Raw genomic sequence first — 57,671 nt, forward strand, 5'->3', positions numbered from 1 at the left:
CAAAGCAGCGCGTTCAATAAATCCCTACTGTTTTGCTGCGTGGCGCTGTATCTGATTTTTATTGTTTGCGTAGATTTGGGGGTGGCGCTGTACGGGCTAGGTGCCGTATTGGTCGGCTTTATCGTGATGTCACGACAGGTCATGTTGCGTATCGACTGGCCGCTGATTCTGGTGTTTATCGCCATGTTTATCGACGTGCAGCTGATTGTCGGGCTAGGACCGCTGCAGCACGCTTCTGGCGATATTAAAGGGCTACCTGATTACGGCCATTATTTGCTGGGAATGGGGCTGTCGCAGATTATCAGTAACGTGCCCGCGACTATTTTGCTGGTGAATTACGTGCCCGCCAATCCTTTGCTGGCTTACGCGGTCAACGCAGGCGGATTTGGCATCGCGATAGGCTCGCTGGCTAATTTAATCGCGATGCGGATGTCAGGTGAAAAGAAAATCTGGCTGACTTTTCACTATTACTCTTTCCCGTTCCTGATTTTTAGCGGTGTCGCAGGATGGTTTTTATTGCCATTGCTTTAGGGTTTTATTTTAGACAATCGATCAATGGCTGAGGTGATCTCTACCGGATTTAATGCAGAAAATCCGAGTAGCCAGCCATCCCTGGAAGATAAGTTGTTTGGCGGCTCTGTAGGCAAATTTTGGGGCGGATGTTGCGGTGAATATTGCGGTGAATGTTGCGGCTGCTTTTGAGGTAAATGAAGCGCAGAAAGCCCGGGCGTTATTACGCCGAGCTGTTGCGCTTGCCGAGTCAGCGACATTTCTTGCCCGTGCGGAAGGTTAACGGCGAGTTGCAAACCGCCTTTTGCAGCTTGCGGCGTCATCCACTCCAGCTTTTGGTTAATTTGCGCTAACAGGAAGTCACGGCGGCTGTGATAGAGCTGGCGCATATTACGCAAATGGGCGGCAAAATGGCCTTGCTCGATAAACTCGGCGGTCACTGCCTGCATTATCTGGGCGGTATGACCATCAAAAACGGTGCGTAGTCGAGTCATTGGCTCAATGATTTGGGGCGGAAGCACCATATAAGCTAAACGAAGCGAGGGGAACAACACTTTCGAAAAGGTCCCCACATAGATAACGCGCTGATGTTTATCCAGCCCCTGCATGGCGGGCAGCGGACGGCCATCGTAGTGAAGCTCGCTATCGTAATCGTCTTCCACTATCCAGCTCTGTTGCCGTGCGGCAAATTCAAGCAATGCCAGTCTGCGCGGCAGGCTAAGACTGACACCCGTCGGATAGTGATGGGAAGGGGTAAGCGAAATGAGCCGAGGCGTCCGATAATCGCCTGCAAAGTTCATCCCGTGAGCATCAACGGGAATGGGCTGAAGGTTGGCACCCGCACTCAGAAACGCATTACGTGCGCCGAGATAACCGGGCTGCTCTATCCAGACGGTATCTCCTGCATCAATAAGTAGCGTGGCGAGAAGCTGTAACGCCTGTTGGGAACTGGTGGTAATCACCAGTTGGTCAGGTTCGCAGATGACGCCGCGAGACTGTTGCAGATAACGCGCAATGTTTTGACGGAGGGGCTGATATCCCTGCGGATCGCCGTAGCCCATCAGATTTTCACCTTTTAGGCGCAGGACTTTGTTGGTTAACTGTCGCCAAATACGATGGGGAAAGGCGCGAAGGTCGGGCGATCCGGCAGCAAAAGGTAGGGGAGAAAGCGGGTCGTAACAGCCTCCGGTCTCAATAATCGCGGTGCCACGCAGCGAAAGAGCCTCTTGCTGGCGAATTTTATGAGGAGCCGAGTTTCGCGCGGGATCTCTATCCGGCTTAGACGGGGAATGTTTGTGTGGATTGAGGGAGGAGACCTCTGCACTGACGAACGTGCCTTTTCCGACCTGACGGAAAATATAACCTTCGGCCTCAATCTGGCTATAGGCGGCTTCAACGGTAATGCGCGACATGCCTAAATCGGCAGCCAGCAATCTTGAAGAAGGTAAACGCTGTAAAGGTAACAGGCTGCCCGATCCGATGCCGTTTCGGAGCGCGATACAAAGACGCTCGCGCAATGATGCCTGCGCGTCGGCTTGTTCAAAAAGTTGAACGAAGGCGCCTTGTCGAAGCTTAATGTGCGAGTCAGCTTTTTTGTTCAAAATTGGTCTTATAAAAAGCGAATAATTGGTATCAATTATAAGACCAAAACGGGGCAAAATAGGACTTTCCCGCCGTATAAATTTTCAAGCTTTAAAGGAGCTCAAGATGCCATCCGAATTTAAAACTCAGTCCAAAGTTCTGGCTACTCCGCCGCCGTCGCCTGAAATCAGTGAACAGTATTTGCATGCGAAATTGAGTTTTTATACCGATGCGTGGGACGTTGCCGAAGATCTTCGTCAGCAGGTGGGCGAAATAATCGTGATTGATACCCGTTCAGAGCCGCAATACGCAGCGGGTCATATTCCGGGTGCGATAAGTTTTCCGCATCGTTTAATGAACGAAGCCTCAACGGCGCATCTCGATCGCAACAAAGTTTATGTGACTTACTGCGACGGCATCGGCTGCAATGGTTCTACGCAAGGGGCCTATAAACTGGCAAAGCTGGGCTTTAGAGTGAAAGAGCTGATTGGCGGACTGGATTTCTGGATTCGAGACAGTCACCCGCAGGCCAAGGGAACTGAGGCCGGCGTTTATCCGGCCAATAGGCAGTCAGAAGAGTGTGGTTGCGACTAGCGTAGAGAATCGGGCTGATGGCGTTTAAAGAAATTAAACTACCCACCAAAGAATCAGCGCAAGCATAGCCAGTAAAATAACGGACAGCCAAACGCCGCCGTTTGGCTGCATCGACTCTGGCAGCATGGCAACGAAAGGATTGCCTCGCAGTTCACCCCGTGAAATACGCGGCGAACGTTCTTCCGGCTTTTCACTGCGTGGCGCGCGATCGGCTCGGAGATCAAACAGCACGCGAATCAGATAATTGAGCTGCGTTGGCGTTAACGGCGTATTTGGCGTCGCGTTGAAGTTGCTGGCAACATATTCCGTCAGGCGATGCTGCTCGCGTTCGCTTGCTGGCTGTTTCAGCACGCTCAGCAGACTCGTCAGGCTCGGCACACTTTGCTGGCTAACGGTAATTTTCACCTGCGCAAATTGGGTCAGCAGCTGAAAATGTTTGGCTGGAATCGGGTCACCGACCTTGATACCCACCAGCATAAACAGTTCTTGCCAGATTTTGGCCGGTGCTTCGCCGGTGGCCGCGCTGAGCTTGGTGACAAACTGCTGCAAGCTATTGTGTTCGGCGGGCAGCAATGGGCGATCCAGCATGGTGGTTTGCTGCGGCTGCGGAATGGTCATTTCGCGCGACTGAATCAGCTGCAACACTTTTTCGAGCTGTGCGTGGCTGAGCTGACTCAACACGGTATGACCAAAATTCTGACGGATAAAATCGCTCACGGCCTGACGATTATTGCCGAGCGGCAACAGCTCGGTGAGTTGCTGCATCAGTTGACGCGTGGCGTGGCCGTCCTGTGCCTGACCCAGCTTGCTGACCAAAAAGGATTCGGCGCGCTCAAACTGGCTGGCATTTAACTCGGTATCATGAGGCAGGGCGAGATCGTGACGCAGATTGGCCCAGATTTCCGGCGATTTCATGGCGGTAAGCGCCATGAGTTTGACGATCAGCTTTTCCAGCGTGGTGCGCTGCGCTGGGGTCAGTGGCTGATTGTTACCTGCTCCGGCAGGGACTGTTCGTTCAGTAGGCTGTTCCCGCGTTTTATCAACCGAGGTTTTATCAACCTGAGGGTTGTCAACGGGTGAGCGGCCACTCAATGGTTGCATTTTACCAGTCCTTGCTAAGAGTATTTCCCTCCCGAAGTGTGCTTTCTGGGGAGAGAGAAGGGTTAATCGCGGCGTCGAGCGCGACATCATACAGATAAATGTTAACTATCGACACCGTGAATGCCTCCGTGGCCAAGATTCTTTGTCTTAACTCTTCAGCTCAGAGTCAACCAGCTCGATTTTTTGTCGACGTTTAAACAGCGGCGTGCGCAAACGCTGAGCCAGAATTACGCCAAACAGAGTAATACCGCCGCCAATAAGATGGTAGCTGTGCAAATGTTCGTGCAGGAAAATCACCGCAATAATGGCCGTAAAAATGGGTGTCAGGTTCATGAAAATGGTCGCCAGATTGGCCCCAAGATGCTGTACCCCTTTGATCCACAAGAACGGCGCAATAATAGAGGCCGGAATACCGGCAAACAGCACCAGCGGCAGATTTTGCTCGGTTAATTCTACATTGTTTGTCATCAGGAAATTGGGTGCCAACATCACAACGCCGAAAATAATCTGGATATAAAGTGACTGCCAGTTAGGCAGCGGAATGGCCCAACGCTTGGTCAACACGCCGTAAAGCGCGTAAGAGGCCGAGGCGGCAAGCATCATGACTTCCCCCATGCCGATGCCCTGCTGGAACAACATTTCTGGATGACCCGTACTGACCAGCCAAACCAGACCGGCGAGTGATACCAGACCTCCCACCGCAATGCCGACGGTAGGCACTACGCTAAGCACGACGAGGCTGATCAGTACCGTCAACAGTGGAATTAGCGAGGCAATAATGCCCATGAACAGTGCGCTGACGGTGTGCGCCGCGTAGTAGGCCAAACTTTGGTACATCACCATGCCGAGCAGGCCGAGCACCAAAAATTTCCACCAGTATTTTTTAATTTCTTGGCGATTACGCAGCACGCCAGGCAGAACAAAAGGCGTGAGCGCCACCAGTGCGATGACCCAGCGATAGAAAGAAATGGCGGCAGGGTCGATAGCGCCTGCGGCAGCTTTACTGACCACGGCGTTTAACGACCAGATGATTACGGCAAAAAGAGGGAACAGAAGGTTCATCGACAGGATCCAAAGTAAGTTATCGACCTAGTGTAGAGCTGGCTGGTTTGTAATATATACTGATAACCAGACATCTTTTTTTGTTTGCCCGCCAATCTGAAGAAGACGGGCATCGTTGAATGACTGTCGGAGACTGACCCTTTGCCAACCTAGGACTTCCCGTTATGAACATCTCACGGCGAGGGCGCACGCCGCCGCACTCTTATCCTTTGCCGATGCTTGAGCCAGAAACGCTGCTGTTTCGTGGGGAGACGGTAAGTGCAAATACGGAATACGCCTCGCATTCTCATCACTGGAGTCAGATTATTTGCGTCAAATCTGGCGTACTCTCTCTTGAGGTTGAAGGGCAACGTTTTCTGGCACCGCCGGAGTTTGCTTTCTGGCTGCCTGCGGGCACGCTGCATTCTAGCTATAATCGCAAGGCGACGCGTTTTTATGCTATTGATATTGCAAAAGAACTCGCAGTAAATTTACCCAAAAATCCTTGTATGCTGAATTTGACGCCGGTGTTTAAGGCCATCGCCGACGACTGTATCGCGCGTGATTTGTCAGTCCCGAAGACGGCAGAAGATATGCGCATGTGTCAGGTATTGCTTGACCAAATTGCCGTTTGCCCGCGCCTCGACACCTATTTGCCGGGTTCGGAAGATAAGCTTCTGGCACCCATATTATCGGCGCTGGAGAAAGATCCGGCCAATAATCTGTCGCTGGCCGAATGGGCAAAGCAGGTTTATACCTCCGAGCGCACGCTTTCCCGGCGGTGTCAGGAGCAGCTCGGCATGGCGTTCAGCGAGTGGCGGCAACGGCTGCGTTTTCTGTATGCCATTTCTTTGCTGGAGCAGGGCAAAAGCGTGGGAGATGTGGCGCTGGAAGTAGGTTATAGCTCGTCGTCGGCGTTTATTTCAATGTTTGTGCAAATCGCAGGCACCACGCCGCAGCGTTTTCGTAGCGAGCAGTAGGACGTTGGGTATATCTAGCAAAAGACCTATGGCAAAATAAGCGCCATTCGCCTCTTATTTAATATTATTTAGCACGGCAACGGAGACAAGCGTGAAAATCCTGGTTGATGAAAATATGCCTTATGCAGTCGAACTGTTCAGTCGTTTGGGCGAAGTTCAGGCCGTTCCCGGTCGTCCGATCCCGACAGAGGCACTCGCCACGGCGGATGCGCTGATGGTGCGCTCGGTCACCAAGGTCAACGAAATCCTGCTCGGCAATACGCCGGTGAAATTTGTCGGCACGGCGACCGCAGGCACCGACCACGTTGATGACAATTGGCTGCAACAGGCCGGAATCGGCTTCTCGGCCGCGCCAGGCTGCAATGCCGTCGCCGTCGTTGAATATGTCTTCTCATCGCTGCTGATTCTAGCCCAGCGTGACGGTTTCTCTCTGCGCGATAAAACCGTTGGTATTGTGGGCGTTGGCAATGTCGGTTCACGGCTTAATGCCCGGCTGACGGCATTTGGCGTGCGCACGTTGCTGTGCGATCCACCGCGTGCTCGTCAAGACAATAGCGAAGATTTTGTTGATATCAATCAGTTGGTTGCCGAAGCCGATATTCTGACTTTCCACACGCCGCTGAATATGTCGGGTGTTGACAACACTTTCCATCTGGTGGACGCCGCGATGCTCGCCGCGCTCAAACCTGGCGCGATTTTGATCAACGCCTGTCGCGGCGAGGTGGTCGATAACGCCGCGCTGCTCGATGCGCTCAATGGCGAAAAGAAACTGACCGCCGTGCTCGACGTGTGGGAGCCCGAACCCGATCTGTCGTTGGCGCTGCTCGAGAAAGTGGCGATTGGCACCGCGCACATTGCTGGTTACAGCCTTGAAGGCAAGGCGCGCGGCACTACGCAGGTATTTGAAGCCTACAGCCAGTTTATCGGCCAGCCGCAGCAGATCCCGCTTTCCAGCCTGCTGCCCGCGCCCGAGTTTGGCGAGGTAACGCTGCGCGGTGAGTTAAGCGAAGCTAAACTGCTGCGTCTGGCGCACTTGGTGTATGATGTGCGCCGCGATGATGCACCGCTGCGCAGAGTGGCGGGAAAAAGCGGCGAATTTGACCGTTTACGCAAGTTTTATGAAGAGCGTCGCGAGTGGTCTTCGCTGCTGGTGCACTGTGATAATCAGGCCACCGCCGACCTGCTGAACAAGCTCGGTTTCATTAGCGACGTGATTAGCGACGCGATTAGCGATGTGAATTAAGCGGCGGATCACGTCGATCTTTCAACGTCGTTTTATTAATTAATATAGAGGGGCAGTCAAAAGCTGCCTCTTTTAGTCTGTAGTCTGAAATTTCTGGAGAATACCAACATGTCTGATGGCTGGAATATTGCGCTGCTCGGAGCCACGGGTGCCGTGGGTGATGCGCTGCTGGAGCTGCTGTCTGAACGTCAGTTCCCGGTTGGTGAACTTTTCCCGCTGGCGAGTGAGCGCACCGCCGGACAAACCATTCGTTACAACGGCAAAAGCATGCTGGTGCGCGACGTGGCCGACTTCGATTGGTCACAGGTGCAGCTGGCATTTTTCGTCGCCGGAACCGAAGCCTCTGCCAAATATGCCGAAGAAGCGGCCAATCAGGGTTGTTTAGTGATTGACAGCAGCGGCCTGTTCGCGATGGAACACGACATTCCGCTGGTGGTGCCGAGCGTAAACCCTGACGTGCTGGCGCATTATCGCAACCGCAATATTGTTGCCGTAGCCGATAGCTTGACTAGCCAACTGCTGACTGCCATCAAACCGCTGACCGAACTGGCTGGCCTGTCGCGTCTGCACGTGACTTCACTGCTTTCCGTTTCGGCGCTGGGCAAAGTGGCCGTCGACGATCTGGCGGGTCAAAGCGCGCGCCTGCTCAACGGTATTCCGCCAGAAGAGGGTGGTCTGTTCAGCAAGCAGCTGGCATTTAATATGTTGCCGTTGTTGAGCGATAAAGAAGGCAGTGTACTGCAAGAACGTCGTTTGGTTGAACAAGTGCGCAAAGTGGTGCAGGACGACGGATTGCCAATTTCTGTGAGCTGCGTGCAGTCGCCGGTATTTTATGGCCACGCGCAGGTGGTGCATCTTGAAGGCCTGCGTCCGTTGTCAGCCGAAGAGGCGCGTGCCGAGCTTGAGCAAGCCGACGATATTAATCTCAGCGATGAAGACGATTTCCCGACGCAGGTTAGCGATGCCTCTGGTAACGCTTCGTTGAGCATTGGCTGCATTCGCAACGATTACGGTATTCCCGAGCTTATTCAGTTCTGGTCGGTTGCTGATAACGTCCGTTTTGGTGGCGCGCTGATGGCCGTTGAAACCGCGGAGAAACTGATCCAGGAGTATTGGTACTAATGTCTGACGAGCAACGCCCCGACGTCGTTTCGCCGGTTATTGCCGAGCGTATCGCGTTAGGGATTGAGTATGACGGCAGCCAATATTATGGCTGGCAGCGTCAGCAAAATGTTACCAGCGTGCAGGAGTGCCTCGAAAAGGCGCTCAGCCGCGTCGCCAATACGCCGATTACGGTGCAGTGTGCCGGACGCACGGACGCAGGCGTCAGCGCCACGGGTCAGGTGGTGCATTTCGACACGCCGGTGATTCGTAAAGACGCGGCCTGGACGATGGGCGTCAATACTCATCTGCCTAAAAACATTGCCGTGCGCTGGGTAAGCCACGTGGGCGAAGATTTCCACGCCCGTTTTACCGCCACGGCGCGGCGTTATCGCTACGTGATTTACAATCACCCGTTTCGTCCGGGAATTCTGAATCATGGCATTACGCACGTTCATATGCCTTTAGATGTTGAAAAAATGCAGCGGGCAGGGCAATGTTTGCTGGGCGAAAATGACTTTACCTCGTTTCGCGCCGTGCAATGTCAGTCCAGAACGCCGTGGCGCTTCATGATGCATCTGAACGTCAGTCGTTTTGGTAACTACGTCGTGGTTGATATTAAAGCCAACGCCTTTGTTCATCACATGGTGCGCAATATCGTCGGCAGTCTGGTTGAGATAGGCGCTGGCAACCAGCCTGAAAGCTGGATGGCGGAGCTGCTGGCAGCAAAAGATCGCAGTCTTGCTGCGGCTACGGCCAAGGCAGAAGGGCTGTATCTTGTTGCCGTTGATTATCCCGAGAAGTTTGCTTTGCCCAACGTTACGATGGGGCCGCTCTTCCTTGCTGATTAAATGAATGCACGCTGATCAAATGTATGCACGCTGATCAGAGGCTGGCCGATTAAAGGACCTATGAGGTAATACCATGGAATACATCCACTATATCGTCGATTTTATCTTGCATATCGATGTGCATTTAACCGAACTCGTCGCACAGTATGGCGTGTGGATTTATGCCATTTTGTTCCTGATTCTATTTTGCGAAACAGGGCTGGTGGTCACGCCGTTCCTGCCGGGCGATTCTCTGCTGTTTGTGGCCGGTGCGCTTGCCGCGTTGCCGTCGAACAGCCTGGATGTTCACGTGATGGTATTTCTGATGGTCGTCGCTGCGGTCGCGGGTGATGCTGTCAACTACACCATCGGGCGTTTGTTTGGCGCAAAATTGTTCGCTAACCCGAATTCGAAGATTTTTCGCCGCAGTTATTTGGAACAAACGCACAAGTTTTACGAGAAACATGGTGGGAAAACGATTATTCTGGCGCGCTTTGTGCCGATTGTTCGCACCTTTGCACCTTTTGTTGCCGGTATGGGGCGTATGTCTTACCGCCACTTCGCCACGTATAACGTCATCGGCGCCCTGATTTGGGTCCTGTTGCTGACTTATGCGGGCTACCTGTTTGGCAACGTGCCATTTGTGCAGAACAATTTGAAATTCGTGATCGTCGCCATTATCGTTGTCTCTGTTTTGCCAGCCATTATCGAGGTGATTCGTCACCGCAAAGGCACAGGTAAGGCAGGCGAACGACCAAACTGACAGGCGGGGGAGACCCCGTTTTCAGCGCGAATTTATAAAATTAAAGGCATTAAACCAAAGGGTAAGACCAGTTTTTTATCTACAGGCCTCACCCATTATGGTTTAATGAGCGACATTTGTGGTCTGTTCCTGCGAACAACCCTCCCTGTCAGCCGTTTTTCGGTAGCTTCCGCCGCCGGTAAATAGCTGGATAATTAGGGACGGTTATTTGTGTTAAAGCAGGGGACTTGTTACAGCATGAACAGCGAACTGGCATTTGCCAGGTTCAAACAGAAAGGTCATCGATGAGCTGGATTGAACGAATTCTTAATAAAAGCAACATCTCGCAAACCCGTAAAGCAAGCATTCCAGAAGGTGTCTGGACCAAATGCGATAGCTGTGGTCAGGTGTTATACCGCGCCGAACTCGAGCGCAATCTGATGGTTTGTCCTAAGTGTGATCACCACATGCGCATGTCTGCGCGTATGCGTCTGTTCACATTTATGGATGAAGGGAGCGAGGTCGAATTGGGTAGCGAGCTTGAGCCGAAAGACGTGCTCAAGTTTAAAGACTCCAAAAAATATAAAGATCGTCTGCTGGCAGCTCAGAAAGAGACAGATGAAAAAGACGCCATGGTCGTCATGAAAGGTACCCTTTACGGGATGCCAATCGTGGTTGCCGCGTTCGAATTCGCCTTTATGGGCGGTTCAATGGCTTCGGTGGTCGGTGCGCGTTTCGTACGTGCGGTTGAGCAGGCAATGGAAGACAACTGTCCTCTGGTCTGTTTCTCTGCCAGCGGCGGCGCTCGTATGCAGGAAGCGCTGATGTCTCTGATGCAAATGGCAAAAACCAGTGCTGCACTGGCCAAGCTGCAAGAGCGCGGTCTGCCTTACATCTCCGTGCTGACTGACCCGACCATGGGCGGCGTTTCTGCCAGCCTGGCGATGCTGGGTGACATTAACGTGGCCGAGCCTAAAGCCCTTATCGGCTTTGCGGGTCCTCGCGTTATCGAACAGACCGTGCGTGAGAAACTGCCGGCCGGATTCCAGCGCAGTGAGTTCCTGATCGAAAAGGGCGCGATTGACATGATCGTTCGTCGTCCTGAACTGCGTAACAAGCTGGGCAGCGTGCTGGCCAAGCTGACAGGTCGTCCAGAGCCGAAACTGGCTGCGGTTCCTGTCGTCAGCGCAGAAGATGCGTCTGTCGATCACCCGGATGCCTGACAGGCTGCGCGATAGCCTGGGCAGTTAAAATGGGCGGCAAGCATCTTTGCCGCCCTTGTTATCCCCTCGTTTGAGTGGGTACCGATAATATGGGCTGTATCCAGCGTCGTGCATCAAGTACTGACAAAGGGGCATTGCCTGTCGTAAAGTCCGGTAATGCATGTCCTTCAGACTATTCAGGTTCTAGATTGATCGTATAAATAAATCATCTGAATAGGTCATCTGAATAGATCACGTTAGGCGGGACTTATGCAAAACAACCCTATTCCCCAAGCCACGTCGCCTTTGGTCACGTGGCTTTGTTATCTCGAAAATCTCCATTCTCAAGCGATTGAACTCGGACTCGACAGAATCAGAGCCGTGGCGACGCGCATGGATCTTCTGACCCCCGCGCCACAGGTGTTCACCGTCGCCGGGACCAACGGCAAAGGCACCACCTGTCGCACGCTTGAAGCCGTGCTGATGGCCGCAGGCTACCGCGTGGGCGTTTACTCTTCCCCACATCTGGTGCGCTATACCGAGCGCGTGCGTATTCAGGGTCAGGAGCTGAGCGAAGCCGAACACTGCCAATCCTTTGCGCTGCTCGAAGCCGGTCGCGGCGACACTTCTTTGACCTATTTCGAATACGGCACGCTATCGGCGCTACAACTCTTCAAGCAGGCCAGGCTCGACGTGGTGATTCTCGAGGTTGGACTAGGCGGCCGTCTTGACGCCACCAATATCGTCGACGCCAACGTTTCAGTCGTCACCAGCATCGCGCTGGATCACACCGACTGGCTCGGTTCCGATCGCGAAAGCATTGGGCGCGAAAAAGCAGGCGTTTTCCGTGGCCAGCGTCCGGCAGTGGTGGGCGAGCAGGATATGCCTGCCTCAATCGCCGACGTTGCGCGTGAAAAAGGCGCCGAGCTGCATCGCGTGGGTCAAGACTGGCATTATGAAGTGGGCACGCACAGCTGGAGTTGGCGCACGGAGGATGGCACAGTCAGCCATCAAGATTTGCCGCTGCCTAACGTGCCGCTGGCCAATGCCGCGACGGCGCTGGCTGCCTTGACCTACTCTTCGCTCGACATCGCTGATGAAGCGCTGCGAAAAGGGCTGGAGCAGGCCTCTTTGCCCGGCCGCTTCCAGACGGTAAGCGAATCCCCGCGACTGATCCTCGACGTTGCTCATAATCCGCACGCGGCGGGCTATCTGGCCGGTAAACTTTCCGATTTGCCGCGGCAGGGTGGAAAAGTACGTGCAGTTATCGGCATGTTATTGGATAAAGACATTGCCGGAACGTTGGCATGTTTGAAACCTCAGGTTGATGTCTGGTACTGCGCGCCGCTGGACGGCCCGCGCGGTGCAGGCGTTGAAGCTTTGACGGCGCATCTTCCCGAGGCATTTTCATTCTCCAACGTGCTGGCAGCATGGAAACAGGCGATGCAGGATGCTGATAGTCAGGATATTGTTATAGTCTGTGGATCATTTCATACCGTAGCGGATGTCATGGCTGCGTTGGATACGGGGAATACCAGTGGCAAGTAAGTTTCAAAATCGTCTGGTTGGTACCGTCATTCTTGTCGCGCTGGGAGTCATTATTCTTCCCGGCTTACTGGATGGGAAAAAGAAGCACTACGAGGATGAGTTCGCCTCTATTCCTCTGGTGCCGAAGCCTGGAGACAGTCCGGAGCAGGACAGCGCCGGTCAGGTTACGCAGTCTCTGCCCGCTCAGCCGCCGGAAGGCGCGGGCGAGGCGGTAAATGCCGGTGCGGCCGAAGCGGCACATGCGGCAGCGCAGGCCAATGGCGAAAGTGATGACGTCGAAGCGCCGCAGTCCGTGGTTGCACCAAAAACGAATGTAGCGCCAAAAAGCAGCGTACCGCCGAAAACGGCTTCACAGCCAAAAGCGTTAACGCCGCCGAAAATGACCGAATCGCGACCGGTGCAGATCAAGCCGGTGGAACCGAAGAAAGTCGAACCGAAAAAGGTCGAGCCTAAGCCGGTAGAACCTAAAGCGGTAGAACCTAAGGCGACCGAAACGCCGAAAGCTGAAACGCAAACGGTAGAAAAACCGCCGGCAGGGCAGTCTTACATCGTGCAGCTGGGCGCGCTCAAAAACGCCGACAAGGTGAACGAGATTGTTGCCAAGCTGCGTCTGTCGGGCTATCGCGCCTATACCGTGCCGTCAACGCCGGTGCAGGGGCAGATAACTCGCGTGTTTGTCGGACCTGAAGCGAACCGCCAGAATCTCGAAGCCTCACTGCCTTCGCTGAAAAGCGTCAGTGGTTTGAGCGGCGTGGTACGCGCTTACTCGGCCGGTAAATAATCGTTAGAAAAGAAAGTTTGCCGCAGCAAGCCTTTCTTTTGCTGCGGCGCAAGATAACGATAAGTGGTCGATAATAAAGAAAGGGCATGGGCATTCTGTGCCCTTTTTATTTATCGACAATACAAAAGTTTTCGCTATCTTTATGCGACGATTGATGTTTTTTTCGCCGCAAATATTAATTTGGCTGACCGGCAGATTTCCCCTACGCAAACGTTTTCTTTTTCTGTTAGAATTCGCAGCGATTTGGATGCCGGGCGAATGTTTCCCAAAATCTTTGTCGCTTTTGCGAGAAAGAGCAAGGGTCTTATCCTGGATGAGATTGATAAAGTGATGGTCTGGATTGATTACGTCATTATTGCGGTTATCGGGTTTTCTGCGTTAGTCAGCCTGATTCGAGGTTTTGTTCGAGAAGCCTTATCATTGGTAACCTGGGGGTGCGCCTTCTTTGTTGCCAGCCACTATTATCCTTACCTCGCCGTCTATTTCACACGTTTCGAAGACGAAGTTGTTCGAAACGGGATCGCAATTGCCATCTTGTTCATCGCGACGTTGATCGTAGGTGCAATTGTCAACTATGTGATTGGCTCATTGGTCGAACGTACCGGTTTATCCGGCACCGACCGGGTATTAGGCGTCTGTTTTGGCGCGCTGCGTGGGGTGTTAATCGTCTCGGCAGGGCTGTTCTTTCTAGACACTTTTACCAGCTTTTCTCAAAGTGAAGACTGGAAACAATCACAGTTGGTCCCGCAGTTTAGCTATATTATCAGGTGGTTCTTTGACTACCTGCAGAGCACGTCGAGTTTCTTGCCAAAGCATCTCTAGTTTTTGGCAGCGCTGAAGAGGAAAAGACAACATGTGCGGTATTGTCGGTATCGCCGGTTTCATGCCGGTAAACCAGTCGATTTATGACGCGTTAACGGTGTTGCAACACCGTGGGCAGGATGCTGCAGGCATCGTCACCATTGATGGCAACAATAACTTCCGTCTGCGGAAGGCTAATGGCCTGGTGAAGGATGTATTCGAAGCACGGCATATGCAACGTTTGCAGGGGAACATGGGCCTCGGTCACGTGCGTTACCCTACGGCTGGCAGTTCCAGCGCTTCAGAGGCTCAACCCTTTTACGTCAACTCTCCGTTCGGCATCACACTTGCCCACAACGGTAACCTGACGAATGCACACGAATTGAGAAGTACGCTGTTTGAAGGCGCGCGTCGTCACGTCAACACGACGTCCGACTCCGAGATCCTGCTGAATATTCTGGCCAGCGAACTGGACAAGTTCCAGCACTATCCGCTGCAGGCAGACAACATTTTTGCAGCCGTGGCCGCGATGAACACCAAGATCCGCGGGGCTTACGCCTGCGTCGCGATGATCATCGGCCATGGCATGCTCGCCTTCCGTGACCCACACGGCATTCGTCCGCTGGTGATCGGCAAGCGCGAACTGGAAGACGGTCGCTGCGAATACATGGTAGCGTCCGAAAGTGTGGCACTCGATACGCTGGGCTTTGAGTTCCTGCGCGACGTGGCACCGGGTGAAGCCGTGTTTATCACTGAAAAAGGCCAACTCTTTACGCGCATGTGTGCCGAGAATCCTCAGTACAACCCATGCCTGTTCGAGTACGTCTACTTTGCGCGTCCAGACTCTTTCATCGACAAGATTTCGGTCTACAGCGCGCGTCGCCGTATGGGCCAGAAGCTGGGTATGAAAATCGCCCGCGAGTGGGAAGATCTTGAAATCGATGCGGTTATCCCGATCCCGGAGACGTCCAACGACATCGCCCTCGAGATTGCCCGTATTCTGAACAAGCCTTACCGTCAGGGGTTCGTTAAAAACCGCTACGTGGGCCGTACCTTTATCATGCCGGGTCAGCAGGAGCGCGTTAAGTCGGTTCGCCGCAAGCTCAACGCCAACCGCGCCGAGTTCCGTGATAAAAACGTCTTGCTGATCGATGACTCCATCGTTCGTGGCACCACCTCGCAGCAGATTGTCGAGATGGCACGCGACGCTGGCGCAAAAAATGTCTATCTGGCCTCGGCCGCGCCGGAAGTGCGCTTCCCGAACGTCTATGGTATTGACATGCCGACCGCCAACGAGCTTATCGCCCACGGCCGTGAAGTCAGCGAAATCAATGCGATGATTGGTGCCGATGCGCTGATCTTCCAGGATTTGAGCGACCTCATCGATGCGGTGAAAGAAGAGAACCCAGATATCGAGCAGTTTGAATGCTCCGTATTTGACGGTATCTACGTCACCAAAGATGTCGACCAGAACTACCTCGAATATCTCGACGCGCTGCGTAACGACGATGCCCAGGCATTGCGCGGTCAGCAGGAAGCCGAGAATCTCGAAATGCATAACGAAGGTTAATTAACTTTCGTCGCCGCCTGTTTTTACCTGTCTCGCAGGTCGAAACAGGCGGCTTTTTTGTAATATCTTCCCGCCTCTCGCTGTTACTTGCCAATCGCGACTCATTCCGGCAAAGTCATCCCACTATCCATACGTGCTGAATTTTTAGTTCGTCTTTTCTGAGGCTGTATTCATGAAACGACTTATTGTCGGTATTTCCGGTGCCAGCGGCGCCATTTACGGCGTTCGCCTTTTGCAGGTTCTGCGCGAAGTCGCAGACGTTGAAACCCATTTAGTCATGAGCAACGCGGCGCGACAGACGCTGGCGCTCGAAACGGATTACGCACTGCGCGATGTTCAGGCGCTGGCCGACGTGGTTCACGACTCGCGCGACATCGCCGCCACCATCTCCTCCGGCTCATTCAAAACGGCAGGAATGGCCATTTTACCTTGCTCGATCAAGACGTTATCGGGCATCGTCAACAGTTACACCGACGGCCTTCTGACCCGAGCGGCCGATGTTGTTTTGAAAGAGAGCCGCCGTCTGGTGCTCTGCGTACGCGAAACGCCGCTGCATTTGGGCCATTTACGTTTGATGACTCAAGCTGCCGAGCTGGGCGCGATTATCATGCCGCCGGTGCCCGCCTTTTATCATCGCCCGGCGTCGGTTGAAGACATCATTGATCAGACCGTTAACCGCGTAATCGACCAGTTTGATATCGAACTCCCTGAAGACCTGTTTGTTCGCTGGCAGGGCAGCCATTAAGTTTTTGCAACCCTTTCTGCCCTAAATTTGCCCATAATGATAACGATGCACCAAAATTGAACTCTTTATGTTTTATTTTGGTGCATTTCTGTTTCAATCTTTAGGCAAGGCGCTGTTAGACGGTGATTTTGCAGACTATTGCCCACCATTTTCATGCTCTATTGTTCACTTAAACGACGTTGGGTAAAAGTCGGCACGATTACTGCATAACTTATGCATAATTACTGCATAGCCGTAAACGTCCTGATAAAACGGCTAGCAAGTGAGGACGTTATCGACACAGACCGGTAACGAATAAAAAGAATATCTCGACAATCAATGCACACAACACATGACAAACAACAACGCACGTTTAATGGCTGAGGGTAATGTATGAAAAAGTTGTTCAAGGTTCTTCCTCTGGTATTAGTATTAGCCAGCGCAAGCAGCGCCTTTGCTGCCGTGCCAAAAGCCGTCAAAATCGGTACGGATCCAACCTACGCGCCCTTCGAGTCTAAAGACTCCAGCGGCAAACTGGTCGGTTTTGATATCGATCTAGCCAACGAAATGTGCAAACGTGCCGAAATCAAATGTACTTACGTTGAGAGCGATTTCGATGCACTGATCCCTTCCCTGAAAGCCAAGAAAATCGACGCCATCATCTCTTCGCTGTCGATCACCGAAAAGCGCCAGCAGGAAATTGATTTTACTGAAAAACTCTATGCAGCCAACGCCCGTCTGATTGCGCCGACCGGCTCTACAATCATGCCAACGCTGGAAGCTTTGAAAGGTAAAAACGTCGGCGTATTGCAGGGTTCAACTCAGGAAGCCTATGCCAACGCGATGTGGCAGCCAAAAGGCATCAACGTGGTGGCTTACCAGAATCAGGATCTGATCTACGCAGACTTGGCTTCTGGCCGTCTTGACGCCGCCTTCCAGGACGAAGTTGCAGGCAGCGAAGGCTTCCTGAAACAGGCTGCTGGTAAAGGCTACGCGTTTGCGGGTCCTTCAGTGAAAGACGACAAGTTCTTCGGCGTGGGAACCGGCATGGGCCTGCGTAAAACCGATACCGATTTAAAAGCCGCGCTGGACAAGGCTTTCGACTCAATGCGTAAAGATGGAACCTACGACAAACTGGCGAAGAAATACTTTAACTTCGACGTGTACGGCGGCTAGGTAACAACTGACGACGTCAGGAAAACAATTGTCTTTTCTTTATTCGCGGCCTGTCTATTCGGCAGGTCGCTGCTAAAGAGAACAACTATTATAAGCCTGCGACACGCAGTCTGATTCTCGTCAAAACAGGACATTTCCATGTTATACGGGTATTCCCAGGTTATTCTCCAGGGCACGATCGTCACCCTCGAACTGGCACTTTCCTCAGTGCTGCTGGCCGTAATCATTGGCCTGATCGGCGCGGGTGGCAAACTTTCAAGAAACAGAGCGGTCTCCGGCCTGTTCGGCGCTTACACCACGTTAATTCGCGGCGTACCCGATTTAGTCTTGATGCTGTTGATTTTTTACGGCTTGCAGATTGCCTTGAACAGCCTGACGGAGGCGATTGGCATGGATCAAATCGATATTGATCCGCTCACCGCCGGCATCATTACGCTCGGTTTCATTTACGGCGCTTATTTTACCGAAACCTTCCGTGGCGCATTTATGGCCGTGCCGCGCGGGCAAATCGAGGCCGCCGTAGCGTTTGGCTTTAGCAGCCCGAAAATCTTTCGTCGAATTCTATTTCCTGCCATGATGCGCTTTGCGCTGCCGGGTATCGCCAATAACTGGCAGGTCATCCTCAAAGCTACGGCGCTGGTTTCGCTGCTGGGTCTTAACGACGTCGTAAAAGCGACCCAACTGGCCGGGAAAGGCACCTATCAACCGTTTTATTTTGCCATCGTTGCAGGTGTTATCTATTTGATTTTTACCACGCTTTCCAATGGTGTGCTGGTCTGGCTCGATCGCCGCTACTCGCTGGGTGTGAAGAGGGCTGAGCTATGATGGAAATCCTGCAACAATACGGCATGTCGCTGCTTTATAGCGACGGATACCGATTTACCGGCCTGGCGATCACGCTGTGGCTGTTGATTAGCTCGGTAGTGATGGGCGGCCTGCTGGCGGTGGTTATGGCCGTCGGACGCGTTTCGCCAAATCGCTGGATAAGTACGCCTATCTGGTTGTTTACCTACGTGTTTCGCGGTACGCCGCTGTATGTTCAGCTGCTGGTATTTTATTCCGGGATGTATAGCCTTGAGATCGTCCGCGGCACCGACTTCCTGAACGCCTTTTTCCGCAGCGGCCTAAATTGTACGATTTTATCCCTGACGCTGAATACCTGCGCCTATACCACCGAGATTTTTGCCGGCGCGATTCGTTCAGTTCCACACGGTGAAATCGAGGCTGCCAATGCTTACGGCTTCTCGCGCTTCAAGCTTTATACCTGCATCATTTTGCCTTCGGCCTTGCGCACGGCGTTACCCGCGTACAGCAACGAGGTGATTTTAATGCTGCACTCTACGGCGCTGGCCTTTACCGCGACCGTGCCCGACGTGCTCAAAATTGCCCGAGATATCAACTCCGCCACCTATCAGCCTTTTTATGCTTTTGGCATCGCGGCGGTGATTTATCTCATTGTTTCATTTGGATTGATCAGTTTGTTCCGCAAGGCGGAAAAGCGCTGGCTTGGGCACGTTAAGCCCCAGTCTTCTCACTAAAATAAGCGTATTACAGCGAAACGTTCACCTGTGCGGGAAAAATCATGTCAGAAAAAAAATTAGCCGTCACCGATCTGCATAAGCGTTATGGCGAGCATGAAGTGCTGAAAGGCGTTTCCCTGTCGGCGAACGCGGGCGATGTCATCAGCATTATCGGATCTTCCGGTTCCGGCAAAAGTACCTTTTTGCGCTGTATCAACTTCCTGGAAAAGCCGAGCGAAGGTTCAATCAGCGTTAATAACCAGGATATCCGCATGGTGCGCGATACCGATGGCCAGCTGAAGGTCTTCGATAAGAAACAGCTCCAGCTGCTGCGCACTAAATTAACCATGGTCTTTCAGCACTTCAACCTGTGGAGTCACATGACAGTGTTGGAAAACGTGATGGAAGCGCCGATTCAGGTGCTCGGACTGAGTAAAGCCGAGGCAAAAGAGCGCGCGGTGCGCTATCTGGATAAAGTGGGTATCGACGAGCGCGCGCGCATCAAGTATCCGGTCAACCTGTCAGGCGGTCAGCAGCAGCGCGTGTCGATTGCCCGTGCGCTGGCGATGGAACCAGAGGTGCTGCTGTTTGATGAACCGACCTCGGCACTCGATCCGGAATTAGTCGGCGAAGTGCTGCGTATCATGCAAAAGCTGGCAGAGGAGGGCAAAACGATGGTAGTGGTGACCCACGAAATGGAGTTTGCCCGCCACGTTTCCAATCACGTGATCTTCTTGCATCAGGGCGTGATAGAGGAAGAGGGAAATCCGGTAGAGGTGTTTGGCAGCCCTAAAAGTGGCCGCCTGCAACAATTCCTTTCCGGGGCGCTCAAATAATTCTTCATATTTGGCACTGCAGCTGCGTTGGCCTCGCTTGCTCGCCCGAATCACTGACCCATGTCAGCTCATCGGGACTCACAAGCTTGCCGCGTAAATTCGGCCCATCCTTGGGCCTCAATCCTTCAGAGTTTCTGCAATGCCAGTTCGGTTGAAATACACGCTTCGCTTTTAAGACTGAAAAATTTATGCAGTTTCACTCTACCTTGGTTAAATCATAAAGCTGGTGCATGTCTTTCTTGAGATTGCGGTAGATGGAACGATAGGTTTTGAACAGTTGGTTGTATTTTTCATGGTTCTCAGCGTTAGGGGTGGCGCGGGCTTCGAGGTTGAACCATTTCTTGATGGTGTCGGTGTTTTGGATGATGCCGACGGCTTTAGCCGCGAGGAAGCAGTCGCCGAGTGGGGCTTCGACCTCTTCCTTGATGGTGAGCACGGGATAGCCCGTGACGTCGGCGATGATTTGCATCCACATATCGGAGAATGCCGCGCCGCCGACCACAATCAGCTCGTTGTCGAGTCTTTCGGCGCAGGCCTTGCCGGACTCGATATTATCTTTAAGCGCAAAGGTAATGCCTTCCAGCACGGCGCGATAAAGATGAAAACGCGTATGGTACAGGCTCAAACCTACCATTGTGCCTGTTGCCTTGGCGTCCCATATGGGGCTGCGCTCGCCCATTAAATACGGCAAAAATACCAATCCGTCGGCACCGGGCGGTAAAATTTTGGCCTGTTCTTCTAATAGGTGATGCACGGTACATTTTTGTTCGAGAGCCTGCTGTTTCTCAACGCCGCAAAACTGATCGATGAACCAGGTGACCGATGCGCCTGCCGTAATGGCGCCCCCAAAGGTGTAGATATCTTCCAATGCATTATTGACGTGAGGCATACTGATCAAGCCATGCCGTGCGTCAACGCTATGATTGACAAAGCCCCAGCACATTGAGGTACCAATCATCGCGACGTGGTTACCCGGCGCAACGACGCCTGCCGCCAAAGTCGCAACGGCCGCATCAACACCTCCGGCGACAATCGGCGTGCCCACCGCCAGACCCAATTTTTCAGCCATTTCAGGCAGCAATCCGCCAACAATGTCGTCTGACGCAAGCAGTCGTGGCGGCATCATCGATTTCGGAATGCCAAGCATACGGCAGGCCTTGGTCGACCAATCGCGTTTCTCGATGTTGTAAACCCCACCGATATTCCCCGCCGAACAGTGATCGACCGCCACCTCGCCCGTCAGCTGATAGTTAATGTAACTGTTAGGTGGCAGGAAATAGCGCGTTTGTTGCCAAATATCCGGCTCGTGTTCCTTGATCCACAAGATTTTGGTGTAACCGTAATAACTGTCGAGCGAATTGCCGGTGATGCGGAATAATTCTTTGGTATCGACGTAGTTTCTGACCCACTCCACGCGATCGGACGCGCGGCGATCCATCCAGATTAGGCACGGATAAAGGGGGCGAATATCCTTGTCGACCGCAATACCGGAGCCGCCATACAAACTGCTGATACAGATGGAGACGATGTTCTCCTTTGCCACGCCCGATTGTTTAACGATATCGGCCAATACGGACAGCGCCGCCTCGAGCCAGACGTCGGGCCACTGTTCTGCCCACAGTGGCTTGGGCGTTTCAACGCTATAACTTCTTGAAGCGCTGGTAATGATTTTGCCATCGGCATCCATCAGGATGCCTTTGGTGCTTTGAGTACCGATATCGACGCCAATAACGTATTTCATGCCTGCACGTCCTTGCGAAACCACTGCTAGGTGAAGGAACTTGTTGTGTTCAATAACTACTGTTGTGTTCAGCAATTACGGGTTTTTTAAGGAACTAGCAGGACTTTGACCGATTCCGTACTGTGCGCCATCTCAAACGCGGCTTCCCATTCATCCAGTGAATAGGTGTGAGTTACGATGCCTTCCGAGCTGAAAAGCTTACGCTCAAAGAAATCGATAATAGTTTCATAGCAATTGGGACCTAAGTGCGCGCCACGAATGTCGAGCTCTTTACGGTCGCCAATGATTGACCAATCGACAGTGGTTTCTTTGCTGAATACGCTGAACTCAACGAAGCGGCCCATTTTGCGGATCATGTTCAGCCCTTGTGGCACGCTGGCTGGATTACCGGTGGCTTCGATATAAACGTCGCAGCCATAACCGTCTGTTAACGCTTTGACTTTGGCTACCACATCTTCTTCAAGCGGATTCATGACGATATCGGCACCGTAACGCAGCGCCAATTCCAGACGTTCTGGTACGGTATCAAGCACGATAAACAGCTTCGGCGTTTTCAAATGAATGGCCTGAATCATGCCAATTCCCAGCGGACCCGCGCCGGAAAGCACCACCACGTCGTTAAACTGAATATCAGCACGATTCACCGCGTGAATTGAACAGGCGAAAGGCTCAATCAGTGCACATTCGTTAAGAGAAAGTGAGGTCGGAATTTTGTGCACCCGACTGTTTGGTTTAAATAGCATGTATTCGGTCATGCCGCCGTTGGCATCTTGAGTCTGAAAACCGTAGATGTCGTGTTTTTCACACATCCAGTAATCACCGCTTTTACAGAAGCGGCATTTGTAGCAGGGAACAATCTGTTCGGCGATGACGCGGTCGCCAAGTTTAACGTCGAAATGTTCGAGTGCGCCTTCGCCGTAACCGACCACTTCGCCAAAAAACTCATGGCCGGGTACAACGGGAGGTTTGACCCAGGAAGGCGAAGTGCCGTTACCCCAAAACATGGGCGCGCCGCCGTGGCAGTGAACATCTGAGGCGCAAATACCGCAGGCGCTGATTTTAATCAGCAATTCTTTAGCTTGCGGTATAGGTAAGGGTGCATCTTTTATTAAACGATAATCGTGTGGGCCGTAATTAACTATTTGTTTAATTGTTTGCGGTAAAATATTCATTTTTGGCACCTTATGCATTTAATGGATTTTTCTACGGTAGGTTTTAAAAACATTGGCGTCAATAAATAATAATTTTATTTAGAACGTCATCACTTTTATTTTATTCGTTAAATAATAATTAAATATATTAATTTTGAATGTATTTAATTAAACGATTAGCTTGTTCGTTTAATTGTTTAAGTAACTTAATTTTATTTTGTGACTTTGCGCTATATAACTGGAATATAAAGTTAGCATTTTAGCGCGTAATGCTGGTTAGATAGGGCTCGCAATAACTAACCGTTAAGATAGTTTTCATTTATAAAAATAATGAAGGATCAATGATGAACATAACTAAAGACCACTGGGCTGGCCTACCCAAAAATCTGCTTTGGGGCTATGTTGCCATCTTTTTATTCATGACGGGTGATGGTTTTGAACTGGCATTTCTCTCTAGATATATAATAGAACTCGGATTTTCACCTTCACAGGCGACCTTTGCCTTCGCCGTTTATGGCCTGTGTGCCGCCCTTGCAGCATGGGGTTCGGGCGTTATCGCCGAAGTCATAACCCCGCAAAAAGCGATGAAGATTGGTTTTTTAATGTGGGTCGTTTTCCACGTCCTGTTTATGTTCTTTGGCCTGATGCAGAAAAACTACTTTTTCATTCTATTATTCTACGGAATCCGTGGTCTCGCTTATCCTTTATTTCTTTATTCATTCATCGTAGTTATTGTTCACAATGTGCGTGAAGAGTTGGTCGGTTCTGCCTGTGGCTGGTTCTGGGCCGCTTATTCATTAGGTATTGGCGTGTTAGGCAGTTATTTGCCGAGCCTGTTTATTACCCAGATTGGTGAGCTGAATGTATTGTGGCTGTCATTAGGCTTTGTCGGGGCGGGTGGTTTGCTGGCCATGGTTTCTTTAAGAGATATTAAAACCTCGACCCACATGTTGAATTTAACCACCAAGCAAAAATTCAGTGAAATGAGTCGCGCAGTCACATTACTGGTCAGTAATAGAAATATTCGCCTTGCCAGTATCGTCAGGATTATCAATACGCTTTCGCTATTTGGTTTCCCCATTATTATGCCGATGGTGTTTATTGATAAAATAGGTTTCAGCATGCCGGACTGGCTGCAAATCTGGACGTTATTCTTTTTCGCGACCATCGTATTTAACGTTTTCTGGGGCATCATGTCACAGAAGTGGGGCATTTTGCGGACCATCCGCTGGTTTGGTGCCATCGCCTGCGCCATTTTCAGCATTACCTTCTATTTTCTGCCCATCTATTTTGGCCCCAACTTCTGGGTCGCGGCTTTGGGCGCGGTTCTGCTGGGCGCATCAACAGCCGGATTCGTGCCACTTACCGCACTGTTTCCCGCGCTTGAACCTAAACATAAAGGCGCAGCCATTTCCGTCTGTAATCTGTCTGCCGGTTTGAGCAACTTCTTTGCGCCAGCGCTTGCCACCGTTTTGTTACCTTTTGTCGGGGTGAAGGGCATCGTTTTCACTTACAGCGGGTTATATATCCTCGCGTTCGTGCTGACGCTTTATATTGAATTTACCGAGAAGTTTTTAGGTAAGGCATTAAACAGGACGCCTGAAACCACGTCCTGATTGATTATCATAATCCATTGATTTTAATGAATAATTAATTTTATTAGGAATCGATTGTTTAGATGATTGTTACTGGAGAAGCCCCCGTCGAAATACGGGGGCTATTTTGCTGATTAGCCCTTGGCCGCCAGCAGGCAAATAGCTTTTGTCAGCTCGTAAGATTTAACGAAGGAGTTGATTGGCAAAAACTCGAATTTCGAATGAAAATTATGCGCGCCGGTAAAGTAGTTTGGTGTTAACAGACCTTTTGCCGACAACGCCGCGCCGTCTGTGCCGCCACGCATCGGGATCACTTTTGGCTCAACGTCTATTTCTTTAAGCCCAGCGAAAATCAAATCGATAGCCTGACGATCTTCGCCAATCGCGCTACTGATGTTGCTGTAGGTATCGCTGATGCGCACCGAGACTTTTGCCGTTGGGTACTGTTCGGCAATCACCTTTGCTACTTGCTCGATTTTTTGTTTGCGGGCCGCGAAACTGGCGCTGTCGAAATCACGAATTGAGGCTTTCAACGTGGCCGATTGTTGACTGGCGCTGATGTCGTTAAACCAGACATAACCTTCCCGATCTTTGGTTTTCTCGGGAGTTTCTTGACGATCAAAATGGCTAATAAAATCATGCGCCATCAGCAACGGATTGACTAACACGCCAATCGCCGACATAGGGTGTGCCGTCACGCCGGTAAAGGTAATTTCGGCCGCGGCTGCGTTGAAGTTTTCATACACGACTTCACCCAGCTCGCAACAGTCGATGGTGTAGGCAAAATCGACGTCGAAACGGCTCAAGTCCAGCGCTTTTGCGCCACGCAGGCCAATCTCTTCATCAGGCACAAAAGCCACCACGATATCGCCGTATTGATCCTCGGCTGTCAAATTTTCAAGCAGCGTCATCACAACGGTAACGGCAGACTTATTATCCGCACCCAGCACGCTGGTGCCGTCGCTAAAAATAATCTCTTCGCCTTTATAAGGCAAAATTTCAGGGCGCTCATCGACGCGCAGCCAAATATCCTTCTCTTTATTCAGACAAACATCTTCACCAGTAAAGCGCTGAATTTGCGGATGAATATCAGGACTCAAACCTACGTCAACCGTGTCGATATGGGTAATAAACCCAATTCGCGGGCCGCCTCTTTTAGTGCCTGGCTTCACGGCAGTAACAGTCGCGTGCTGATCAATTTGGATATTCTGCAAGCCTAATGTTTCAAGCTCGGCAGCGAGCTGATTGGCGAGCGTCTGTTGACCGGGAGTACTTGGCAGACAGGTGGCTTTAGGATCGCTTTGGCTGGTAACAGACAGGTAACGGAAGAAACGTTCAGTGAGCTGCTTGGCAATTTGAGTCGACATCCTAACCTCTGAGTTGTTTATCTATAAGATTTTCATATATAACAGAGTATTACTAAGTGTATCGTGAATGGTAATCTGTTTTTGCATTGCGTACTAACGAATTAATGAGTCTTAACTCTCAATGACAGGGAAACGCATGAAACGAAAATTAGCAAGATTAACCACTGGCATGCTGGCAATGGCGATGGTGGCGGGGGCGTCGGCACAAACGCTGGTTTACTGCTCGGAAGGCTCGCCGGATATTTTCAATCCGCAGCTTTATACATCGGGAACCAACGTGGATGCCAGCGCGGTACCTATTTACAATCGGCTGGTGGATTTTAAAACAGGCACCACGGAGCTGATGCCGAGCCTCGCAGAAAGTTGGGATATTAGCCCCGATGGCAAAACCTACACCTTCCATCTGCGTAAAGGGGTTAAATTTCAGAGCAGCAAGCTGTTTACGCCGACGCGAGATTTTAACGCCGACGACGTAATATTTTCGTTTATGCGCCAGAAAGACCCTACTAATCCTTATCATAACGTTTCCAACGGCACTTACTTAAACTTCGACAGTCTGGATATGAGCAATCTTATTACCAGTATCGATCGCGTTGATGACTACACGGTGAGATTTAATCTTTCGCGCCCAGAAGCGCCGTTTGTCGCCGATCTTTCCTGGTATTTTGCCTCGATTCTGTCATCCGAATACGCCGATCAGATGTTAAAAGCCGGCACGCCGCAAAAGGTGGATACCGATCCTATCGGCACCGGGCCTTTCCAGCTGGTTCAGTATCAGAAAGACACCCGAATTTTATATAAAGCTTTCCCGCAATATTGGCAGGGTAAGTCAAAGATCGATCGTTTAATTTTCAGCATTACGCCAGATGCGTCCGTGCGCATGGCGAAGCTTGAGAAAAACGAATGTCAGGTGATGCCCTTCCCGAATCCGGCCGATCTTACGCGTTTAAAAGACAACAAAGACATTACCCTGATGAGTAAATCTGGCTTAAATACCGGATTCCTCTCTTTCAACACGCAGAAAAAACCGTTGGATAATGTGAAGGTGCGTCAGGCGCTGAGCATGGCAATTAACAAAGCGTCGATTATTGAAGCGGTATTCCAGGGTACCGGAACGGCAGCCACCAGCCTGTTGCCACCGGGTGTTTGGAGCAGTGAAGACAAAGAACCGAAAGCGAGTGAGTTTTCGGTCGAAAAAGCCAAGGCGTTATTGGCCGAAGCGGGTTATCCGAACGGGTTTGAGATGGACCTGTGGGCGATGCCGGTGCAGCGCCCGTACAATCCTAATGCCCGGCGCATGGCGGAAATGATTCAGTCTGACTGGGCAAAAATCGGCGTCAAAGCGCACATTGTCAGTTATGAGTGGGCCGAATATCAGACGCGCATTCGTAACGGCGAGCATCAGGCCGCATTGATGGGTTGGACCACGGCCAATGGCGATCCTGACAATTTCTTTGGCCCGCTGTTTACCTGTAAAGCTGCCCACGGCGGTTCGAACTCTGCCAAGTGGTGTTATCCGCCGTTTGACAAGTTGATCAGCGAAGCGAGCACCACGACGGATCATGCTAAACGCGTGGCACTTTACCAGCAGGCCCAACAAATGATGCACGATCAGGCACCCGCAGTAATGATTGCGCATTCAACGATTTACGAGCCTGTGCGTAAGGAAGTGAGTGGATACGAGGTGGATCCGTTTGGAAAACACATTTTCTATCAAACTTCAGTGAAGTAATAATACTTTGTCATTTAGATTTGGAATCTAAAAGCAATTTTTTCAAGGTCAAAATCTGCTTGGTCAAGGGATTTTGACCTTTAATCTTTAAGTTCAAGTTCAAATTCAAATTCATGCGCTTCGCTTACTGCGCATTGCTGACTTAAATGGCAATTTTTTAAGTCAATTTCTTAGGTCATGAAGCCCTGAGGAATTTTTCCGGTTTCAAAACTTCAATGGGCATTTATCCCACAGCGCCGGAACCGGGCAAGAGGTGGAAGGCGCCACCTCTTGCATCTCTGCGCCTTTTGTCCTCGTTTAGCTGTGTCGCTGTTCAATGCCAACATTATTCCAGAAACTCCTGCTTGGCGCGCGCCGCGCGGCTCCGCCGTCCCTTCACTCTGTTCGAGAGCCAAAATCGTCTCTCTCATCTGCGTTCAGCGCAGTCACTGAGTGCGCCAGATAACCTATGTAAAAAACATACATTTCAATCCATTGTGCCATTTTTAATTTTAGTCGCTATATCGTTGGAGTAATCGGTTCTTGACCGCTGAAAAGTTTCCGCCCTTGCTTTAATTGCTGTGATTGGCGGCTTCAGGGCGGCGCGGAATGGAGTCGAGCAAGACGTTTTTGGCTTGCGAACGTAATGAAGGGAGTGCGAAGCACCGCGACCCACGCCACACGCTGAGGCTTCTGGAAAGATCTACGAATGTAGTCCTCATGTTGCAACTTTGGAAAAAAAAGCGCGGGATTCTCAAGGGTGTTCGCTTAGGAACATCCTTGAGGCGGTCTGCGCCGCCGCGCAGTAAGCGAAGCGCATGCTTTTGAATTTAAAAATTTTTCCTCAAAAGACTTTGACTCAAAAGACTTTGACTCAAAAGACTTTGACCCAAAAGACTTTGACCCAAAAGACTTTGACCTAAAAGATTTAGAATCTAAGAAAATTGCCTTTAGATTCCAAATCTAAAAACCTCATTGTAGGACGTCAGTTATCGCAGCCTTAAGTTCTTTGTAATGAAAATCATACCCTGCATTTTCAAGTTTTTGCGGAATGGCCCGCTGGCCACCCAGCACCAGCACCGCTGATTCACCCATCAATAATCTGACCACGCCAGCGGGAACGCGCATAAACGATGGGCGATGCAGCGTTTCGCCAAGCAGGGCGCTGAACTGGTCGTTACGAACAGGATAAGGTGCGACCATATTAAACGGGCCGTTGAGCGTTTCGTGATTCAGCAGAAACAAAATGCCGTCGACCATGTCGTCGATGTGGATCCACGGCATATATTGCTGACCATCGCCGAGCGGGCCGCCGAGACCAGCGCGGAAGGGCAGGATCATCTTGGCTAGAGCGCCACCTTTTCGCGCTAACACTACGCCGGTACGAAGCAGACAAACCCGCGTTTTATCACTTTGCGCGGCGAGCGCCAGCGCCTCCCAGCGAGCACACAGCTGCCAGGTGAACTGCTTGTTAGGCGGCTCGTCTTCGGCGACCACGGCCTGACCTTGGTCACCGTAATAACCTACCGCCGAACCCGAAATAAACACCGAAGGCGGATTTTCACCGGCATTAATCAGCTGCGACAACCTTTCCGTTAGCTTCCACCGACTGTCGCACAGCTTTTGCTTCTGATCTTTGGTCCAGCGTTTATCGGCGATCGGCTCGCCAGCCAGATTAATTACAGCGTCAAAGCCATCCAGCGAGGTTTTGTCGTCCAGCGACTGCCAAATCACGACTTTCGGGCCAAGGAGTTTGGTGGAGCGATCGGGCGAACGCGTCAGCGCAGTAATCTCGTGCGCCTGATTCAGGAGGGCTTCCGTAAGACGACGCCCAATCAATCCACTGGCACCGGTAATTAAAATCTTCATGTTTTTCTCCTGATAACCTGCTGATAGAACAGCCTGTAGCTTTCCATAAGCATAGTTTATTCAAGGCATTCGACACGCGATGCAGTGCACATCCTGTAGTTATAGATGTAGTTATAGATGCAGTTATAAATGCAGTTATAAATGCAGTGATAAATAGATTTGAATTGTCACGGGCCTCGCCGATTATTTTTGCTCGGCAAGCGCGTAGGCTCGTTGCGTAGCGGGGCGCAGGCGGATCCGTTCGAACCAGATTTGTACCGCAGGATACGCAGCTAAATCAATGCGTTGACGCTCATGCGCCGCTACCCACGGGTAGGTGGCGATATCGGCAATGGTGTAATGTTCGCCGGTGAGATAGGCACTTTTTTCGAGCTGAGTATTTAGCACGCCGTAAAGCCGCTTGGTTTCCTGCTGGAATCGCTCGATCGCATAGGGAACAGGCTGGGGTGCGAAATGGGTAAAATGATGATTTTGTCCGAGCATCGGCCCAAAACCGGCCATCTGCCAAAACAACCATTGCAACGTACGCGTGCGGGCGCGCAGCTCTTTGCTTAGCAATTTGCCCGATTTTTCAGCCAGATACTGCAAAATCGCGCCGGATTCAAACAGGCTGATCGGCACGCCGCCGTCAACGGGTTGCGTATCGACTATCGCGGGGATTTTATTGTTGGGGGAGATAGCGAGAAAGGCGGGTTGGAACTGCTCTCCAGATTTAGTATCGACGTGATGAAGTCGATAGGGCAGACCGGATTCTTCAAGAAATAGCGTAATTTTGTGGCCGTTTGGTGTTGGTGCGTAATAAAGGTCGATCATTTGTGCCTCCTGCATCATCGTTTTAATTGTCCATCAGCGAGTTTTTATTGTACTGACGGTGCTGGATACGGATAGGTTGCTAAAAATAACGCGTCCATTCAGGCGTCTGCCCGAAAGGTTAATGTAACTGATAATGATAGCAGGCTATGTGAGACGAGTCTGATGGTTTACCTCGCCGATGACATAGCTTTTACCTATTACTAACGCATCGGTTGCTATTGAGCGGCGGCGAGGAGCCGGATAGAATCAGCAAACTCATTAAAAAATCACGGCGCAAAATTTCGCGCTACAAAGAAGGTTTTACAGGATGACGCAAGAGCAAAACACCGGCAGCAGCGAGTGGGTTGATATCGTTAATGAAGAAAACGAAGTGATTGCCCAGTCGAGCCGCCATCAGATGCGCGCTCAAAACCTGCGTCATCGTGCCAGCTATATTGTGGTTCACGATGGCGCGGGAAATATTCTGGTTCAACGTCGTACCGACACTAAAGATTTTTACCCTGGCTGGCTTGATGCCACGGCGGGCGGTGTGGTGCAAAGCGGCGAAAACATCCTCGAATCAGCCCGTCGTGAAGCCGAAGAAGAGCTTGGCATTGCGGGCGTGCCTTTCGCGGAGCATGGTTCATTCTATTTCGAAGAAGAGAATTGCCGCGTTTGGGGTGCACTGTTTAGCTGCGTCTCCCACGGGCCTTTTGCCTTGCAGGAAGAAGAAGTCGTTGAAGTTCGCTGGATGAAACCGGAAGAAATTACCGCGCGCTGCGACGAGTTCACCCCGGATTCCCTACAGGCCCTGTCACTGTGGATGCGTCGTAATAATGATAAAGAGCACGGCAAGCCGCTGAGCGTCGACGAATAGACAGCCTTAAACATTTTTGAATGCGCTGATCACTTCGGCGCACCTTTAATTTATCGATTCTAACGTCGGCAGCTCTCGCGAATACAAAGTGTCGAGGCGAAAACCCGCTGTTCGTCCCAGAGTTCATCCAGCATTTTTGCCAGCAGCGCCTTGCCCGCCTCAATGCCAATTTCGCGATGCGGCACGGCCATAGTGGTCAGCGGCGGCTGACAGACTTTACTGACGTCGGCGTTGCCAAAACCGACAATCGCCAAATCTTTCGGCACTCGAATCTTGCGCCGCTGACACTCGAAAATCGCCCCGCAGGCCAGCTCGTCACTGCTGCAAATCAGCGCGTCCATATCCGGCCAGTTTAACAACAGGTCTGGCAGTAAATTGGCACCAACGCTAAAACTCGCGGCCTCGTACGTGCTGATAACGCGCGTGGTCGACAGGTTATGTTTGAGCAACGCACGATTCCAGCCTCGCAGCCGCTGCTGTGAAACCCACTTTTTTTGCGCGGCGGACATCAGCCCGATGCGGCTGTAACCTTGCGAAATTAAATGCTCGGTGAGCTGAAATGTCGCTGCGGCGTTATCAATGCCGATGTTGATATCCAAGGGCTTTTCGACGATTGACCCCAGTTCGGCTATGGGGAGTTGGGCGTTGGAAAGCAGTTCGTAGGTGGCAGGCGTATGGCGTGCATCGAACAAAATTACCGCCGCAAGATTGTAAGAAAGAAAGGTTTCGAGCAACTTTTGTTCACGCAGATCCTGATTCTGCGATTCGGCCAGCATTAGCTGATATCCGGCGGGGATCAGTACTTCCTGCAAGCCTGCAATCATTTCAGCGTGACCAAATTCGGCCAGCGACGAGGTCACTACGGCTACCACATTCGAAGACGCGGAAGCCAGCGCGCTGGCAGAATAGTTGGGAATATAGCCAAGCTCGGCGACGGCGGCCTCTATTTTTTCGCGGAGTTTATCTGAAACCATATCAGGATGGCGCAGCGCGCGTGAAACGGTCATCGTGCCGACATTGGCTAATTTCGCCACGTCTGCCAGCGTGGCTCGACCCGTATTTCGACGTTTCCTTCCCTCCATTTAGCGACTCCTGCGTTATTTCCTGAATTCTCAATGTTATTAAGCCAGCTTAACGATTAACCCCGCTTAAAAAGCAATAATATCATTGTTACACCGCGAACATTGAGTGATAAAACTCGGTGCTTAAATAGCCCTAGAAAAAAGCCTGCGCGAGTAACTTCCCAGTTAAATACTCAGTTTAATAAAACAATTAGCCTATTTTAGTCCATGAACTATTTTATCGTAGTGCTTTTATCGTAGTGCTTTTTTCGACGAGCGAGAAACTCACGCCACAATTTTGATAGCGCTATCACAAAAAAGCATCATTCCTGATGATAGCGCTATCTTTGTGCGCAAAATCACAGTTATTTGCTGATTAAAAAGCATACTCACTGTCATTCAATGTTAGTTACTTTTAACTTGCAGCGGTTCTGGCGGTTCTCAATCTTCGGGAGTCTATCCAGAAAACTTACTCTTTTAATACGAGGTAATAGAATGAAATCATTAACGATACTGGCGGTGTGTGGTGCAGGGTTGGGCAGCAGCTTTGCCTGTGAAATGAGCATCGAGGCGGCGTTGAAAGATATGGGCGTCAAGGCTGACCTTTCACATTGCGATATATCGTCGGCCGCCTCAACGCGCGCAGACATTATCTTTACCGGCTCCAACTTCAAGCCACAGTTTGAGAATTACAGCATCAGCTCAACGATTATTTATTTGAAGCGCTTAGTCGACAAGAAAGAAATCACCGAAAAACTCACGCCGGTATTAAAACAGCTGGGTTATTTACAATAGCTGGCTATTTTTTTTGTCTTTTTATTTTACATAAACAGTAGCGGCAGCAACCGCCATTAAAGCCTTACGCAAAACAGTCGCGAAAAATAATAATTAAAACCTTTCTTTTAACACCTGCAAATGCGAGGGACAGCTGATGTCTTTCTTATATTTTATTGTGAATGATATTTTAGGCCAGGCTTCAATATTAATTGCGCTGATCGCGATGATAGGACTCATTGCGCTGAAAAAAAGCGTCGGTCAGGTGATCACGGGCACGCTAAAAACGCTGTTGGGTTTTCTGGTGCTGCTGGCAGGTGCCAATATTATCGTCAACGCGCTTATCTTTTTGGGCGAAGTATTCCAGAAAGGTTTTAACATGCGCGGCGTGGTCACGGACGTCGGCTCTATCGCCGGTATCGCGCAGCAAACGCTGGGGCGAGAAACGGCGCTGATTATGGTGCTGGCCTTTATTATCAATATCTTGGTCGCGCGCTTTACCCGTTTTAAATATATTTTTCTCACCGGCCAAGCCTCGCTGTGGATGGCAACCGTCTGCTCGGTGGTGGGTTACATGGGCGGACTGCGCGGCACAGAGCTGATTCTGCTCGGCGGCACCATCGCGGGTCTGATGTCAGTTAGCATGCCGGCCATCGCCCAGCCTATCGTGCGCAAAATTACCGGCTCCGATGATATCGCGCTCGGGCATTTTTGCACCCTGGGTTACATCATTCAGGCCGGTGTCGCCAAACTTACCGGCGACGTCAGTAAAAGCACCGAAGATCTCGAATTGCCCAGCGCCTTCTCGTTTTTGCAGGACACTTATCTGTCGATGATGGTGGTGATGATCCCGATTTACCTGATTCCGACGATTGCCGCCGGACCGGAAGTCGTGGCGCAATATTCTAATGGCGTCAGTTATCTGATTTACGCTTTCTTGCAGTCGGTGCAGTTTGTGGTGGGCGTTTATGTGCTGCTGGCGGGCGTTCGACTGCTGTTGGCCGAAATTGTGCCGGCGTTTCGCGGTATCGCGCTGCGCATTGTGCCGAACGCGATCCCGGCGCTGGATTGCCCCGTGCTGTTTCCGTATGCGCCCAACGCGGTGATCGTCGGCTTTCTGTCGACCACGCTCGGCTCGATTATTGGCATGTTCCTGTTCCCAAGCGTTGGGCTGGCGATGATTCTTCCGGGCATGCTGACCAACTTTTTTGCGGGCGGCACGGCGGGAATTTTTGCCAACGCGGTTGGCGGACGGCGCGGGGCGGTAATTGGCGGCATTTTCCACGGCCTGCTGATCACGTTATTACCCGCGCTTTTATTGCCGTTGCTCGGCAGTTTCGGTCTGCAAAACGTGACCTTTAGCGATGCGGATATTATCAGCGTCGGGCTGATTTATGGTCATCTGCTGAATTTCTTCCATTAATTAACGTTTCACCCATTAACTTCCTGACCAACACTCAAGTTTGCAGCATAAAAAAGCCGGTCACGAGGACCGGCTTTTTGTCATTCCATTTTCAGTTGAAAACAGGGTATATCAGGATTCGACTGCCAGCGCGGCGTCGGCCTGCGCAGACTGAATCGCGGTCAGCGCCACGGTATAAACAATGTCGTCAACCAGCGCGCCACGCGACAGGTCGTTCACCGGCTTGCGCATGCCTTGCAGCATTGGGCCGATGGAAACCAGATCCGCAGAACGCTGAACGGCTTTATAGGTGGTGTTACCCGTGTTCAAGTCGGGGAAGATAAATACGGTGGCCTGACCCGCAACCGGCGAGTTTGGCGCTTTGGATTTCGCCACGTCGGCCATGATGGCGGCGTCATACTGCAACGGGCCGTCGATGATCAGATCGGGGCGTTTTTCCTGCGCTAAACGGGTCGCTTCACGCACTTTTTCGACGTCGCTACCGGCACCAGAATCACCGGTGGAGTAGGAGATCATCGCCACGCGCGGCTCAATGCCGAAAGCGGCGGCAGAATCGGCCGACTGAATCGCAATCTCTGAAAGCTGCTCGGCGGTCGGATCCGGGTTGATCGCGCAGTCGCCGTAGACCAGAACCTGATCCGGCAACAGCATAAAGAACACCGATGACACCAGCGAGCTGCCCGGCGCGGTTTTAATGAGCTGAAGCGGCGGGCGAATCGTGTTGGCCGTGGTGTGAACCGCGCCGGAAACCAGCCCGTCGACTTCGCCTTGCTCGAGCATCAGCGTGCCGAGCACCACGTTGTCTTCAAGCTGCTCGCGGGCGACCACTTCGGTCATGCCTTTGCTTTTACGCAGTTCAACCAGACGCGCCACGTAATGCTCGCGCGCGACTTCAGGGTCGACAATTTTAATGCCCGCACCCAGCTCGATACCCTGAGCGGCGGCGACGCGTTTAATCTCTTCCGGATTGCCCAGCAACACGCATTCGGCAATGCCGCGCTCGGCGCACAGTGACGCGGCCTTGACGGTGCGCGGCTCGTCGCCTTCCGGCAACACGATGCGCTTACCGGCCTGACGCGCAAGCTCGGTCAGCTGATAACGGAAAGCCGGCGGCGACAGGCGGTGCGAACGCTCGGAATGCGCGCTCAGCGAGTCAATCCAGTCGGCGTTGATGTGTGAAGAGACATAGTTTTGCAGCTTCTCGACGCGCTGATGGTCGTCGGCGGGCACTTCAAGACTGAAACTTTGCAGATTCAGCGACGTCTGCCAGGTATTGCTGTCGACCATAAACACCGGCAGGCCGGTTTCAAAGGCGCGGGCGCAGAGAGCCTGCACGCGTTCATCCACCGGATAACCGCCGGTCAGCAAAATCGCGCCGAGCTCGATGCCGTTCATGGCGGCCAGACAGGCGGCAACCAGCACGTCGGGACGATCGGCGGAGGTCACCAGCAGCGAGCCCGGACGGAACAGCGACAGCATATTTGGAATGCTGCGCGCGCAGAAGGTGACAGATTTAATGCGACGGGTTTGAATGTCGCCTTCATTAATGACGCGGGCGTCGAGGTGCTTGGCCATGTCGATGGCGCGCACGGCGATCATCTCGAAGCTCCACGGAATGCAGGCCAGAACCGGCATCGGGCTGGCTGCCACCAACTGCTCGACATTCACCTGCGAGAAATTGGCCTTGTCGGAGTCATCGAAGATTTCGGAGAGATCGGGACGGGTGCGACCCTGATCGTCAACGGGCGCATTCACCTTGTTAACAATCACGCCGGTAATATTTTTGTTCTTGCTGCCGCCAAACACGCTGCGCGCCAGCTCGATTCTGTCTTTAAGCTGCGCCGCCGAATCGTTGCCCTGACCAATCACGAAGACGATTTCGGCGTTCAGGGTTTTGGCGATTTCATAGTTCAACGCGCTGGCAAACTGATGGGTACGGGTCGAGACAAGGCCTTCGACCAGCACAACTTCGGCGTTTTTAGTGTTGGCGTGATAATTGGCGACAATCTCTTCCATCAACACGTCTTGCTGGTTTGAACTCAGCAGGCTTTGAACGTGTTTCATTTTCAGCGGTTCTGCCGCAGTAATATTAGAGTTGGCGCGAATAATAGTGGTGGTCTGGTCAGGCGCATCGCCGCCGGAGCGCGGCTGGGAGACCGGCTTGAAAACGCTCAGGCTCACGCCTTTTTGCTCGATGGCGCGAATCACGCCGAGACTGACGCTGGTAAGACCTACGCTACTGCCAATTGGAACCAACATGATTGTACGAGACACGGCAAACCTCTTTGACAATTTCAGGCAGCGGTTTGCTGTAGTACGACAACAGTACACGGCAACGGCTGCCTGCGGTGAAAATAACACTGCCAGCAGGCGCTGGCAGTGAGGAACTCGTTTTATGCGGTCAGACGCGCGGCGTCTTGTGCAATCACCAACTCTTCGTTGGTTGGAATGACCAGCGCCTTGCGGGTGCCTTCCTTGCCGATTTCGCCCGTTTTACCGAAGCGTGCGGCCAGATTGCGTTCTTTGTCGACTTCAAAGCCGAGCAGGCCAAGTTTATTCAGCGTCAGCTCGCGCACTTGTGCAGAGTTTTCGCCGATGCCGCCGGTAAAGACCACGGCGTCGAGACGGCCATCCATCAGCGAGGTGTAAGCGCCGATATATTTTGCAAGGCGGTGGCAGAAGACGTCCATCGCGCGCTTAGCGTTGGCTTCTTTATCATAGTTATCTTCAACATAGCGACAATCGCTGCTCACGCCGGTCAGACCCAGCAGGCCCGATTCTTTGGTCAGCATATTGTTGATTTGCGCCACGCTCATGCCCAGCGCGTCGTGCAGATGGAACACGATTGCAGGGTCGATGTCGCCGCTGCGGGTGCCCATGACCAGACCTTCGAGCGGGGTCAAGCCCATTGAAGTATCGACACATTTGCCGTGACGAATAGCACTGACCGAACCGCCATTGCCCAGATGACAAGTGATGAGATTCACCTCATCAACCGGTTTACCCAGAATTTTAGCGGCTTCTTGGGTCACGTAGAAATGGCTGGTACCGTGAGCGCCGTAACGGCGAATGTGGTGATCTTGATATAATTTGTAAGGCAGGGCGTAGAGGTAAGACTCTTCCGGCATGGTCTGATGGAAAGCCGTATCAAAGACCGCGACGTTTTTATCCGCCAGTTTCGGGAAGGATTTAAACGCTTCTTCAATGCCGATTAGGTGCGCTGGGTTGTGCAGCGGGGCGAACGGGATAGAATCTTTAATTCCCTGCAACACGTCGCTATCAATAATGGCTGATTGAGTCAGCTTCTCGCCGCCGTGTACAATGCGGTGACCGATAGCCACCAGATTGGCAGATAGTTCTGGCTTTTCTGCGAAAATAGTATTAACGATGTACTTCAAAGCTTCGCTGTGAGCAGCATTCGCGCCCAACGCAGCTTCATGTTTGCTGCCATCCAGTTTCCATTTGATACGCGCTTCGGGAAGGTGGAAGCATTCGGCCAGACCTGAAATATGTTCTTCGCCATTTGAGGCGTCGATGATGGCGAACTTGAGTGAAGAGCTGCCACAGTTAAGAACCAGAACTAACTTACTTGACATGGAAGTACCTATTTATTGTGTTGGTGCCGTTAAGTAACAATACACATGGTTAATCAATTAGCAGAATCACATAAGCGTAGCGCATTATGGAAGCGGCAATTATGATTAACATCATACCGAAACCACGTAATGGCAGGGTTTACTCATCATCGTACGAAAGTCAGGCAAGAGTTGAATGACGCCGTCCGGTAACTTGTTTGATTAAGTTCCTGACGATTCGTTCAATCGTTACAGCCTGTTTTGCTGCCGATGTTAAGAAGAGTAAACTGCGGTAAAGCCAGTTGTATTAATAAGGTTATTTCGCTATCCATTAAAGCGCCCCAGAGGCCCGGCTAGAATACCGACAGGTTTTGATAAAAACAAAATATATTTGTGAGCGATAAAATATATTTTCAGTTTTACAAATTATTTTTAAATTTTAAGATGTTGAGGTGCACCATGACGAGCAAGCCATCGGGTTCAATCGGTTGGTTTCAGATTTTCCAGCGCGGGCAGCACTACATGAAGACGTGGCCATCCGACAAGCGTCTTGCGCCAGTCTTTCCCGAAAATCGTATTTCTACCGCGACGCGTTTTGGCGTGCGTTTTATGCCGCCGCTGGCCGTGTTCACGCTAGCGTGGCAGATTGCGCTGGGCGGGCAGCTCGGACCGGCGGTTGCTACCTCAATTTTTGCCTGTAGCCTACCGATGCAGGGGCTGTGGTGGCTGGGCCGTCGTGCCGTTACGCCATTGCCGCCAACGTTGCTCGGCTGGTTCCATGAAGTGCGCCACAAGCTGGTGGAGTCGGGGCAGGCTCTTGCGCCTATCGAAGGCGCGCCAACCTATCAGTCTCTCGCCGACGTGCTTAAACGTGCATTCAAGCAGCTTGATAAAACGTTTCTCGACGAACTTTAAACCGACTTCCTCTGCTTTATCTATTTAATGAAGCGAGGAAGCGGTAACATTCGTAGAGAGAAAAAGTAGGCGTTAAAGTGGTGATTCCTGACTGATTTCATCAAGCGACAGGCTGAAACTAGGGATAAACACCGCCATAAAGTAGTCCATTTCAGGGCTCTGCCTTTCCGCCAGCGTCTTTTCGAGGCGCGTTTTGGCCATCAAAAATTCCGTATTGCCGGCAGACAACTCTTCCAGACATTTCAGGTAGGCGCAGAGCGCGTCGGCCTGCTTGACCGTTTTCTGCTCCTCTTCGCTAAACAGATGTTCATCAATCAGCGAACGGTAATCCTCCTGAAATTCTTCCGGCAGCATTTCAATCAGCTTTTGCTGGGCAATCTTTTCTATCTTCTTGTATTCGTGAGCAATCTGCGGATTGTAATATTTGATTGGCGTCGGCATATCGCCGGTCAGCACTTCGCTGGCATCGTGATACATCGCCAGCAGCGCCACGCGCTCGGCGTTGAGGTTGCCACTGAACTTACGATTTTTGATAAGCGCTAAAGCGTGGGCAACAAAGGCGACCTGCAGGCTGTGTTCAGACACGTTTTCGGTGCGAACATTGCGCATGAGAGGCCAGCGACCAATAAGCTTGAGACGTGACAGGTGGGCAAAAAAGTGACTTTGGCTCATGGGGCTCTCTCATCTAACTTCGATAATTAACAGAGCCCCATTCTTGCACATAATTTCAATGCCCAAAAGATTCGAGTTACAGGCAGTCAATGCTCGTGTAACTCGAATGAAGAAGGGCATTTATTGACGATAGGTTTCCAGGAAGCGACCTAACTTGCCGACCGCCATTTCCAGCTCGTCAACGCGTGGCAGCGTAACGATACGGACGTGGTCCGGATACGGCCAGTTAAAGGCGGAACCCTGCACCAGCAACACTTTTTGCTGTAACAGCAGGTCTAGCACCAGCTTCTGATCGTCATGAATATTGAAACGCTTGGCGTCAATTTTCGGGAACATGTAGAGCGCGCCTTTTGGCTTGACGCAGGAGACACCCGGGATCTGGTTGATCATTTCCCACGCGGCGTTGCGCTGCTCAACAAGACGTCCGCCGGGCTGGATAAATTCGCTGATGCTTTGATAGCCGCCGAGCGCGGTTTGAATCGCGTGCTGCATCGGCACGTTGGCGCACAGACGCATCGAAGCCAGCATTTCCAGACCTTCAATATAGCCTTTGGCGTGCTTTTTCGGGCCGTTCAGCACCATCCAACCCTGACGGAAACCGGCAACGCGATAGGTTTTCGACAGGCCGTTAAAGGTCACGGTCAGCAGGTCGGGTGCCAGCGAGGCGATCGAAATGTGCTGGGCTTCATCGTAGAGGATCTTGTCGTAGATCTCGTCGGAGAAGATGATCAGGTTGTGCTCGCGGGCGATCTCGACGATCGCCATCAGTAGCTCTTTGCTGTAAACGGCGCCGGTCGGGTTGTTCGGGTTGATAATCACGATGCCACGGGTGCGCGGCGTGATTTTAGCGCGAATGTCGTCGAGGTCAGGGAACCAATCGGCGCCTTCATCGCACAGATAATGCACCGCGTTGCCGCCGGAAAGCGAGACGGCAGCTGTCCACAGCGGGTAATCCGGAGCCGGAACCAGCATCTCGTCGCCGGTATTCAGCAGCGCCTGCATGGACTGTACAATCAGCTCCGACACGCCGTTACCGATGTAAACATCTTCAACCGTGATATCGCGCATTTCACGAGCCTGATAGTGCTGCATAATCGCTTTACGCGCAGAAAACAGACCTTTGGAATCACAATAACCCTGCGCCGTCGGCAGGTTGCGGATCACGTCGACCAGAATTTCATCGGGGGCGTCAAAACCAAACGGGGCAGGGTTGCCGATGTTGAGTTTTAGAACCTTATTGCCTTCTTCTTCCAGACGCTTTGCTTCTTTCAGCACCGGGCCGCGGATGTCGTAGCAAACGTTATCCAGTTTGCGGGATTTTTCAATGGGGGACATAAGTCAGTGCGCCTTTTGCGGTAAAGCTTGTTCTTCCGTGGATTGAGGTGCTTCAGAACATAGCGAAGCCGACAATTTACTCTTACCGCGAGGGATTTTGAAGAGCTAAGTCAGGCTTTGGCGTAAAACAGCAGCCGCCACGCGGGTTGTAACATCTATCACCTAACAGAAAGCTCGCAGCGACATTAAAAACTGAATATTTTATTTATACTGATATTAACGCCCAATAAAGAGGCGTAATTACAGATTGACAGTGTATTTACCTGTGTACAGCGGATAGTCCTATTTATTCATCGAGATAGTCAGCCTTCAGCGCTATTTTACTGAAAAATATAATATTGCTAGCGATGCTTTGTTTTGGTGGGCTTAATCTTAAACTGAGGAGATATAGCGCTATTGTGTTTTTTAATAGTGTATAAATAACTCGGAAATGAAAATCATCTACAAAATGCAAAATTCTTGGAGGGATAATAACGTAAGGAATTAGTTAAACGAATCTGATGCTTTCAATCGTACCGTTGAATTTTATATATGAAGCCAGCGGTTCAAAAAGGATAAATCAGACACGCTATTTACTCTAAGATTTGTCTTAATATATTGATGGTATGATAGCGACGCGGAAAACATTTGTTTTTAGACCGACCCATAATTCTATTCCGCGCGCTTATTTCTGTTTGATATTTTACACATTGCTAGCGTTACGCTGTGCCCGCCCGACAGCCGTTGAAATGAGCCAGAGGAGCCCTACTGTACAGTTCGATTAATGAATAAATTTATCGGCTTTTTCTTACCGGGAATTATATTTATCTGAATTTAATACCTATTTGAAAAAGCAGAATAATGATAATCATTTAGCTAAGAGTTGTAGAGTAGAAATATTTCTCATTTCTTCATTATCTAAGAGTGAGTGTCAATCAGATCTGGTATTCTGCGTCTTGCGAAAACTTTTTTTCGCATTATCAGGGTAGCTTGTAATTAGATTTTAAAAGTGAAGAAAAACTATGACAAATGCAAATCGTCCAATTCTTAATCTGGATTTAGACTTGCTTAGGACTTTTGTTGCCGTCGCCGATTTAAATACGTTTGCCGCTGCAGCCGCAGCAGTATGTCGTACTCAATCGGCCGTCAGCCAACAAATGCAACGTCTTGAGCAGTTAGTCGGTAAAGAACTGTTCGCCAGGCATGGACGCAATAAGTTATTGACGGAACACGGTATTCAGTTACTTGGCTATGCTCGAAAAATATTACGGTTTAATGATGAAGCCTGTACTTCGCTGATGTATAGCGATATTCAGGGTGGCGTGACTATCGGCGCGTCAGACGATACGGCGGACACCATTCTGCCTTATCTGCTCAGCCGAGTGACCTCTATTTATCCCAAGCTTTCCATCGACGTTCGCGTGCATCGTAGCCCGCAGATGTTGCCGATGCTCGAAAAGGGTGAAATAGATCTCGCCATTACCACTATGGCAACGACGACCCATCCGCACATTGTGTTGAGAACGTCTCCAACACTGTGGTATTGCGCGGCCGATTTTTCCTATCCGCCAGGCGATAGCGTCCCGCTTGTGCTGTTGGACGATCCTAGCCCGTATCGCACCATGGCTATCGATCACCTCAACAAGGCCGGTATCCCGTGGCGTATTGCCTACGTCGCTTCTACGCTCTCTGCCATCCGTGCCGCCGTGCGTGCAGGGTTGGGTGTGACAGTCAGGCCTATCGAAATGATGAGCCCTGAGCTGCGCGTGCTGGGTGAGCAGGATGGTCTGCCAAGACTGCCGGACACTCAGTATGTGTTGTATAAAAACACTAACTGCGACAACGATCTTGCGATGGCGATTTTCAACGCGGTAGAGCAGGGGAGCGACCCTTATTCGCTCAACAGCTACGCCCAACGCGTCGATGTTGACGACGAATACGAAGACGTTCCCAAATCCTGACGGGAAATGGGTTTTTCCTCTCCCCGCCCTCCTGAATACACCTCGGGGCTGGGGAAGGGAAAACTATTGTAAAAGCGTTAAACAAAGCGCCAAAATCTATAAAGCTTAAAAAATAACCAACACATAAGATTTTCTTTACCAAAGTCGCATTTTCCTGCGTTTTCTCTCCTGCAACAGCCGCGCCTTCCTCAATTTAAATTTAGCTTAAGTCTTATTTACCTCATGCATTCCCCCGCATTCCCCCGCATTCCCCGATTTTTATGTACTTTTGATGCTGCCATTTTTTTATCAAATGCAGATTTTTTTGAAAACGTTAAACAAAATTCATTCAATAATTGCCTTATTTTTTAGCAATCTTGCCCAAAACGTGTCCTGGATCAATAAATAACCCTGTATTCAGAGTGGAAGAATGGGACATACCTGCGACAATAGTAAGGGTAGGTGCTAAAGCATTGACTCCCGTTAACAACCCACCTTTTTTTTAGTGTGTGACTGACTCGATTTAGCTGCCGATTATCGCACCTTGTGTTAATAAAATGCTAAAAATGTAAAATAACGTGGAGAAACTTTTGTCAAAGTTGACAGAAGGTTATAGAAAAGGGTAAAAAGCCCACAGTGTTTCACTGGATAATCGCTTTTTGTTAACCCGGAGTATCTGAAGTCTCAGCTTAATCGTGACTTCAGGGTGAAGGGACCCGTGAAAACTGGTGGTTTTTATCCTTCCCTTGAATCGATGTGGCAGGCAAGTTGCCGTTCAAGAGCAAATGCAGCACGCCACTTTTGATGAGTAAGCATAGAGTATGTCAACAGCCACAGATGTTACCGCTCATAACTGGGCGCTCGCAGTATTTCTCATTATCGCAGTCGGCCTGTGTTGCCTGATGTTGCTAGGCGCCGCTTTCCTGGGAGGGAAAGTTCGCGGACGTAACACGGAAACGCCATTCGAGTCGGGTATTGCCCCCGTGGGCTCCACTCACATGCGTCTCTCGGCAAAATTCTATCTGGTCGCGATGTTCTTCGTGATTTTCGACGTGGAGGCCCTCTACCTCTATGCCTGGTCGACTTCAATCCGTGAAAGCGGATGGACCGGCTTTGTCGAAGCCGCCATTTTCATTTTCGTACTTTTAGCCGGCCTGTTTTATCTGGTTCGCATCGGTGCGCTTGACTGGACCCCGACCCGTTCGAAAGGTCCGGTAAAAGCCAGCCCGGTCATTCCGAGCCCAGTCATTAAGACCAGCAATCACCCGCAAAGTCATCGCCAATAAAAAAGTGAGGCATCAAGATGGACTATACGCTCACCCGCTTAGACCCGAACGGTGAGAACGACCGTTACCCCCTGCAAAAACAAGAAATCGTCGCCGATCCTCTTGAGCAGGAAGTGAACCGCAGCGTGTACATGGGGAAACTCGAACACGCCCTGCATGACGTGGTGAACTGGGGTCGTAAAAACTCGCTTTGGCCATTCAACTTTGGTCTCTCATGCTGTTACGTCGAAATGACCACGTCATTTACGGCGGTGCACGACGTGGCGCGATTCGGCTCCGAAGTTATTCGTGCTTCGCCGCGTCAGGCTGACTTTATGGTGGTTGCGGGAACCTGCTTCACCAAAATGGCGCCGGTTATTCAGCGCCTGTATGACCAGATGCTCGAGCCAAAATGGGTTATCTCGATGGGTGCCTGCGCCAACTCCGGCGGCATGTACGACATCTATTCCGTGGTGCAGGGCGTCGACAAGTTTCTGCCGGTAGACGTTTATATTCCGGGCTGCCCGCCGCGTCCAGAAGCCTATATGCAGGCCTTGTTGCTGCTTCAGGAGTCGATCGGCAAAGAGCGTCGTCCGCTGTCATGGGTGGTCGGCGATCAGGGTGTTTACCGCGCCAATATGCAGTCTGAAAAAGAGCGTAAACGCGCCGAGCGTATTGCCGTGACGAATTTGCGTACCCCTGACGAGATTTAACACTGTCCGTCAACCCTGAGGGGCCGACACCGTCAGGACAAGCAGTAGAAAAAGACGGTTGCACGCCAGGTTGATTTCCCCTTGGGCATAAATGACCATTTTGTGTGGTGAGAAAATATGACAGATTTGACGACGCAAGACCTCGCACAGCCAGCATGGCAGACCCGCGATCATCTCGATGATCCGGTTATTGGCGAGCTGCGTAACCGTTTTGGGCCCGAGGCCTTTTCTGTTCAGCCGACCCGTACCGGTATCCCGGTGGTATGGATCAAGCGCGAACAGATTCTGGAAGTGATTACTTTTTTACGCAAACAGCCAAAACCTTACGTCATGCTGTACGACCTGCACGGCGTAGACGAGCGTTTGCGTACCCACCGCGACGGCCTGCCCGCTGCGGATTTTTCCGTTTTCTATCATCTGCTTTCCATTGAGCGTAACAGCGACATCATGCTGAAAGTGGCGCTGGCCGAAAACGACCTGCATTTACCGACGCTGACCAAGGTCTACCCGAACGCCAACTGGTATGAGCGCGAAACGTGGGAAATGTTTGGCATTACCTTTGACGGTCACCCGCACCTGACTCGCATCATGATGCCAAAGACCTGGGAAGGTCACCCGCTGCGTAAAGATTATCCGGCGCGTGCCACCGAGTTTGACCCGTTCGAGCTGACCAAGCAGAAAGAAGATCTCGAAATGGAAGCGCTCACCTTCAAGCCTGAAGACTGGGGCATGAAGCGCAGCACCGAAAACGAAGATTTTATGTTCCTGAACCTCGGCCCTAACCACCCGTCGGCGCACGGTGCGTTTCGCATCGTTATGCAGCTCGATGGCGAAGAGATTGTCGACTGCGTTCCGGACATCGGTTATCACCATCGCGGTGCCGAAAAAATGGGCGAGCGCCAGTCATGGCACAGCTACATTCCCTACACCGATCGTATCGAATACCTCGGCGGCTGCGTTAACGAGATGCCTTACGTGCTGGCGGTCGAAAAACTGGCCGGCATTACGGTAGGCGATCGCGTAAACACCATTCGCGTGATGCTCTCCGAACTGTTCCGTATCAACAGCCACCTGCTTTACATTTCGACCTTTATTCAAGACGTTGGCGCGATGACGCCGGTCTTCTTCGCCTTCACAGATCGTCAGAAAATCTATGACGTGGTTGAAGCGATCACCGGTTTCCGTATGCATCCGGCCTGGTTCCGTATCGGCGGCGTGGCGCACGACCTGCCAAAAGGCTGGGAACGCCTGATGCGCGAATTCCTCGAGTGGATGCCGAAACGTCTCGACTCCTACATGAAGACCGCGCTGAAAAACAGCATCTTGGTCGCCCGTTCCAAAGGCGTTGCGGCTTATAACGCCGACGACGCGCTGGCGTGGGGCACCACGGGCGCAGGTTTGCGCGCCACCGGCATCGAGTTCGACGTGCGTAAATGGCGTCCGTATTCCGGTTATGAAAACTTTGATTTTGAAGTGCCGGTCGGCGATGGCGTCAGCGATTCCTATTCCCGCGTCATGCTGAAAATGGAAGAGATGCGCCAGAGCCTGCGCATTTTGCAGCAGTGTGTCGACAACATGCCGGAAGGCCCGTTCAAGGCGGATCACCCGCTGACCACGCCGCCGCCGAAAGAGCGCACGTTGCAGCACATCGAAACCCTGATCACGCACTTCCTGCAAGTGTCGTGGGGGCCGGTAATGCCTGCCAACGAATCCTTCCAGATGATCGAAGCGACGAAAGGGATTAACAGCTACTACCTGACGAGCGATGCCAGCACCATGAGCTACCGCACCCGCGTGCGCACGCCGAGCTTCCCGCATTTGCAGCAAATTCCGTCAGTTATCCGTGGCAGCCTGGTTTCCGACCTGATCGTCTATCTGGGCAGTATCGATTTTGTAATGTCAGATGTGGACCGCTAACGATGACAGATCTCAATAAAAACTCAGAGCTTCAGTATATCAACGTCTCAACACCTGCCGCTTACGATGCGGCACTGAGTGGCAAGCAGACTTTCGAGCTGAGCGCGACTGAACGTGATGCGATTGAACATGAAAAACACCATTACGAAGATGCCCGCGCGGTCTCTATCGAAGCGCTGAAAATCGTACAGAAAGAGCGTGGCTGGGTGCCGGACGGCGCAATTTATGCCATCGCCGAGATTTTGGACATTCCGGCGAGCGACGTTGAAGGTGTGGCTACCTTCTACAGCCAGATTTTCCGTCAGCCGGTGGGTCGCCACGTCATTCGCTACTGCGACAGCGTGGTTTGCCACATCACGGGTTATCAGGGCATTCAGGCGGCTATCGAAGCCAAACTCAATATCAAGCCGGGTGAAACCACGCCGGACGGTCGCTTTACTCTGTTGCCAACCTGCTGTCTCGGCAACTGTGATAAAAGCCCGACCATGATGATTGACGAAGACACGCACAGCTACCTGAAACCCGAAGAGATCGGTCAGTTACTGGAGCGTTACTCATGAATGTCTACGGCTACACGCCAAAAGAAATTATCCGCACGCCGGAGATGCATCCACTGACCTGGCGCATGCGTGAAGACCAGCAGCCGGTCTGGATCGATGAATATCGCAGCAAAAATGGCTATGCCGGTGCCGAAAAAGCGCTGAACACGCTGTCGCAAGACGAAATCGTCGCGCTGGTAAAAGATTCCGGCCTGAAAGGGCGCGGCGGCGCGGGCTTCTCTACCGGTTTGAAGTGGAGCCTGATGCCGAAAGACGAATCCATGAACATCCGTTACCTGCTGTGTAACGCCGATGAAATGGAGCCGGGCACCTATAAAGACCGCCTGCTGATGGAACAGATGCCGCACCAGTTGGTGGAAGGCATGCTGATCAGTGCCTTCGCGCTGAAAGCCTATCGCGGCTACATCTTCCTGCGCGGCGAATATATCGAAGCCGCCGTGAATCTGCGCCGTGCGATTGAAGAAGCGCGCGCCGCCGGTTTTATCGGCAAAAATATTCTCGGCACCGGTTTTGATTTCGAACTGATTGTTCACACCGGCGCGGGTCGTTATATCTGCGGTGAAGAAACGGCGCTTATCAACTCGCTGGAAGGCCGTCGCGCCAACCCGCGTTCCAAGCCGCCTTTCCCGGCGTCCGTGGGCGCGTGGGGCAAACCGACCTGCGTCAACAACGTCGAAACGCTCTCCAACGTGCCGGCGATTCTGGCTAACGGCGTGGAGTGGTACAAAGGCATTTCGACCAGCGAAGATACCGGCACCAAGATGATGGGCTTCTCGGGTCGCGTGAAAAACCCGGGCGTGTGGGAGCTGCCGTTTGGCACCACGGCGCGCGAAATCCTTGAAGACTACGCGGGCGGCATGCGCGACGGGCTGAAATTCAAAGCCTGGCAGCCGGGCGGCGCGGGAACGGACTTCCTGACCGATCAACATCTTGATCTGCCAATGGAATTTGCCAGCATCGGTAAAGCGGGCAGCCGTTTGGGCACTGCGCTGGCGATGGCCGTCGATCACGAAATCGGCATGGTTTCTCTGGTCCGCAACCTTGAAGAGTTCTTCTCGCGCGAGTCCTGCGGCTGGTGTACGCCGTGCCGTGACGGCCTGCCGTGGAGCGTCAAGATCCTGCGCGCGCTGGAAGAGGGCAAAGGTCAGCCCGGAGATATCGAAACCCTCGAGCAGCTTTGCCGCCAGCTCGGCCCGGGTAAAACATTCTGTGCTCACGCGCCGGGCGCCGTTGAGCCATTGCAGAGTGCGATTAAATATTTCCGCGATGAATTCGAAGCAGGTATCGCCACGCAGCATTTCAGCAATGCGCGGGCAATTGGCGGCATACAGCCAAACAACCTGCTGAAAGAGCGATGGTAAGTCGCTCAATATAATTATGCTTTGAGAAACCTCTCCCGAAATAATTCGGATTGCTAGGGAGAGCCAGAATTTTTGATTAACGCGCTCATCGAAAGATGAGCCTTGTGGAAGCATGCTGACTATGGCTACGATTCATGTAGACGGCAAAGAATACGATGTTAACGGCGCGGACAACCTGCTTCAGGCTTGCCTCTCCCTTGGCCTCGATATTCCTTATTTTTGCTGGCATCCGGCGCTGGGAAGCGTCGGCGCTTGTCGCCAATGTGCGGTCAAGCAATACCAAAATGCGGACGATACCCGTGGCCGTTTGGTGATGTCCTGTATGACGCCAGCGTCCGATGGAACCTTTATTTCCATCGATGACGGCGAAGCCAAACAGTTCAGGGAGAGCGTGGTCGAGTGGTTGATGACTAACCACCCGCACGACTGTCCGGTGTGTGAAGAGGGCGGAAACTGTCACTTGCAGGATATGACGGTGATGACCGGCCACGCCACGCGCCGCTATCGTTTCACTAAACGTACCCATCAGAATCAGGATCTCGGCCCGTTCATTTCTCACGAGATGAACCGCTGTATCGCCTGTTATCGCTGCGTTCGCTACTACAAAGACTATGCCGACGGCACCGATCTCGGCGTCTACGGCGCGCACGACAACGTCTACTTTGGTCGTCCGGAAGATGGTCCGCTGGAAAGCGAATTCTCCGGCAACCTGGTCGAAGTCTGCCCGACCGGCGTATTCACCGATAAAACGCACTCCGAACGCTACAACCGTAAATGGGACATGCAGTTTGCACCTAGCATCTGCCAGCAGTGCTCCGTAGGCTGTAACACCAGCCCGGGCGAGCGCTACGGCGAGCTGCGTCGTATCGAAAACCGCTACAACGGTACGGTAAACCGCTACTTCTTATGTGACCGCGGTCGTTTTGGCTATGGCTATGTGAATGCAAAAGATCGTCCTAAACATCCGATGCAGCAGCGCGGCAATGACTGGATCGCACTGAACGCCGAGCAGGCGATGCAGGGCGCGGCGGATATTATGCGCCAGTCCAGCAGAACCATCGGTATCGGCTCACCGCGCGCCAGCCTCGAAAGCAATTTCGCGCTGCGCGAGCTGGTCGGCGCTGAAAACTTCTATACCGGAATCAACGCGGCGGAGCAAAACCGTCTGGCGATGATGCTGAACATCTTGAAAAACAGCGGCGTGACGACGCCAGCCCTGCACGACATCGAATCATACGATGCCGTTCTGGTGCTCGGCGAAGATTTGACGCAAACCGGCGCGCGTATTGCGCTGGCCGTGCGTCAGGCTGTGAAGGGCAAGGCGCGCGCCATGGCCGCCGCGCAGCGTGTCGCCGACTGGCAGATTGCCGCCGTGCAAACCATTGGTCAGCACGCCAAGCATCCGCTGTTTGTGACCAACGTCGATAACACCCGCCTCGATGATATTGCCGCGCTGAACTTCCGCGCGCCGGTCGACGAGCAGGCGCGTTTCGGCTTCGCGATTGCTCACGCCATCGATGAAACGGCGCCTGCCGTCAGCGAGTTGGCGGAAGGCGTCGACAAGAAAGTCGACATGATCATGCAGGCGCTGACCGGCGCAAGAAAACCGCTGATTATTACCGGCACCAACGCAGGCAGCGACGCGATTATCGCGGCAGCAGCCAACGTGGCAAAAGCGTTGAAAGCGCGCGGTAGCGACGTCGGCATCACCTTTATTGCCTCTTCTGCCAACAGCATCGGCCTGTCGCTCATCGGCGGCGGAAATCTCGACGATGCGCTGAGCCTGCTGGCCAACGGCGGCGCAGACAGCGCTATCGTGATGGAAAACGACCTCTATCGCCAGGCGCCGGAAGCCGCAATCGACGCCGCGTTGAACAAAGTGCAGAACCTGCTGGTGGTCGATCACCAACGCACTCGCATCATGGACAAGGCCAGCCTTATCCTGCCTGCGGCGAGCTTCGCCGAAAGCGACGGCACGCTGGTCAATCAGGAAGGCCGCGCCCAGCGCTTCTTCCAGGTTTATGATCCGGCTTATTACGACCACACGGTAACGATGCTTGAAAGCTGGCGCTGGATGCACTCGCTGCACTCGACGCTCAACAGCCGTCAGGTTGACTGGACCCAGCTCGATCACGTTATCGACGCCTGCGTCGCCGCGCTTCCCCAGCTGAAAGGCATGGTCGAAGCCGCACCAAACGCGTCATTCCGTATTCGCGGGCAAAAGCTGGCCCGTTCGCCAAACCGCTCCAGCGGCCGTACCGCCATGCGCGCCAACATCAACGTGCATGAACCGCGTCAGCCGCAGGACAAAGACACCATGTTTGCCTTCTCGATGGAAGGGAACAACAGCCCTTACGCTAATCGTCAACAGGTGCCGTTTGCCTGGGCGCCGGGCTGGAACTCCCCGCAGGCGTGGAACAAATTCCAGGCTGAAGTCGGCGGCAAGCTGCGTCACGGCGATCCGGGTGTGCGCCTGATTGAAGCAGGCGAGGGCGGTCTCGACTATTACAGCGAAATTCCGGTCGCCTTTGCTGCCGAAGAAAATCACTGGCGTGTCGCGCCTTACTATCACCTGTTTGGTAGTGAAGAGATGTCGCAACGTTCACACGTGATTCAGCAGCGTATGCCAGAAGCCTACGTGATGGTGAATCCGGCCGATGCCGCGCAGCTTGGCGTCAATCAGGGCACGCAGGTTGAGTTTACCTGTGGCGGTCAAACCCTGACTCTGCCGGTACGTCTGAGCGAAACGCTAGGTAAAGGACAAGTTGGTCTGCCGCTGGGCTTGCCGGGAATTCCTCCGGTGCTGGTAGGCGCAACGGTTGAGAATTTGCGGGAGGCAACCCGATGAACTGGTTTACACCTGAAGTGATCGACACCCTCATCGCCGTAGTCAAAGCGGTGGTGATTTTGCTGGTGGTGGTCACCTGCGGCGCGTTTATGAGCTTTGCCGAACGCCGCCTGCTGGGCCTGTTCCAGAACCGTTACGGACCAAACCGTGTCGGCTGGGGCGGCTCATTGCAGCTGGTTGCCGACATGATCAAGATGTTCTTCAAAGAGGACTGGGCGCCGAAGTTTTCCGACCGCGCCATCTTTACTCTGGCACCGATGATAGCCTTCAGCTCCATGCTGATGGCCTTCGCGATTGTGCCGGTTGCGCCGACCTGGTACGGCGCCAACCTGAACATCGGCATTCTGTTCTTCCTGATGATGGCCGGTCTGACGGTTTACGCCGTGCTGTTCGCTGGCTGGTCGAGTAACAACAAATACTCGCTGCTCGGCGCGATGCGTGCTTCGGCCCAAACCCTGAGCTACGAAGTGTTCCTCGGCCTGTCGGTGATGGGCGTGGTGGCGCAGGCGGGGTCGTTCAACCTGCAAGATATCGTGCGTTCGCAGGAACACCTGTGGAACATTATTCCGCAGTTCTTTGGCTTCCTGACCTTTGCGATTGCGGGCGTCGCGGTATGTCACCGTCATCCGTTTGACCAGCCGGAAGCCGAGCAGGAGCTGGCCGACGGTTATCACATCGAATATTCCGGCATGAAGTTCGGGCTGTTCTTTGTGGGCGAATATATCGGTATCGTGACCGTTTCCGCACTGATCGTCACGCTGTTCTTCGGGGGTTGGCAGGGTCCATTCCTGCCGCCGTTCATCTGGTTTGCGTTGAAAACCGCGTTCTTCATGGTGATGTTTATTTTGCTTCGCGCTGCGTTACCTCGTCCACGTTACGATCAGGTGATGTCCTTTGGCTGGCGTATTTGCCTGCCGCTGACCTTGCTGAATCTGCTGGCGACCGCCGCGGTCATTCTGTACAACGCAAATTAATATAAGGGGTGATTGAACCATGACATTGAAAGAACTAGTGGTTGGTTTCGGCACCCAGGTTCGCAGTTTGTGGCTGATAGGCCTGCACGCCTTCGCCAAACGTGAAACCTTGATGTATCCGGAAGAGCCTGTTTACCTGCCGCCGCGCTATCGTGGTCGTATTGTATTGACCCGCGACCCTGACGGCGACGAGCGCTGCGTGGCCTGTAACCTGTGTGCGGTTGCCTGTCCGGTAGGCTGTATTTCGCTTCAGAAAGCCGAGACGAAAGATGGCCGTTGGTATCCGGAATTCTTCCGCATCAACTTCTCCCGTTGCATCTTCTGCGGCCTGTGCGAAGAAGCCTGTCCAACGACGGCTATCCAGCTGACGCCAGACTTTGAGCTGGGCGAGTTTAAACGTCAGGATCTGGTGTACGAGAAAGAAGACCTGTTGATCTCTGGACCCGGTAAGTATCCGGAATATAACTTTTACCGGATGGCCGGTATGGCAGTTGACGGCAAAGCGAAAGGCGAAGCCGAAAACGAAGCCAAGCCGATCAACGTCAAAGGTCTGATGCCTTAAGGAGCCGCAAGCATGGAATTTGCATTTTACATTTCAGCTCTCGTGGCCGTGTTGGCGACGCTGCGTGTTATCACGCACACCAACCCGGTTCACGCGCTGCTGTATTTGATAATCTCACTGTTGGCGATTGCCGCGGTGTTCTTCTCGCTCGGGGCTTACTTTGCCGCCGCGCTGGAGATCATCGTTTACGCCGGTGCCATTATGGTGCTGTTTGTCTTCGTGGTGATGATGCTCAACCTCGGCAGCGTGCAGGAGCAGGAAAAGGCATGGCTGAAACCCGCGACCTGGATTGGTCCGACGATTCTGGCCGTGGTGCTGCTGGTGGTCATGATTGTGTCGATTACCGGTCTGCACGATCAGGGCATCAAAGGCACGATGGTTGACGCGAAAGCCGTGGGTATCGCGCTGTTCGGACCTTACGTTCTGGCGGTCGAGCTGGCGTCAATGCTGCTGCTGGCCGGTTTGGTCGTGGCCTTCCACATCGGACGTGAGCACAAACCGGGCGAAGTGCTCGGCAGTGCTTCCGCTGCGCCAGTCAAAGAGATGGCTAAAAGAAAAACGGAGGAGAGAGCATGATCCCTCTACAGCATGGCCTGATTCTGGCCGCAATCCTGTTTGTGTTGGGTCTGACCGGATTATTGGTTCGCCGTAATCTGCTTTTCATGTTGATTAGTCTGGAAATCATGATCAACGCGGCGGCGCTGGCCTTTATTGTGGCCGGCAGCTATTGGGGACAGGCAGACGGACAGGTGATGTATATCCTGGCAATCAGCCTGGCGGCAGCGGAAGCCAGTATTGGTTTGGCCTTGTTGCTGCAACTCTATCGTCGTCGTCACACCCTGAATATCGACACTGTCAGTGAGATGCGCGGATGAACCTACTCTTCTTAACGATTTTATTTCCGCTGATTGGCTTCCTGTTGCTGGCCTTTTCTCGCGGACGCTGGTCTGAAAACACTTCCGCCACGGTAGGCGTAGGGTCGATTGGTCTGGCTGCACTGGTGACGATTTACGTCGGCATCAACTTTTTGAGTCAGCGCGCGGCGGGCGTGGCGGTCTTCAACCAGAACCTCTGGAACTGGATGCAGGTCGGCGATTTTAATATTGCCGCCACGCTGACGCTCGACGGCCTGTCGATGACCATGCTCTCCGTGGTCACCGGCGTTGGTTTCTTCATCCACATGTTTGCCTCCTGGTACATGCGCGGCGAAGAGGGTTACTCCCGCTTCTTCGCCTATACCAACCTGTTTATCGCCAGCATGGTGATTCTGGTTCTGGCCGACAACCTGCTGCTGATGTATCTCGGCTGGGAAGGGGTAGGGCTGTGCAGCTATCTGCTGATCGGTTTCTACTACACCAATCCGGATAACGGCGCGGCGGCGATGAAAGCCTTTATCGTGACCCGCGTCGGTGACGTGTTCCTCGCGTTCGCGCTGTTCATTCTGTATCACCAGTTGGGTACGTTGAACATTCGCGAGCTCATGATTCTGGCACCGCAAAAGCTGGCGGTCGGCGATACGGCAATTACCTGGGCAACATTAATGCTGCTCGGCGGCGCGGTCGGTAAATCGGCGCAGCTGCCGTTGCAAACCTGGCTTGCCGATGCGATGGCGGGCCCAACACCGGTTTCTGCCTTGATCCACGCCGCAACCATGGTGACCGCGGGTGTCTATCTGATTGCCCGTACGCACGGTCTGTTCCTGATGGCGCCCGAAATTCTGCATCTGGTCGGGATTATCGGCGCGGTGACGCTGGTGCTGGCAGGTTTTGCCGCGCTGGTGCAAACCGACATCAAACGCGTGCTCGCCTACTCGACCATGAGCCAGATTGGTTACATGTTCCTGGCGCTGGGCGTGCAGGCGTGGGACGCAGCCATCTTCCACCTGATGACCCACGCGTTCTTCAAGGCGCTGCTGTTCCTCTCCTCCGGCTCGGTGATTCTGGCCTGCCACCACGAGCAAAACATCTTTAAGATGGGCGGATTGCGTAAATCCATCCCGCTGGTCTATGTCTGCTTCCTGGTCGGTGGCGCGGCGCTGTCAGCCCTGCCAATCATTACCGCTGGCTTCTTCAGTAAGGACGAAATTTTGGCGGGCGCACTGGCGAACGGCAATCTTAACCTGCTGATTGCCGGACTGGTCGGCGCGTTTATGACTTCGCTCTATACTTTCCGTATGATTTTCATCGTCTTCCACGGCGAAGAGAAGATCAAGGCGCACGCGGGCAAAGGGATTACTCACCACTTGCCGCTGCTGGTTCTGCTGGTTCTGTCGACTTTCATTGGCGCGATGATCGTTCCGCCACTGCAAGGCGTCTTGCCGGGCACCAAAGAGTTGCCGCACGGAACGGTATTAACGCTGGAAATCACTTCAGGTGTGGTAGCCATCGTCGGCATCTTGCTGGCGGCGGCGCTCTATCTCGGCAAGCGCTCGCTGGTTAACAGCATTGCAAAAAGCGCGCCGGGCCGCTTCTTCACTACCTGGTGGTTCCACGCATGGGGCTTTGACTGGCTTTACGACATGATTTTTGTGAAACCGTATCTGGGCATCGCAAAACTCCTGCAACGTGACCCTTTGAACTCGTTGATGAATACTCCTGCGCTGCTCTCTCGTTTGGGCAATCGCGGACTGGTGTTTAGTGAAAATGGGCAGACGCGCTGGTATGTCGCGTCTATGGGATTGGGTGCAGTCGTCGTGTTAGCGCTATTGCTGGCGATTTGAAACATTGTAAAAACATAGGGACCTCAACGCCATGCTACTACCTTGGCTAATTTTCATCCCCTTTATTGGCGGACTGCTGTGTTGGCAGACTGAGCGCTTCGGAAGCAAAGTACCGCGCTGGATAGCTCTGATCGCGATGGGACTGACCTTGGCGCTTTCCCTGCAACTCTGGTTGCAGGGCGGCTATTCGTTAACGGCACCTGCGGGCATTCCACAGTGGCAATCCGAGTTTATGCTGCCGTGGATCCCGCGTTTCGGCATCTCGTTCCATCTGGCTTTGGATGGCCTGTCGCTGCTGATGGTGGTCCTGACCGGGCTGCTCGGCCTGCTGGCTATTCTCTGTTCGTGGCGTGAAATTCAGCGTTATCAGGGCTTCTTCCACCTGAACCTGCTGTGGATTCTGGGCGGCGTGATCGGCGTGTTCCTGTCCATCGACATGTTCCTGTTCTTCTTCTTCTGGGAGATGATGCTGGTTCCGATGTACTTCCTGATAGCGCTTTGGGGACACAAGGCGTCTGACGGTAAAACCCGTATCAGCGCGGCGACCAAGTTCTTCATCTATACCCAGGCCAGCGGTCTGGTGATGCTGATAGCGATTCTCGGGCTGGTGTTTGTTCACTACAACGCGACCGGCGTCTGGACCTTCAACTATGAGTTGCTGTTGAAGACGCCGATGACGCATAACGTTGAATACCTGCTGATGCTGGGCTTCTTTATCGCTTTCGCGGTGAAAATGCCGGTGGTGCCGCTCCACGGCTGGTTGCCGGATGCGCACAGTCAGGCGCCGACGGCGGGTTCGGTCGATTTGGCCGGGATCCTGCTGAAAACGGCGGCCTACGGAATGCTGCGTTTCAGCCTGCCGCTGTTCCCGAACGCCTCGCACGAGTTTGCTCCTATCGCGATGTGGCTGGGCGTGCTCGGCATTTTCTACGGCGCGTGGATGGCCTTCTCGCAGACCGATATCAAACGCCTGATTGCCTACACTTCTGTGTCGCACATGGGCTTCGTGCTGATTGCCATCTTTACCGGCAGCCAGCTGGCCTATCAGGGCGCGGTGATTCAGATGATTGCCCACGGCCTTTCTGCCGCCGGGATGTTCATTATCTGTGGTCAGATTTATGAGCGCCTGCACACCCGTGACATGCGCCTGATGGGCGGTTTGTGGGGACGTATCAAGTATCTGCCTGCGCTGTCGCTGTTCTTCGCGGTGGCAACGCTCGGGATGCCAGGGACCGGTAACTTTGTCGGTGAATTCATGATTCTGTTCGGCAGCTTCCCGATTGTGCCGGTCATTACCGTGATTTCGACTTTCGGACTGGTGTTTGCGTCGGTTTATTCGCTGGTTATGATGCAGCGTGCGTATTACGGCGCGCCTAAGTCGGACCAACCATTACAGGGTATGACGGCACGCGAGCTGTCGATCATCCTGTTGCTGGTCGTACTGCTGGTGTTGCTGGGCGTTTATCCTCAGCCAATTCTGGATACGTCGAGCGCAGCAATGAGCAATATCCAGCACTGGTTCGGGTCATCAGTTTCATCAATTTCAACGACAAGGCCGTAATTCGCCATGACATTTACTCCTCAAAATCTGATCGCACTGTTACCACTGTTGATCGTCGGATTGACGGTGGTGGTGGTGATGCTGTCCATTGCGTGGCGACGCGACCATTTTGTTAATGCCACGTTGACTGTTATCGGCCTTAACCTTGCGCTGCTCTCCATTTACTTTGTTGCAAAAGTCGGACCTCAAGACGTCACGCCGCTGCTGCGAATTGACGGCTATTCGCTGTTCTACATCGGGCTGGTGCTGCTTGCCAGTCTGGCGACCAGCACCTTTGCCTATCCGTGGCTCGAAGGCTATCCCGACAACCGCGAAGAGTTCTATCTGCTGGTGCTTATCGCGGCGATGGGCGGCATTCTGCTGGCGTGCGCCAACCATCTGGCCTCGATGTTCCTGGGTATCGAACTCATCTCGCTGCCGCTGTTTGGCCTGATTGGTTACGCGTATCGCCAGAAACGTTCGCTCGAGGCCAGCATTAAATACATGCTGCTGTCGGCGGCGGCGTCGTCATTCCTGCTGTTTGGTATGGCGCT

50 protein-coding genes (2 of these 50 cut by a window edge) are annotated in these 57,671 nt (G+C 52.5%); 37 read left to right on the forward strand and 13 right to left on the reverse strand.

Annotation, left to right across the window (positions count from 1 at the left end):
• Positions 1 to 531 carry the final stretch of an SLC13 family permease gene (locus SC206_RS15590; protein WP_332738451.1) on the forward strand. 588 nt of this gene lie to the left of the window's left edge, so 531 of the gene's 1,119 nt are visible here — the last part of the coding sequence; the start codon falls outside the window, past its left edge; its stop codon occupies positions 529 to 531.
• On the opposite strand, the gene pdxR is transcribed toward SC206_RS15590, so the two are convergent.
• Positions 528 to 2,111 (reverse strand): MocR-like pyridoxine biosynthesis transcription factor PdxR, encoded by a 1,584-nt coding sequence (pdxR, locus tag SC206_RS15595; RefSeq protein ID WP_332738453.1) that lies wholly within the window; start codon positions 2,109 to 2,111, stop codon positions 528 to 530. The two genes, SC206_RS15590 and pdxR, sit on opposite strands and share 4 nt — an antisense overlap.
• Before the next feature lie 106 nt (positions 2,112 to 2,217).
• On the opposite strand from pdxR, the gene SC206_RS15600 reads away from it, so the two are divergent.
• Positions 2,218 to 2,685 (forward strand): rhodanese-like domain-containing protein, encoded by a 468-nt coding sequence (locus SC206_RS15600; protein ID WP_332738454.1) that lies wholly within the window; start codon positions 2,218 to 2,220, stop codon positions 2,683 to 2,685.
• 33 nt (positions 2,686 to 2,718) lie between these two features.
• Here the strand turns inward: SC206_RS15600 and flk are convergent, their stop codons facing one another.
• A complete protein-coding gene (gene flk, locus SC206_RS15605) occupies positions 2,719 to 3,786 on the reverse strand; it encodes a flagella biosynthesis regulator Flk (protein ID WP_332738456.1) in 1,068 nt (355 codons plus the stop codon).
• A gap of 147 nt (positions 3,787 to 3,933) precedes the next feature.
• Positions 3,934 to 4,848, reverse strand: a complete 915-nt coding sequence (locus SC206_RS15610) for a DMT family transporter (protein ID WP_332738458.1) — start codon at positions 4,846 to 4,848, stop codon at positions 3,934 to 3,936.
• 164 nt (positions 4,849 to 5,012) lie between these two features.
• Here SC206_RS15610 and SC206_RS15615 point away from each other — a divergent pair, with 164 nt between their 5' ends.
• From SC206_RS15615 to hisP, 15 genes are all read left to right on the forward strand, one after another.
• Positions 5,013 to 5,807 (forward strand): helix-turn-helix domain-containing protein, encoded by a 795-nt coding sequence (locus SC206_RS15615; RefSeq protein WP_332738460.1) that lies wholly within the window; start codon positions 5,013 to 5,015, stop codon positions 5,805 to 5,807.
• A 91-nt stretch (positions 5,808 to 5,898) separates the two neighbouring features.
• Positions 5,899 to 7,050 carry a 4-phosphoerythronate dehydrogenase PdxB gene (pdxB, locus tag SC206_RS15620; RefSeq protein WP_332738462.1) on the forward strand — a complete coding sequence of 384 codons (1,152 nt, stop codon included), beginning with the start codon at positions 5,899 to 5,901 and terminating at the stop codon, positions 7,048 to 7,050.
• Between the two features lie 108 nt (positions 7,051 to 7,158).
• A complete protein-coding gene (locus SC206_RS15625) occupies positions 7,159 to 8,172 on the forward strand; it encodes an aspartate-semialdehyde dehydrogenase (protein WP_332738464.1) in 1,014 nt (337 codons plus the stop codon).
• Positions 8,172 to 9,002, forward strand: coding sequence for a tRNA pseudouridine(38-40) synthase TruA (gene truA, locus SC206_RS15630; protein ID WP_332738466.1), 831 nt, complete (start codon positions 8,172 to 8,174; stop codon positions 9,000 to 9,002). Before SC206_RS15625 ends, truA begins: the two co-directional genes overlap by 1 nt.
• Before the next feature lie 73 nt (positions 9,003 to 9,075).
• Entirely contained in the window at positions 9,076 to 9,744 is a 669-nt protein-coding gene (locus SC206_RS15635; RefSeq protein WP_332738469.1) for a DedA family protein, read from the forward strand.
• 284 nt (positions 9,745 to 10,028) lie between these two features.
• Entirely contained in the window at positions 10,029 to 10,946 is a 918-nt protein-coding gene (gene accD / locus SC206_RS15640) for an acetyl-CoA carboxylase, carboxyltransferase subunit beta (protein ID WP_332738470.1), read from the forward strand.
• Between the two features lie 249 nt (positions 10,947 to 11,195).
• Positions 11,196 to 12,473, forward strand: a complete 1,278-nt coding sequence (folC, locus tag SC206_RS15645) for a bifunctional tetrahydrofolate synthase/dihydrofolate synthase (protein ID WP_332738472.1) — start codon at positions 11,196 to 11,198, stop codon at positions 12,471 to 12,473.
• The gene (dedD, locus tag SC206_RS15650) at positions 12,463 to 13,254 is read left to right on the forward strand and encodes a cell division protein DedD (RefSeq protein ID WP_332738473.1); all 792 of its coding nucleotides are present in this window, start codon (positions 12,463 to 12,465) and stop codon (positions 13,252 to 13,254) included. Before folC ends, dedD begins: the two co-directional genes overlap by 11 nt.
• A gap of 330 nt (positions 13,255 to 13,584) precedes the next feature.
• Positions 13,585 to 14,076: a colicin V production protein gene (gene cvpA, locus SC206_RS15655; protein ID WP_332738764.1), complete on the forward strand. Its 492-nt coding sequence runs from the start codon at positions 13,585 to 13,587 to the stop codon at positions 14,074 to 14,076.
• A gap of 31 nt (positions 14,077 to 14,107) precedes the next feature.
• Positions 14,108 to 15,625 (forward strand): amidophosphoribosyltransferase, encoded by a 1,518-nt coding sequence (purF, locus tag SC206_RS15660; protein WP_332738474.1) that lies wholly within the window; start codon positions 14,108 to 14,110, stop codon positions 15,623 to 15,625.
• A gap of 172 nt (positions 15,626 to 15,797) precedes the next feature.
• Positions 15,798 to 16,370 carry a UbiX family flavin prenyltransferase gene (locus SC206_RS15665; RefSeq protein ID WP_332738475.1) on the forward strand — a complete coding sequence of 191 codons (573 nt, stop codon included), beginning with the start codon at positions 15,798 to 15,800 and terminating at the stop codon, positions 16,368 to 16,370.
• Between the two features lie 372 nt (positions 16,371 to 16,742).
• Positions 16,743 to 17,525 carry a lysine/arginine/ornithine ABC transporter substrate-binding protein ArgT gene (gene argT, locus SC206_RS15670; protein WP_332738476.1) on the forward strand — a complete coding sequence of 261 codons (783 nt, stop codon included), beginning with the start codon at positions 16,743 to 16,745 and terminating at the stop codon, positions 17,523 to 17,525.
• A gap of 138 nt (positions 17,526 to 17,663) precedes the next feature.
• Complete coding sequence (locus SC206_RS15675; protein ID WP_332738477.1) at positions 17,664 to 18,350, forward strand: histidine ABC transporter permease HisQ; 687 nt, start codon at positions 17,664 to 17,666, stop codon at positions 18,348 to 18,350.
• Positions 18,347 to 19,063: an ABC transporter permease gene (locus SC206_RS15680; RefSeq protein ID WP_332738478.1), complete on the forward strand. Its 717-nt coding sequence runs from the start codon at positions 18,347 to 18,349 to the stop codon at positions 19,061 to 19,063. The genes SC206_RS15675 and SC206_RS15680 overlap by 4 nt, the downstream gene beginning before the upstream one ends.
• Before the next feature lie 44 nt (positions 19,064 to 19,107).
• Entirely contained in the window at positions 19,108 to 19,881 is a 774-nt protein-coding gene (hisP, locus tag SC206_RS15685) for a histidine ABC transporter ATP-binding protein HisP (protein WP_332738480.1), read from the forward strand.
• Between the two features lie 196 nt (positions 19,882 to 20,077).
• On the opposite strand, the gene SC206_RS15690 is transcribed toward hisP, so the two are convergent.
• Both SC206_RS15690 and SC206_RS15695 read right to left on the reverse strand, forming a co-directional pair.
• Positions 20,078 to 21,622, reverse strand: coding sequence for an FGGY-family carbohydrate kinase (locus tag SC206_RS15690; RefSeq protein ID WP_332738482.1), 1,545 nt, complete (start codon positions 21,620 to 21,622; stop codon positions 20,078 to 20,080).
• An 86-nt stretch (positions 21,623 to 21,708) separates the two neighbouring features.
• Positions 21,709 to 22,794: an alcohol dehydrogenase catalytic domain-containing protein gene (locus tag SC206_RS15695; RefSeq protein WP_332738484.1), complete on the reverse strand. Its 1,086-nt coding sequence runs from the start codon at positions 22,792 to 22,794 to the stop codon at positions 21,709 to 21,711.
• A gap of 323 nt (positions 22,795 to 23,117) precedes the next feature.
• Between SC206_RS15695 and SC206_RS15700 the strand changes: the two genes are divergently transcribed.
• Positions 23,118 to 24,389 carry an MFS transporter gene (locus tag SC206_RS15700; RefSeq protein ID WP_332738766.1) on the forward strand — a complete coding sequence of 424 codons (1,272 nt, stop codon included), beginning with the start codon at positions 23,118 to 23,120 and terminating at the stop codon, positions 24,387 to 24,389.
• Between the two features lie 113 nt (positions 24,390 to 24,502).
• On the opposite strand, the gene pepT is transcribed toward SC206_RS15700, so the two are convergent.
• The gene (gene pepT / locus SC206_RS15705) at positions 24,503 to 25,735 is read right to left on the reverse strand and encodes a peptidase T (protein WP_332738485.1); all 1,233 of its coding nucleotides are present in this window, start codon (positions 25,733 to 25,735) and stop codon (positions 24,503 to 24,505) included.
• A 169-nt stretch (positions 25,736 to 25,904) separates the two neighbouring features.
• Between pepT and SC206_RS15710 the strand changes: the two genes are divergently transcribed.
• Entirely contained in the window at positions 25,905 to 27,467 is a 1,563-nt protein-coding gene (locus SC206_RS15710; protein ID WP_332738768.1) for an ABC transporter substrate-binding protein, read from the forward strand.
• Positions 27,468 to 28,418: 951 nt separating this feature from the next.
• Here the strand turns inward: SC206_RS15710 and SC206_RS15715 are convergent.
• Both SC206_RS15715 and yfcG read right to left on the reverse strand, forming a co-directional pair.
• Complete coding sequence (locus SC206_RS15715) at positions 28,419 to 29,315, reverse strand: TIGR01777 family oxidoreductase (RefSeq protein ID WP_332738487.1); 897 nt, start codon at positions 29,313 to 29,315, stop codon at positions 28,419 to 28,421.
• Positions 29,316 to 29,498: 183 nt separating this feature from the next.
• Positions 29,499 to 30,128: a GSH-dependent disulfide bond oxidoreductase gene (gene yfcG / locus SC206_RS15720; RefSeq protein ID WP_332738489.1), complete on the reverse strand. Its 630-nt coding sequence runs from the start codon at positions 30,126 to 30,128 to the stop codon at positions 29,499 to 29,501.
• A gap of 307 nt (positions 30,129 to 30,435) precedes the next feature.
• Here yfcG and yfcD point away from each other — a divergent pair, with 307 nt between their 5' ends.
• Entirely contained in the window at positions 30,436 to 30,984 is a 549-nt protein-coding gene (yfcD, locus tag SC206_RS15725) for an NUDIX hydrolase YfcD (RefSeq protein WP_332738491.1), read from the forward strand.
• Positions 30,985 to 31,043: 59 nt separating this feature from the next.
• Here yfcD and SC206_RS15730 read toward each other — a convergent pair whose 3' ends face one another.
• Positions 31,044 to 32,066 (reverse strand): LacI family DNA-binding transcriptional regulator, encoded by a 1,023-nt coding sequence (locus SC206_RS15730; protein ID WP_332738493.1) that lies wholly within the window; start codon positions 32,064 to 32,066, stop codon positions 31,044 to 31,046.
• A 474-nt stretch (positions 32,067 to 32,540) separates the two neighbouring features.
• On the opposite strand from SC206_RS15730, the gene SC206_RS15735 reads away from it, so the two are divergent.
• Both SC206_RS15735 and SC206_RS15740 read left to right on the forward strand, forming a co-directional pair.
• Positions 32,541 to 32,840 (forward strand): PTS sugar transporter subunit IIB, encoded by a 300-nt coding sequence (locus SC206_RS15735; RefSeq protein ID WP_332738495.1) that lies wholly within the window; start codon positions 32,541 to 32,543, stop codon positions 32,838 to 32,840.
• 136 nt (positions 32,841 to 32,976) lie between these two features.
• Positions 32,977 to 34,242, forward strand: a complete 1,266-nt coding sequence (locus SC206_RS15740) for a PTS sugar transporter subunit IIC (protein ID WP_332738497.1) — start codon at positions 32,977 to 32,979, stop codon at positions 34,240 to 34,242.
• Between the two features lie 111 nt (positions 34,243 to 34,353).
• On the opposite strand, the gene pta is transcribed toward SC206_RS15740, so the two are convergent.
• Together pta and ackA are read right to left on the reverse strand one after the other, a co-directional pair.
• On the reverse strand, positions 34,354 to 36,516 hold the full coding sequence (pta, locus tag SC206_RS15745) for a phosphate acetyltransferase (RefSeq protein ID WP_332738499.1): 2,163 nt from the start codon (positions 36,514 to 36,516) through the stop codon (positions 34,354 to 34,356).
• Positions 36,517 to 36,635: 119 nt separating this feature from the next.
• Entirely contained in the window at positions 36,636 to 37,838 is a 1,203-nt protein-coding gene (gene ackA, locus SC206_RS15750) for an acetate kinase (protein WP_332738501.1), read from the reverse strand.
• 438 nt (positions 37,839 to 38,276) lie between these two features.
• Here ackA and yfbV point away from each other — a divergent pair, with 438 nt between their 5' ends.
• Positions 38,277 to 38,732: a terminus macrodomain insulation protein YfbV gene (gene yfbV / locus SC206_RS15755; protein WP_332738503.1), complete on the forward strand. Its 456-nt coding sequence runs from the start codon at positions 38,277 to 38,279 to the stop codon at positions 38,730 to 38,732.
• Positions 38,733 to 38,804: 72 nt separating this feature from the next.
• Here yfbV and yfbR read toward each other — a convergent pair whose 3' ends face one another.
• A complete protein-coding gene (gene yfbR / locus SC206_RS15760) occupies positions 38,805 to 39,404 on the reverse strand; it encodes a 5'-deoxynucleotidase (protein WP_332738505.1) in 600 nt (199 codons plus the stop codon).
• A gap of 120 nt (positions 39,405 to 39,524) precedes the next feature.
• Positions 39,525 to 40,739 (reverse strand): pyridoxal phosphate-dependent aminotransferase, encoded by a 1,215-nt coding sequence (locus SC206_RS15765; protein WP_332738506.1) that lies wholly within the window; start codon positions 40,737 to 40,739, stop codon positions 39,525 to 39,527.
• A gap of 1,001 nt (positions 40,740 to 41,740) precedes the next feature.
• Between SC206_RS15765 and lrhA the strand changes: the two genes are divergently transcribed.
• From lrhA to nuoN, 14 genes are all read left to right on the forward strand, one after another.
• Positions 41,741 to 42,679 carry a transcriptional regulator LrhA gene (lrhA, locus tag SC206_RS15770; RefSeq protein WP_332738508.1) on the forward strand — a complete coding sequence of 313 codons (939 nt, stop codon included), beginning with the start codon at positions 41,741 to 41,743 and terminating at the stop codon, positions 42,677 to 42,679.
• An 800-nt stretch (positions 42,680 to 43,479) separates the two neighbouring features.
• Positions 43,480 to 43,944 carry an NADH-quinone oxidoreductase subunit A gene (locus SC206_RS15775; RefSeq protein WP_332738510.1) on the forward strand — a complete coding sequence of 155 codons (465 nt, stop codon included), beginning with the start codon at positions 43,480 to 43,482 and terminating at the stop codon, positions 43,942 to 43,944.
• Positions 43,945 to 43,961: 17 nt separating this feature from the next.
• Complete coding sequence (locus SC206_RS15780) at positions 43,962 to 44,636, forward strand: NuoB/complex I 20 kDa subunit family protein (RefSeq protein ID WP_169402971.1); 675 nt, start codon at positions 43,962 to 43,964, stop codon at positions 44,634 to 44,636.
• 117 nt (positions 44,637 to 44,753) lie between these two features.
• The gene (gene nuoC, locus SC206_RS15785; RefSeq protein ID WP_332738517.1) at positions 44,754 to 46,553 is read left to right on the forward strand and encodes an NADH-quinone oxidoreductase subunit C/D; all 1,800 of its coding nucleotides are present in this window, start codon (positions 44,754 to 44,756) and stop codon (positions 46,551 to 46,553) included.
• A gap of 2 nt (positions 46,554 to 46,555) precedes the next feature.
• Entirely contained in the window at positions 46,556 to 47,113 is a 558-nt protein-coding gene (gene nuoE, locus SC206_RS15790) for an NADH-quinone oxidoreductase subunit NuoE (RefSeq protein WP_332738519.1), read from the forward strand.
• Positions 47,110 to 48,474 carry an NADH-quinone oxidoreductase subunit NuoF gene (gene nuoF, locus SC206_RS15795; protein WP_332738521.1) on the forward strand — a complete coding sequence of 455 codons (1,365 nt, stop codon included), beginning with the start codon at positions 47,110 to 47,112 and terminating at the stop codon, positions 48,472 to 48,474. Before nuoE ends, nuoF begins: the two co-directional genes overlap by 4 nt.
• A 121-nt stretch (positions 48,475 to 48,595) precedes the next feature.
• Positions 48,596 to 51,322 (forward strand): NADH-quinone oxidoreductase subunit NuoG, encoded by a 2,727-nt coding sequence (gene nuoG, locus SC206_RS15800; RefSeq protein WP_332738523.1) that lies wholly within the window; start codon positions 48,596 to 48,598, stop codon positions 51,320 to 51,322.
• Positions 51,319 to 52,296, forward strand: a complete 978-nt coding sequence (gene nuoH, locus SC206_RS15805; RefSeq protein WP_332738525.1) for an NADH-quinone oxidoreductase subunit NuoH — start codon at positions 51,319 to 51,321, stop codon at positions 52,294 to 52,296. Before nuoG ends, nuoH begins: the two co-directional genes overlap by 4 nt.
• Before the next feature lie 19 nt (positions 52,297 to 52,315).
• Entirely contained in the window at positions 52,316 to 52,858 is a 543-nt protein-coding gene (gene nuoI / locus SC206_RS15810) for an NADH-quinone oxidoreductase subunit NuoI (RefSeq protein ID WP_332738527.1), read from the forward strand.
• Positions 52,859 to 52,870: 12 nt separating this feature from the next.
• Positions 52,871 to 53,434, forward strand: coding sequence for an NADH-quinone oxidoreductase subunit J (nuoJ, locus tag SC206_RS15815; RefSeq protein WP_332738529.1), 564 nt, complete (start codon positions 52,871 to 52,873; stop codon positions 53,432 to 53,434).
• A complete protein-coding gene (gene nuoK, locus SC206_RS15820) occupies positions 53,431 to 53,733 on the forward strand; it encodes an NADH-quinone oxidoreductase subunit NuoK (RefSeq protein WP_045047368.1) in 303 nt (100 codons plus the stop codon). Before nuoJ ends, nuoK begins: the two co-directional genes overlap by 4 nt.
• A complete protein-coding gene (nuoL, locus tag SC206_RS15825) occupies positions 53,730 to 55,577 on the forward strand; it encodes an NADH-quinone oxidoreductase subunit L (RefSeq protein WP_332738535.1) in 1,848 nt (615 codons plus the stop codon). Before nuoK ends, nuoL begins: the two co-directional genes overlap by 4 nt.
• A 31-nt stretch (positions 55,578 to 55,608) precedes the next feature.
• Positions 55,609 to 57,138: an NADH-quinone oxidoreductase subunit M gene (gene nuoM / locus SC206_RS15830; RefSeq protein WP_332738538.1), complete on the forward strand. Its 1,530-nt coding sequence runs from the start codon at positions 55,609 to 55,611 to the stop codon at positions 57,136 to 57,138.
• A gap of 6 nt (positions 57,139 to 57,144) precedes the next feature.
• Positions 57,145 to 57,671, forward strand: partial view of an NADH-quinone oxidoreductase subunit NuoN gene (gene nuoN, locus SC206_RS15835; RefSeq protein WP_332738540.1) — the beginning only. It continues 931 nt past the right edge of the window; the window shows 527 of its 1,458 coding nt (coding positions 1-527); the start codon lies at positions 57,145 to 57,147; the stop codon falls past the right edge of the window.

The sequence above is a fragment of the Rouxiella sp. T17 genome, from assembly GCF_036663475.1.
Taxonomy (GTDB): Bacteria; Pseudomonadota; Gammaproteobacteria; order Enterobacterales; family Enterobacteriaceae; genus Rouxiella.

What these genes read in the sequence shown, in the direction of transcription:
- yfcD (WP_332738491.1), top strand. Translation starts at nt 30,436, where the DNA reads ATGACGCAAGAGCAAAACACCGGCAGCAGCGAGTGGGTTGATATCGTT.
- nuoG (WP_332738523.1), top strand. Translation starts at nt 48,596, where the DNA reads ATGGCTACGATTCATGTAGACGGCAAAGAATACGATGTTAACGGCGCG.
- accD (WP_332738470.1), top strand. Translation starts at nt 10,029, where the DNA reads ATGAGCTGGATTGAACGAATTCTTAATAAAAGCAACATCTCGCAAACC.
- purF (WP_332738474.1), top strand. Translation starts at nt 14,108, where the DNA reads ATGTGCGGTATTGTCGGTATCGCCGGTTTCATGCCGGTAAACCAGTCG.
- nuoE (WP_332738519.1), top strand. Translation starts at nt 46,556, where the DNA reads ATGACAGATCTCAATAAAAACTCAGAGCTTCAGTATATCAACGTCTCA.
- SC206_RS15700 (WP_332738766.1), top strand. Translation starts at nt 23,118, where the DNA reads ATGAACATAACTAAAGACCACTGGGCTGGCCTACCCAAAAATCTGCTT.
- SC206_RS15690 (WP_332738482.1), bottom strand. Translation starts at nt 21,622, where the DNA reads ATGAAATACGTTATTGGCGTCGATATCGGTACTCAAAGCACCAAAGGC.
- SC206_RS15730 (WP_332738493.1), bottom strand. Translation starts at nt 32,066, where the DNA reads ATGGAGGGAAGGAAACGTCGAAATACGGGTCGAGCCACGCTGGCAGAC.
- SC206_RS15635 (WP_332738469.1), top strand. Translation starts at nt 9,076, where the DNA reads ATGGAATACATCCACTATATCGTCGATTTTATCTTGCATATCGATGTG.
- yfbR (WP_332738505.1), bottom strand. Translation starts at nt 39,404, where the DNA reads ATGAGCCAAAGTCACTTTTTTGCCCACCTGTCACGTCTCAAGCTTATT.
- nuoK (WP_045047368.1), top strand. Translation starts at nt 53,431, where the DNA reads ATGATCCCTCTACAGCATGGCCTGATTCTGGCCGCAATCCTGTTTGTG.
- SC206_RS15625 (WP_332738464.1), top strand. Translation starts at nt 7,159, where the DNA reads ATGTCTGATGGCTGGAATATTGCGCTGCTCGGAGCCACGGGTGCCGTG.
- SC206_RS15600 (WP_332738454.1), top strand. Translation starts at nt 2,218, where the DNA reads ATGCCATCCGAATTTAAAACTCAGTCCAAAGTTCTGGCTACTCCGCCG.
- pepT (WP_332738485.1), bottom strand. Translation starts at nt 25,735, where the DNA reads ATGTCGACTCAAATTGCCAAGCAGCTCACTGAACGTTTCTTCCGTTAC.
- SC206_RS15765 (WP_332738506.1), bottom strand. Translation starts at nt 40,739, where the DNA reads ATGTCCCCCATTGAAAAATCCCGCAAACTGGATAACGTTTGCTACGAC.
- SC206_RS15610 (WP_332738458.1), bottom strand. Translation starts at nt 4,848, where the DNA reads ATGAACCTTCTGTTCCCTCTTTTTGCCGTAATCATCTGGTCGTTAAAC.
- nuoM (WP_332738538.1), top strand. Translation starts at nt 55,609, where the DNA reads ATGCTACTACCTTGGCTAATTTTCATCCCCTTTATTGGCGGACTGCTG.
- ackA (WP_332738501.1), bottom strand. Translation starts at nt 37,838, where the DNA reads ATGTCAAGTAAGTTAGTTCTGGTTCTTAACTGTGGCAGCTCTTCACTC.
- SC206_RS15675 (WP_332738477.1), top strand. Translation starts at nt 17,664, where the DNA reads ATGTTATACGGGTATTCCCAGGTTATTCTCCAGGGCACGATCGTCACC.
- nuoL (WP_332738535.1), top strand. Translation starts at nt 53,730, where the DNA reads ATGAACCTACTCTTCTTAACGATTTTATTTCCGCTGATTGGCTTCCTG.
- nuoH (WP_332738525.1), top strand. Translation starts at nt 51,319, where the DNA reads ATGAACTGGTTTACACCTGAAGTGATCGACACCCTCATCGCCGTAGTC.
- yfbV (WP_332738503.1), top strand. Translation starts at nt 38,277, where the DNA reads ATGACGAGCAAGCCATCGGGTTCAATCGGTTGGTTTCAGATTTTCCAG.
- SC206_RS15735 (WP_332738495.1), top strand. Translation starts at nt 32,541, where the DNA reads ATGAAATCATTAACGATACTGGCGGTGTGTGGTGCAGGGTTGGGCAGC.
- nuoF (WP_332738521.1), top strand. Translation starts at nt 47,110, where the DNA reads ATGAATGTCTACGGCTACACGCCAAAAGAAATTATCCGCACGCCGGAG.
- truA (WP_332738466.1), top strand. Translation starts at nt 8,172, where the DNA reads ATGTCTGACGAGCAACGCCCCGACGTCGTTTCGCCGGTTATTGCCGAG.
- lrhA (WP_332738508.1), top strand. Translation starts at nt 41,741, where the DNA reads ATGACAAATGCAAATCGTCCAATTCTTAATCTGGATTTAGACTTGCTT.
- SC206_RS15775 (WP_332738510.1), top strand. Translation starts at nt 43,480, where the DNA reads ATGTCAACAGCCACAGATGTTACCGCTCATAACTGGGCGCTCGCAGTA.
- hisP (WP_332738480.1), top strand. Translation starts at nt 19,108, where the DNA reads ATGTCAGAAAAAAAATTAGCCGTCACCGATCTGCATAAGCGTTATGGC.
- SC206_RS15665 (WP_332738475.1), top strand. Translation starts at nt 15,798, where the DNA reads ATGAAACGACTTATTGTCGGTATTTCCGGTGCCAGCGGCGCCATTTAC.
- flk (WP_332738456.1), bottom strand. Translation starts at nt 3,786, where the DNA reads ATGCAACCATTGAGTGGCCGCTCACCCGTTGACAACCCTCAGGTTGAT.
- SC206_RS15615 (WP_332738460.1), top strand. Translation starts at nt 5,013, where the DNA reads ATGAACATCTCACGGCGAGGGCGCACGCCGCCGCACTCTTATCCTTTG.
- SC206_RS15710 (WP_332738768.1), top strand. Translation starts at nt 25,905, where the DNA reads ATGCTGGCAATGGCGATGGTGGCGGGGGCGTCGGCACAAACGCTGGTT.
- nuoI (WP_332738527.1), top strand. Translation starts at nt 52,316, where the DNA reads ATGACATTGAAAGAACTAGTGGTTGGTTTCGGCACCCAGGTTCGCAGT.
- SC206_RS15695 (WP_332738484.1), bottom strand. Translation starts at nt 22,794, where the DNA reads ATGAATATTTTACCGCAAACAATTAAACAAATAGTTAATTACGGCCCA.
- yfcG (WP_332738489.1), bottom strand. Translation starts at nt 30,128, where the DNA reads ATGATCGACCTTTATTACGCACCAACACCAAACGGCCACAAAATTACG.
- nuoC (WP_332738517.1), top strand. Translation starts at nt 44,754, where the DNA reads ATGACAGATTTGACGACGCAAGACCTCGCACAGCCAGCATGGCAGACC.
- SC206_RS15780 (WP_169402971.1), top strand. Translation starts at nt 43,962, where the DNA reads ATGGACTATACGCTCACCCGCTTAGACCCGAACGGTGAGAACGACCGT.
- folC (WP_332738472.1), top strand. Translation starts at nt 11,196, where the DNA reads ATGCAAAACAACCCTATTCCCCAAGCCACGTCGCCTTTGGTCACGTGG.
- argT (WP_332738476.1), top strand. Translation starts at nt 16,743, where the DNA reads ATGAAAAAGTTGTTCAAGGTTCTTCCTCTGGTATTAGTATTAGCCAGC.
- nuoJ (WP_332738529.1), top strand. Translation starts at nt 52,871, where the DNA reads ATGGAATTTGCATTTTACATTTCAGCTCTCGTGGCCGTGTTGGCGACG.
- SC206_RS15740 (WP_332738497.1), top strand. Translation starts at nt 32,977, where the DNA reads ATGTCTTTCTTATATTTTATTGTGAATGATATTTTAGGCCAGGCTTCA.
- SC206_RS15680 (WP_332738478.1), top strand. Translation starts at nt 18,347, where the DNA reads ATGATGGAAATCCTGCAACAATACGGCATGTCGCTGCTTTATAGCGAC.
- cvpA (WP_332738764.1), top strand. Translation starts at nt 13,585, where the DNA reads ATGGTCTGGATTGATTACGTCATTATTGCGGTTATCGGGTTTTCTGCG.
- SC206_RS15715 (WP_332738487.1), bottom strand. Translation starts at nt 29,315, where the DNA reads ATGAAGATTTTAATTACCGGTGCCAGTGGATTGATTGGGCGTCGTCTT.